The organism is Gordonia sp. ALPHA1B1, assembly GCF_005502615.1.
GTDB classification, from domain to species: Bacteria; Actinomycetota; Actinomycetes; order Mycobacteriales; family Mycobacteriaceae; genus Gordonia; species Gordonia hongkongensis.
This window is the reverse complement of sequence record NZ_SCOC01000006.1, coordinates 115,344-173,014: the sequence shown is the minus strand read 5'-3', so window position 1 is coordinate 173,014 and position 57,671 is coordinate 115,344. Positions and strand designations below refer to the sequence as shown.

The 57,671-nt window shown below is 67.4% G+C and carries 51 protein-coding genes (2 of these 51 cut by a window edge); 34 read left to right on the top strand and 17 right to left on the bottom strand.

Features of this window, described 5'->3' with window-relative positions:
- Positions 1-8 carry the 3' end of a MoxR family ATPase gene (locus FFS52_RS06180; RefSeq protein WP_137809177.1) on the top strand. It extends 1,075 nt beyond the left edge of the window, so only the last 8 of its 1,083 coding nucleotides appear in the window; its start codon lies beyond the left edge, outside the window; the stop codon is at positions 6-8.
- Positions 8-1,300: a DUF58 domain-containing protein gene (locus tag FFS52_RS06175; RefSeq protein ID WP_137809176.1), complete on the top strand. Its 1,293-nt coding sequence runs from the start codon at positions 8-10 to the stop codon at positions 1,298-1,300. Before FFS52_RS06180 ends, FFS52_RS06175 begins: the two co-directional genes overlap by 1 nt.
- A gap of 811 nt (positions 1,301-2,111) precedes the next feature.
- Here the strand turns inward: FFS52_RS06175 and FFS52_RS06170 are convergent.
- Positions 2,112-2,570: an Hsp20/alpha crystallin family protein gene (locus FFS52_RS06170; RefSeq protein WP_137809175.1), complete on the bottom strand. Its 459-nt coding sequence runs from the start codon at positions 2,568-2,570 to the stop codon at positions 2,112-2,114.
- A 683-nt stretch (positions 2,571-3,253) separates the two neighbouring features.
- Between FFS52_RS06170 and FFS52_RS24035 the strand changes: the two genes are divergently transcribed.
- The 3 genes from FFS52_RS24035 to FFS52_RS06160 all read left to right on the top strand — a co-directional run bounded on the left by FFS52_RS24035 (position 3,254) and on the right by FFS52_RS06160 (position 5,439).
- Positions 3,254-3,379 carry a hypothetical protein gene (locus FFS52_RS24035; RefSeq protein ID WP_259935984.1) on the top strand — a complete coding sequence of 42 codons (126 nt, stop codon included), beginning with the start codon at positions 3,254-3,256 and terminating at the stop codon, positions 3,377-3,379.
- A gap of 1,026 nt (positions 3,380-4,405) precedes the next feature.
- Positions 4,406-4,873 carry a nuclear transport factor 2 family protein gene (locus tag FFS52_RS06165; RefSeq protein ID WP_137809174.1) on the top strand — a complete coding sequence of 156 codons (468 nt, stop codon included), beginning with the start codon at positions 4,406-4,408 and terminating at the stop codon, positions 4,871-4,873.
- Positions 4,873-5,439: a TetR/AcrR family transcriptional regulator gene (locus tag FFS52_RS06160; RefSeq protein WP_137809173.1), complete on the top strand. Its 567-nt coding sequence runs from the start codon at positions 4,873-4,875 to the stop codon at positions 5,437-5,439. Before FFS52_RS06165 ends, FFS52_RS06160 begins: the two co-directional genes overlap by 1 nt.
- Before the next feature lie 259 nt (positions 5,440-5,698).
- On the opposite strand, the gene FFS52_RS06155 is transcribed toward FFS52_RS06160, so the two are convergent.
- From FFS52_RS06155 to acnA, 3 genes are all read right to left on the bottom strand, one after another.
- A complete protein-coding gene (locus tag FFS52_RS06155) occupies positions 5,699-6,040 on the bottom strand; it encodes a hypothetical protein (protein ID WP_137809172.1) in 342 nt (113 codons plus the stop codon).
- A gap of 445 nt (positions 6,041-6,485) precedes the next feature.
- On the bottom strand, positions 6,486-6,779 hold the full coding sequence (locus FFS52_RS06150) for a hypothetical protein (protein ID WP_137809171.1): 294 nt from the start codon (positions 6,777-6,779) through the stop codon (positions 6,486-6,488).
- A gap of 94 nt (positions 6,780-6,873) precedes the next feature.
- On the bottom strand, positions 6,874-9,471 hold the full coding sequence (gene acnA, locus FFS52_RS06145; protein WP_137809170.1) for an aconitate hydratase AcnA: 2,598 nt from the start codon (positions 9,469-9,471) through the stop codon (positions 6,874-6,876).
- A gap of 107 nt (positions 9,472-9,578) precedes the next feature.
- Here acnA and FFS52_RS06140 point away from each other — a divergent pair, with 107 nt between their 5' ends.
- From FFS52_RS06140 to FFS52_RS06115, 6 genes are all read left to right on the top strand, one after another.
- Positions 9,579-10,259: a GntR family transcriptional regulator gene (locus FFS52_RS06140; protein WP_137809169.1), complete on the top strand. Its 681-nt coding sequence runs from the start codon at positions 9,579-9,581 to the stop codon at positions 10,257-10,259.
- A 258-nt stretch (positions 10,260-10,517) separates the two neighbouring features.
- Positions 10,518-11,564: a tripartite tricarboxylate transporter substrate binding protein gene (locus FFS52_RS06135; protein ID WP_137809168.1), complete on the top strand. Its 1,047-nt coding sequence runs from the start codon at positions 10,518-10,520 to the stop codon at positions 11,562-11,564.
- A gap of 64 nt (positions 11,565-11,628) precedes the next feature.
- Positions 11,629-12,027: a universal stress protein gene (locus FFS52_RS06130; RefSeq protein WP_137809167.1), complete on the top strand. Its 399-nt coding sequence runs from the start codon at positions 11,629-11,631 to the stop codon at positions 12,025-12,027.
- Complete coding sequence (locus FFS52_RS06125; RefSeq protein WP_137809166.1) at positions 12,017-12,586, top strand: tripartite tricarboxylate transporter TctB family protein; 570 nt, start codon at positions 12,017-12,019, stop codon at positions 12,584-12,586. The genes FFS52_RS06130 and FFS52_RS06125 overlap by 11 nt, the downstream gene beginning before the upstream one ends.
- Positions 12,586-14,091 carry a tripartite tricarboxylate transporter permease gene (locus FFS52_RS06120; RefSeq protein ID WP_137809165.1) on the top strand — a complete coding sequence of 502 codons (1,506 nt, stop codon included), beginning with the start codon at positions 12,586-12,588 and terminating at the stop codon, positions 14,089-14,091. The genes FFS52_RS06125 and FFS52_RS06120 overlap by 1 nt, the downstream gene beginning before the upstream one ends.
- Positions 14,091-14,825, top strand: coding sequence for an RraA family protein (locus FFS52_RS06115; RefSeq protein ID WP_238994977.1), 735 nt, complete (start codon positions 14,091-14,093; stop codon positions 14,823-14,825). The genes FFS52_RS06120 and FFS52_RS06115 overlap by 1 nt, the downstream gene beginning before the upstream one ends.
- 34 nt (positions 14,826-14,859) lie before the next feature.
- Here FFS52_RS06115 and FFS52_RS06110 read toward each other — a convergent pair whose 3' ends face one another.
- Positions 14,860-15,135 carry a hypothetical protein gene (locus FFS52_RS06110; protein WP_065630873.1) on the bottom strand — a complete coding sequence of 92 codons (276 nt, stop codon included), beginning with the start codon at positions 15,133-15,135 and terminating at the stop codon, positions 14,860-14,862.
- Positions 15,136-15,216: 81 nt separating this feature from the next.
- Positions 15,217-16,212 (bottom strand): stage II sporulation protein M, encoded by a 996-nt coding sequence (locus FFS52_RS06105; protein ID WP_068970385.1) that lies wholly within the window; start codon positions 16,210-16,212, stop codon positions 15,217-15,219.
- Between the two features lie 111 nt (positions 16,213-16,323).
- On the opposite strand from FFS52_RS06105, the gene FFS52_RS06100 reads away from it, so the two are divergent.
- Positions 16,324-17,208 carry an RDD family protein gene (locus FFS52_RS06100; protein ID WP_065630871.1) on the top strand — a complete coding sequence of 295 codons (885 nt, stop codon included), beginning with the start codon at positions 16,324-16,326 and terminating at the stop codon, positions 17,206-17,208.
- A gap of 60 nt (positions 17,209-17,268) precedes the next feature.
- Positions 17,269-18,516, top strand: coding sequence for a lipase family protein (locus tag FFS52_RS06095; RefSeq protein ID WP_223258850.1), 1,248 nt, complete (start codon positions 17,269-17,271; stop codon positions 18,514-18,516).
- 21 nt (positions 18,517-18,537) lie between these two features.
- On the opposite strand, the gene FFS52_RS06090 is transcribed toward FFS52_RS06095, so the two are convergent.
- The gene (locus FFS52_RS06090) at positions 18,538-19,731 is read right to left on the bottom strand and encodes an acyl-CoA dehydrogenase family protein (protein ID WP_137809164.1); all 1,194 of its coding nucleotides are present in this window, start codon (positions 19,729-19,731) and stop codon (positions 18,538-18,540) included.
- Positions 19,732-19,803: 72 nt separating this feature from the next.
- Between FFS52_RS06090 and FFS52_RS06085 the strand changes: the two genes are divergently transcribed.
- On the top strand, positions 19,804-20,136 hold the full coding sequence (locus FFS52_RS06085) for a TfoX/Sxy family protein (protein ID WP_058253756.1): 333 nt from the start codon (positions 19,804-19,806) through the stop codon (positions 20,134-20,136).
- Positions 20,137-20,158: 22 nt separating this feature from the next.
- Here the strand turns inward: FFS52_RS06085 and leuS are convergent, their stop codons facing one another.
- A complete protein-coding gene (gene leuS, locus FFS52_RS06080; protein WP_137809163.1) occupies positions 20,159-23,041 on the bottom strand; it encodes a leucine--tRNA ligase in 2,883 nt (960 codons plus the stop codon).
- Positions 23,042-23,148: 107 nt separating this feature from the next.
- Here leuS and FFS52_RS06075 point away from each other — a divergent pair, with 107 nt between their 5' ends.
- Together FFS52_RS06075 and FFS52_RS06070 are read left to right on the top strand one after the other, a co-directional pair.
- Positions 23,149-23,658, top strand: coding sequence for an SdpI family protein (locus FFS52_RS06075; protein WP_137809162.1), 510 nt, complete (start codon positions 23,149-23,151; stop codon positions 23,656-23,658).
- Between the two features lie 43 nt (positions 23,659-23,701).
- Positions 23,702-24,709 carry a bile acid:sodium symporter family protein gene (locus FFS52_RS06070; protein ID WP_137809161.1) on the top strand — a complete coding sequence of 336 codons (1,008 nt, stop codon included), beginning with the start codon at positions 23,702-23,704 and terminating at the stop codon, positions 24,707-24,709.
- Positions 24,710-25,340: 631 nt separating this feature from the next.
- Here FFS52_RS06070 and FFS52_RS06060 read toward each other — a convergent pair.
- From FFS52_RS06060 to FFS52_RS06050, 3 genes are all read right to left on the bottom strand, one after another.
- Positions 25,341-26,501, bottom strand: coding sequence for an ATP-binding protein (locus FFS52_RS06060; protein ID WP_137809159.1), 1,161 nt, complete (start codon positions 26,499-26,501; stop codon positions 25,341-25,343).
- Between the two features lie 319 nt (positions 26,502-26,820).
- Positions 26,821-28,869 carry a CocE/NonD family hydrolase gene (locus FFS52_RS06055; RefSeq protein ID WP_137809158.1) on the bottom strand — a complete coding sequence of 683 codons (2,049 nt, stop codon included), beginning with the start codon at positions 28,867-28,869 and terminating at the stop codon, positions 26,821-26,823.
- Between the two features lie 146 nt (positions 28,870-29,015).
- Complete coding sequence (locus FFS52_RS06050; protein ID WP_065630864.1) at positions 29,016-29,609, bottom strand: YqgE/AlgH family protein; 594 nt, start codon at positions 29,607-29,609, stop codon at positions 29,016-29,018.
- Positions 29,610-29,754: 145 nt separating this feature from the next.
- Here FFS52_RS06050 and FFS52_RS06045 point away from each other — a divergent pair, with 145 nt between their 5' ends.
- Positions 29,755-31,089 (top strand): MFS transporter, encoded by a 1,335-nt coding sequence (locus FFS52_RS06045; RefSeq protein ID WP_137809157.1) that lies wholly within the window; start codon positions 29,755-29,757, stop codon positions 31,087-31,089.
- On the opposite strand, the gene FFS52_RS06040 is transcribed toward FFS52_RS06045, so the two are convergent.
- Positions 31,070-31,627, bottom strand: coding sequence for a hypothetical protein (locus FFS52_RS06040; RefSeq protein ID WP_137809156.1), 558 nt, complete (start codon positions 31,625-31,627; stop codon positions 31,070-31,072). The genes FFS52_RS06045 and FFS52_RS06040 overlap by 20 nt on opposite strands.
- A gap of 120 nt (positions 31,628-31,747) precedes the next feature.
- Between FFS52_RS06040 and FFS52_RS06035 the strand changes: the two genes are divergently transcribed.
- Positions 31,748-32,839, top strand: a complete 1,092-nt coding sequence (locus FFS52_RS06035) for an aminotransferase class V-fold PLP-dependent enzyme (RefSeq protein ID WP_137809155.1) — start codon at positions 31,748-31,750, stop codon at positions 32,837-32,839.
- A gap of 12 nt (positions 32,840-32,851) precedes the next feature.
- Here FFS52_RS06035 and FFS52_RS06030 read toward each other — a convergent pair whose 3' ends face one another.
- Both FFS52_RS06030 and FFS52_RS06025 read right to left on the bottom strand, forming a co-directional pair.
- Positions 32,852-34,375 carry a glycerol-3-phosphate dehydrogenase/oxidase gene (locus FFS52_RS06030; protein WP_137809154.1) on the bottom strand — a complete coding sequence of 508 codons (1,524 nt, stop codon included), beginning with the start codon at positions 34,373-34,375 and terminating at the stop codon, positions 32,852-32,854.
- Positions 34,376-34,408: 33 nt separating this feature from the next.
- The gene (locus tag FFS52_RS06025) at positions 34,409-35,005 is read right to left on the bottom strand and encodes a TetR/AcrR family transcriptional regulator (RefSeq protein ID WP_065630859.1); all 597 of its coding nucleotides are present in this window, start codon (positions 35,003-35,005) and stop codon (positions 34,409-34,411) included.
- Positions 35,006-35,054: 49 nt separating this feature from the next.
- Here FFS52_RS06025 and FFS52_RS06020 point away from each other — a divergent pair, with 49 nt between their 5' ends.
- The gene (locus FFS52_RS06020; RefSeq protein WP_137809153.1) at positions 35,055-35,963 is read left to right on the top strand and encodes a YegS/Rv2252/BmrU family lipid kinase; all 909 of its coding nucleotides are present in this window, start codon (positions 35,055-35,057) and stop codon (positions 35,961-35,963) included.
- Between the two features lie 24 nt (positions 35,964-35,987).
- Here FFS52_RS06020 and FFS52_RS06015 read toward each other — a convergent pair whose 3' ends face one another.
- Complete coding sequence (locus FFS52_RS06015) at positions 35,988-37,436, bottom strand: CCA tRNA nucleotidyltransferase (protein ID WP_058253767.1); 1,449 nt, start codon at positions 37,434-37,436, stop codon at positions 35,988-35,990.
- A 91-nt stretch (positions 37,437-37,527) separates the two neighbouring features.
- Between FFS52_RS06015 and FFS52_RS24030 the strand changes: the two genes are divergently transcribed.
- The 5 genes from FFS52_RS24030 (at position 37,528) to FFS52_RS05995 (ending at position 47,074) form a co-directional block, all read left to right on the top strand.
- Complete coding sequence (locus FFS52_RS24030; protein WP_264186656.1) at positions 37,528-37,650, top strand: hypothetical protein; 123 nt, start codon at positions 37,528-37,530, stop codon at positions 37,648-37,650.
- Between the two features lie 20 nt (positions 37,651-37,670).
- Entirely contained in the window at positions 37,671-38,903 is a 1,233-nt protein-coding gene (locus FFS52_RS06010) for an NUDIX hydrolase (RefSeq protein ID WP_137809152.1), read from the top strand.
- A 118-nt stretch (positions 38,904-39,021) separates the two neighbouring features.
- The gene (locus tag FFS52_RS06005) at positions 39,022-41,616 is read left to right on the top strand and encodes a DUF6049 family protein (RefSeq protein WP_137809198.1); all 2,595 of its coding nucleotides are present in this window, start codon (positions 39,022-39,024) and stop codon (positions 41,614-41,616) included.
- A gap of 389 nt (positions 41,617-42,005) precedes the next feature.
- Positions 42,006-45,701, top strand: coding sequence for a murein biosynthesis integral membrane protein MurJ (locus FFS52_RS06000; RefSeq protein ID WP_137809151.1), 3,696 nt, complete (start codon positions 42,006-42,008; stop codon positions 45,699-45,701).
- 161 nt (positions 45,702-45,862) lie between these two features.
- The gene (locus FFS52_RS05995) at positions 45,863-47,074 is read left to right on the top strand and encodes a TetR/AcrR family transcriptional regulator (RefSeq protein ID WP_249356477.1); all 1,212 of its coding nucleotides are present in this window, start codon (positions 45,863-45,865) and stop codon (positions 47,072-47,074) included.
- A gap of 311 nt (positions 47,075-47,385) precedes the next feature.
- Here FFS52_RS05995 and FFS52_RS05990 read toward each other — a convergent pair whose 3' ends face one another.
- The gene (locus tag FFS52_RS05990) at positions 47,386-48,306 is read right to left on the bottom strand and encodes a sterol desaturase family protein (RefSeq protein WP_137809149.1); all 921 of its coding nucleotides are present in this window, start codon (positions 48,304-48,306) and stop codon (positions 47,386-47,388) included.
- A 102-nt stretch (positions 48,307-48,408) separates the two neighbouring features.
- On the opposite strand from FFS52_RS05990, the gene FFS52_RS05985 reads away from it, so the two are divergent.
- The 4 genes from FFS52_RS05985 (at position 48,409) to FFS52_RS05970 (ending at position 51,354) form a co-directional block, all read left to right on the top strand.
- Positions 48,409-49,122, top strand: coding sequence for a TetR family transcriptional regulator (locus FFS52_RS05985; protein ID WP_137809148.1), 714 nt, complete (start codon positions 48,409-48,411; stop codon positions 49,120-49,122).
- A 280-nt stretch (positions 49,123-49,402) separates the two neighbouring features.
- Complete coding sequence (locus tag FFS52_RS05980) at positions 49,403-50,260, top strand: SH3-like domain-containing protein (protein ID WP_137809147.1); 858 nt, start codon at positions 49,403-49,405, stop codon at positions 50,258-50,260.
- Entirely contained in the window at positions 50,257-50,979 is a 723-nt protein-coding gene (gene scnC / locus FFS52_RS05975) for a thiocyanate hydrolase subunit gamma (RefSeq protein ID WP_137809146.1), read from the top strand. The genes FFS52_RS05980 and scnC overlap by 4 nt, the downstream gene beginning before the upstream one ends.
- A gap of 3 nt (positions 50,980-50,982) precedes the next feature.
- Entirely contained in the window at positions 50,983-51,354 is a 372-nt protein-coding gene (locus FFS52_RS05970) for an SH3-like domain-containing protein (RefSeq protein ID WP_137809145.1), read from the top strand.
- Positions 51,355-52,182: 828 nt separating this feature from the next.
- Here the strand turns inward: FFS52_RS05970 and FFS52_RS05955 are convergent.
- A complete protein-coding gene (locus tag FFS52_RS05955; RefSeq protein ID WP_137809143.1) occupies positions 52,183-52,821 on the bottom strand; it encodes a hypothetical protein in 639 nt (212 codons plus the stop codon).
- Between the two features lie 177 nt (positions 52,822-52,998).
- Here FFS52_RS05955 and FFS52_RS05950 point away from each other — a divergent pair, with 177 nt between their 5' ends.
- The 6 genes from FFS52_RS05950 to FFS52_RS05925 all read left to right on the top strand — a co-directional run.
- On the top strand, positions 52,999-53,370 hold the full coding sequence (locus FFS52_RS05950; protein WP_137809142.1) for a nitrile hydratase subunit beta: 372 nt from the start codon (positions 52,999-53,001) through the stop codon (positions 53,368-53,370).
- A 96-nt stretch (positions 53,371-53,466) separates the two neighbouring features.
- Positions 53,467-54,033 (top strand): RNA polymerase sigma factor SigM, encoded by a 567-nt coding sequence (sigM, locus tag FFS52_RS05945; protein WP_058252981.1) that lies wholly within the window; start codon positions 53,467-53,469, stop codon positions 54,031-54,033.
- A gap of 201 nt (positions 54,034-54,234) precedes the next feature.
- Complete coding sequence (locus FFS52_RS05940; protein WP_137809141.1) at positions 54,235-55,008, top strand: hypothetical protein; 774 nt, start codon at positions 54,235-54,237, stop codon at positions 55,006-55,008.
- A 145-nt stretch (positions 55,009-55,153) separates the two neighbouring features.
- The gene (gene trxB, locus FFS52_RS05935; RefSeq protein ID WP_137809140.1) at positions 55,154-56,170 is read left to right on the top strand and encodes a thioredoxin-disulfide reductase; all 1,017 of its coding nucleotides are present in this window, start codon (positions 55,154-55,156) and stop codon (positions 56,168-56,170) included.
- 58 nt (positions 56,171-56,228) lie between these two features.
- Positions 56,229-56,567, top strand: coding sequence for a thioredoxin (trxA, locus tag FFS52_RS05930; RefSeq protein WP_058252984.1), 339 nt, complete (start codon positions 56,229-56,231; stop codon positions 56,565-56,567).
- Positions 56,568-56,836: 269 nt separating this feature from the next.
- Positions 56,837-57,671 carry the 5' portion of an N-acetylmuramoyl-L-alanine amidase gene (locus FFS52_RS05925; protein WP_137809139.1) on the top strand. 344 nt of this gene lie beyond the right edge of the window, so the window shows 835 of its 1,179 coding nt (coding positions 1-835); the start codon lies at positions 56,837-56,839; its stop codon lies beyond the right edge, outside the window.

Below are 57,671 nucleotides of genomic sequence, written 5' to 3'. Positions count from 1 at the left end.
CCCGCTGATGTTCCTCACGGGCCGCTTTCTGATCCTGGTGCTGCTCGGTGCGGTGCCCATCCTGATATGGCCGAACTACTTCGTCCCCGTGCTGTGGGCGCTGTTCTGTGTCCCGGTCGTGTGCCTCGACATCGCGCTGGCAGGGTCCACGAAATCGATCACCATGTCGCGGTCGGCACCCGGCCCGATCCGGCTCGGCCAGAGCACGACGTGTTCGATCGCGGTCACCAACCACGGCTCTCAGACGTTCCGCGGAGTGCTGCGCGACAGCTGGCAGCCGTCGGCGGGTGCGTCGGACAACACCCACCGGATTTCCGTTCCACGTGCGGAGACCCGCTCGGTGACAACGACTCTCACCCCCACCCGGCGCGGTGACCGACTCGCGGTCCGAGTCGCCGTCCGCCGGGTGGGTCCCCTCGGCCTCGCCGGACGCCAACGGTCGGTGCCGTTGCCGGGCCGCGTCCGCGCACTCCCGCCCTTCGACTCGCGGCGGTTGTTGCCGTCGCGGCTGGCCCATCTCCGCCAGCTCGACGGCCGGTCAGCGGTGCGGGTACGTGGACAGGGCACCGAATTCGACTCGCTGCGTGACTATGTCGAGGGCGACGACGTCCGCAGCATCGACTGGCGCGCGACCGCCCGGCGTCGATCGACGGTGGTCCGCACGTGGCAGCCGGAAAAGGACCGGCACATCGTCATCGTCCTGGACACCTCGCGGACGTCGGCCGCGCGTGTGGGCGACACTCCCCGTCTCGACGCCGCGATGGACGCGGCGCTGCTGCTGGCCGCACTCGCGTCGCACGCCGGCGACCGCGTGGATCTCATAGCCGGGGATCGGCGGGTCCATCGACGGGTGGTCGGCGTCGGTCGCACGATGCTGCTCAACAGCCTCGTCACCGCAATGGCGGATCTCGAACCCGCTCTGCTGGAGGCAGACTGGCCGCTGCTCGGCGCCGAGGTCGCCAAGATCGGGCGGCAGCGGGCACTGCTGGTCCTGCTCACGCCACTCGAACCCGCAGCGGTCGAGGAGTCGCTGCTGCCCCCGCTGGCGGTACTGGCCCAGCGGTACAAGGTCATCATCGGTTCCGTTGCCGATCCCGCACTCGACGCCATGCTGACCGAGCGCGCCGACGCCGCACAGATCTACGACGCCGCCGCCGCGGCACGCACTCTCACCCTGCGGGACCGAACCGCCACCGCGGTGGGCCGGCTCGGCGTCGACGTGGTCGATGCGGCGCCCGACAAGCTCCCGGCGAAGCTCGCCGATCACTATCTGTTGCTCAAGTCGCGAGGGTTGCTCTGACCTGGGCGATTCACACTCTTCGAGGGTGTCTACCTGGCGACCACTTTCATAGACACCGGGAGTCGAGAGGGAGGGATCGACACGCGTAGCTACCACCTGCGCAGTCACTCAGGATGTGGAAGCCGTGTCCTCCCAACTTGTTTCCACTCGTCCTCGTCTTTCGCCGATGCTCTACCTTCTGTCGACTGAAGTGCTGCATATCGCTGCCCAAATATGTCGGGCTTGCCAAGAGCCACCCGAGGAATGAACCTGGGCTGCCCACCTCACTCCGGGTCATGCCACGCCACGTTCGAGGCGTGACACCGATCACGGCAGTACCAGCGATCCGCACAGATCCATCAGTCGAACTGAATATGGACAAGGATGGCACTCGGCCGCCGGGGAGGACGGCGGGTGTCATCCTTGTCCATTTCTCTGCCTGCGATCGCCCAGAGCCCGGCACCGCCAACCCTTTCGACTCCCGGACGCAGGCGTCTTTCAGAAGCTCTCAGATCGAGGTGGGCGGGCCACGCTGCCGCCCACCTCGCCTCACCACTCGGTGTCGCGGCCGCAGGTGCGCGATGCGAGCGGCGGTTCGGCTTGAACCAGGTACCCGGCGCCGAACGGTGGCGACCCCGCACGTGAGGGTAGGTAGCACCTGTTGCGGATCGCCGACCTGCGCGAAGACAGCATCGATTTCAGCGGCCAGCCAGGTGTCTTCGGCGTCGATCACGTCGACACATCCGGCTGGCGACGCAGCCGTGACGCAGCCCATCATCATCTCAGACCTCCCGGTACTGGGGTGACAGTGACGAACCACCTCCCCGGTCAGTCAGCCCGAGGCCGCCTCGGAGCCGGCGGTGATCTCCTGACGTCCGTCGCCGGAATGCTCGATGGCCACCTTGCGAGGCTTGGCTTTCTCGGCCACCGGGATCGTCACCGTGAGCACACCGTTGTCATAGGCAGCAGAGATCTTCGCCGGATCGACACCCTCACCCAGAGTGATCTGCCGACGATAGGTGCCGGCGAAACGCTCGTTGGCCAACCACTGCACACCCTCATCCGAGAGTGCGCTGCGATGCGCCGACAAGGTCAACACCCCGTTGTCGACGTTGAGATCGATCGAACCAGGATCAGCACCAGGCAGGTCGGCAATCAACGAATAGTGGTCGTCGACCTTGTACACATCGATCGGCATGAATCGCGGTGTACGTCGGCCAGCGCCGGACTCGCCGGTGAGAAGTCCTCGAGCCCAGTCATCAACCATGGAGAACGGATCGATACCCAGCATCGCAAACACCTCCTTGATCCACGGGTGCCGCCACGCTGACGGCACCACATCAACCATCACTGCGCGCCATCAGATTAGCACTCAACGCCAGTGAGTGCCAAGCATCTTTTTGATGATCAACGCACTCAGTCCTCCACCGGCACAACAGCACTCGACCCAAGAGCAGAGCAGTAGCCCGCTTTCGGCATCGGGTGGCGATTCACCCAGACGAGTGCTATGTAGGAACACGACGTTCACCCCCGGCACGTTCCGACGACATGACCCAGGAAGGACCCAACCGATGTCGGCCCCCGCCCCTGAACTTCACCCGATCGTCTGGCCCGACCCCAGCCCGCTGCAGCACTGGTGGACCCACGTCATGGGCCGGCCACGTCTCCACCCGGATCAATCCGAAACACCGGTACCAGCCACACCCGGCACCCATGACCAGCAACGACGCACGCCCGGCCAGGCATTGACCGCCAGCATGGGTGCCCGCGGCCGCCACAGCATGCCTCGACAGCAGCTGGCTTCCGCTCGACGGCGCTGACCGCGTCACACACCTCTACGGCCGGGCCACGCCTCCCAACGCACAGCGACATGACCCCCGACCTCAGGGTGCGTTCTGTTCACGCGCGGGACGGGCATTGGCCCTACGACGACTCTTGCTGTCCCACAACGCCAACTTGATCGAACTTGCAGTCATGACATCCCGCAGCCTCACATTTCACCGTTACACCCCGCCCACCCCACATCACGACCTACGGTGGGCCCTGGCCTACCTCATCACCCTGGCCGCCATCCTTGTATTCCTCACCACGTTGCAGTGACACCTCGATCTCCTGGCGGGCTGGGCAACCCGACAACGGGTGACGGCAGCGGCGTACCCGCCGCGACACTGTCACGCCGCACACGTAACGTCCGATGACCGGTCGTAGATCGGTGTCGCATCGGCCCTAGTAGATCCCGAAACACACTGCGCTAGAGCACTTTCGAAACACATTGAGCAGGACATCAGAAGGAAGGTCAGACGCGTATGGTGAGCCTGGGTGGTCTTGTCATGCCGGTCGCTGTGATGGTCGCCGCGTTGGTCATGGAAGCAGTGCAGAAACGCATACACCCCTATACGCTCGACGACGACGTCCCACGCCTCTGACAGACCGGGCGCGCCCATCCTGGCCACGGCCTTTCTGCCAGCAGCGGCGGGACCACCTCTGGCAAAGCGGTTTCGGGGCCGGCTTCCGACTGATCTCCGCAGGACGACTCTGGCACTGAGTGTCTAATACCCTGTCCAGCAGCGATTCACAACCACTGGCTACGACGATCAGGAGGAGTGGCCAGGCTGACACATCTGGGAGATATGCAGGCTATTGCTGCGGGTAACACTGCATATCCGCTTGCTGCGTTGGTCCTGCGTTGATGGCTCACTTTCCGATGACACCGTAGTTGGGAGTTGTGACAGCTAATTGGTGAGTCACTAACCCGCGTTTGCGGCACCCGGATTGCGTAGTTCGCTGCCAACTGAATCGAGATCGCGGGTTCGGCACAGGCGTGGCCCCGACGGCCGGCCTGCTGACTCCTGTCGAAATACGCTGTGCGAGAACGAATACTCTGATTCGATGGTGCCCAATGTGCTAGGACCAATGGAAGGTCGGGGACGTTCAGAATGCCTAGTAGCGAGAGACCGGACAGGTTCGGCCCCAGCCACTCCCACCGAAGCCCTCGCCCCGGGAGCAGCGTAGGGGCCTGGGTCGGGTTGACCGGCGGCGGGACAGTCTGTACCGTTTGGTACATCGCATACTATTCAGTACACTCTGAACCGATGGGTACACCCGTGCTCTTGAAAGGAGCTTGTCATGTCTCGTCCTCCGCTGCCGCCGTTCACCGAGGCCACCGCTACCCAGAAGGTCCGCGCCGCAGAAGACGCGTGGAACACGCGTGACCCCGAGCGCGTCTCCCTCGCGTATAGCGAGGACAGCTGGTGGCGGAACCGATCGACTTTCGTCCAGGGCCGTGCCGCGATCGTCGAATTCCTCACAGACAAGTGGGACCGCGAGCTCGACTACCGACTCATCAAAGAGCTGTGGGCATTCACCGGCGACGTCATCGCGGTGCGCTTCGCCTACGAGTATCGTGATCTCACCGGCCACTGGTTCCGCGCATACGGGAACGAAAACTGGCACTTCGACAAGGACGGCCTGATGACCCACCGCCACGCGAGCATCAACGACGTCGCGATCACGGAGTCCGACCGCAAGTTCCTCTGGGACGCCTCCGGTCCCCGGCTGGCCGACCACCCCGGCTTGAGCGACCTCGGACTGTAATGGCCCGAACCGTCCTCGACCGATCCGACGCGGTCCGCGCGCTGGCCGGCGTCTTCCGCAAGCGAGGCTTCGAAGCCGGCTCGCTGTCGGTCATCCAGCAAGAGACCGGACTCGGCCGCGGCAGCCTCTACCACTTTTTCCCTGACGGGAAAACGGACATGGCGCGTGCCGTTCTCGACGAGGTGAGCGAGTGGTTCGAGGAACGGGTCTTCGTGCCACTTCGCACGACCGAGAGCGCAACTCAAGCGGTCGAGGCGATGTCACAAGAGGTGGCCGACTACTTCATGTCCCGCGAGAGCGTGTGCCTGTTCGCGGCAATGACGTTGGGCCAGGAGAAGGAGACATTCGCTGACGCGGTCCGCAGCTACTTCAGCGACTGGGTCGACGCTCTCGCGGAAGCGCTACGGCGCGGCGGGCTCACCAACCAAGAGGCTTCAGACCGTGCCCTGGACGCGGTCGCGGCGATCCAAGGCGGGCTGATCTTGGCCCGTGCCTACGACGACAGCGCGACCTTCCTTCACATCGTCGACCGCACCCGGCAGCGCCTACTCGCCCCCGTTCCCTGAGCGGACGCTGACAGTAGGCCGAGCCGCCGTCACTCTCGGCTGCCGGACTTGCCTGATCGCGACGCCCGACGGTTTCATCGGATCGACAGACAGACCCTATGTCACCCAACCGTGAAAACTGTTCTTTGTCAGCGTCATTCATCGAGGTCGGCGCTCGGTCGCCCCCTGACATCGAGACGTCCCCCTCCCGCCCCACGCCGGACAACTTTCTGGAGGAGGCACTTAGGAGCGCGGGGCTGGAGTGAAGGCGTGGGGTGGCTCAGAAGTAGTAGCTCTTGTTCGCGACGACGGTGACTCGCTTGATCGCGGTGCGGTACGCCCCTGCGCCGTACCAAGTCTTGCAGAACAAGTTGGCGGTGAGCTGAACACTTGCACCGGCGGGCGCGGTAACGGCTGTCCAACGTCCGGGACGCCAGTTCGTGGAGTTTCCTGGTGTGGCCGCGACTTGCAGGCTGCTCACAGACCCCCGCCCCAGACAATTGGCGTCACTATAGTTGGGATAGATCGTCACCATCGCCGCGTCGGCGGTGGGTGCGGTGAGCAGTCCGGCGCCACACACCATTGCCGCAGCCGCGGCCAATACTCCCAGTCGATGCTTCATTCTCATGCGGTGTACCCCTTGTCTTGGTCAGAAATACGAAATGCCAGCTGCCTCGACGACGGCGGCAAATGCACTATCGCAACGATTTGAGGGTGTCGGCACCCGACCTGCGAGAATTCACCCGTACGGGCCAACCGATTCCAGCGTTTGGCCCGCACCGCCGTGCCTTGACCCCCGATTCATACTCCGGAGTACTTATCTGACTTCGTCGTCGGTCGCCGACGAGGCGTGCGCTGATTCAGGATCGCGACGGCCAGGCATCGACCTCACCTCACACCACTGCGACAGAGGACATTCCGCTGCGCACCACCACCCGACTCGCCGCGACTATCCCCTCGGCGAGCCGAGCGTGCCCGCGATCGGAGGCAGCGCGAAGCCACGCAAGAAGCCGAACGTCATGACCTACTGGAGGACCGCCGACGTTCCTCTCACACCTCCACGACAGTCACACCGCCACCGCCGGGATGTCGGCCGCATAGCGGATGACCGAACCGACCCGGCCGAAACGGCGTTCGATGATCACGATCGCCTCCGCGAGCTGGTCGGGGTCGTCGACGTCGGCGACGAGTGCCGCGGTGTGCCCGTTGTTGCCGATCATGAACGGCAGGACCGCGGAGTACTGACTGCTGACGACGGCCAGCGGGATGTCGCGCCGGAACAGGTCGTACGCGTGGTCGATGGCAGCAGGGTCGTCGAGGACGACGAGCGGGACCGAGGAGATGTGCTTGTTCTTTCTCATGTATCGAGAGTGAACTCGCAGGTTATGAGGGGGTTGACCGATCACTGTGAATTCGCTGGCAGCTAGGCGTTGCCGGCGCCCTTGGCCCGCGAGGTCACCGCACGAGTTGCTCGTCGAGGATGCTGGGGATGACCCCGCCGCGTCGGAGAAGCCGACGGTCCAGATCGGTCTCGGCGGCCACCCGCGCGTCGAAACGCATCTCGGAACCGTCGACCCGCCGGACGACGACCGCCACCGTCCCGCGGTCGACGTCGTCGGCAGTCCCGAAGACGTGCAGTCGGTCACCGGGCCGCAGGTCCTGCAGCCCGCCGTCGACGTCAGCAGGAATCAGCAACGGCAGGACGCCGACTCCGATCAGATTGGACCGATGAATCCGCTCGAAACTGCACGTGAGCACGGCCCGCACTCCGAGAAGACGCACCAGCTTCGCCGCCCAGTCGCGCGAGCTGCCCATGCCGTACCGTTCCCCCGCCACGATCACCACCGCGTCGCCGTCGTCGGCGTACCGGCTAGCGGCCTCCGGAAGGGACACGACGTCGCCGGTGGGCGCATGCACGGTGTGCGCGGGAGCCGCATCCGGTGCGAGTGCGTTGCGGATGTTCTTGTTCTGAAAGCCGCCCCGCAACATGGCTTCCCAATTGCCGCGCCGGGACGCGTAGACGTTCAGGTCGCCCGGTTCCGCGCCTCGCTCCACGAGGTATCGACCGGTCGGGCTGTCGGGCTTGATCGCCCCGGCCGGGGAGATGTGGTCGGTGGTGATGTCGTCGCCGAGCACGAGCAGGGGATGCGCGGTGTACTCCCCGAGCATGGTGTGCGCGTAGCCGTCATCGGCAAAAGGAGGACGCCGCAGGGCCGTCGACGACGGGTCCCAGGGGAACAGCGGCCCATCCGGTACATCGAGTGCGTCCCATGCCGGATTGCGGGACGCGGAGACGAAGTCGTCGACGACATCACGCGGACGCCGCGCTGCATCGGTGAGCGCGTCGATCTCCTCCGGGGCGGGCCACAGTTCAGCGAGCATCACGTCGTGTCCGTCGGCGTCGACGCCGATCGGTTCCGAGGTGGGATCTATGGCCGCATCACCCGCGAGTGCGAAGACGATCACCATCGGCGGCGACATCAGCAGGCCCAGTTCGAGGTCCGGGTGGACGCGGCCGGGGAAGTTGCGGTTGCCGCTGAGTACAGCCACCGGCTTTCGTGTGTGCGCCTCGGCCACCGCGGTGATCTCCGCCGGCAGCGGTCCCGAGTTGCCGATGCAGGTGGCACAACCGAATCCGACGATGTCGAAGCCGACCGCGGACAGGTCGTCGGTGAGACCGGCCCGCTCGAGCACGCCGGCGGCAGAGGGCGAACCCGGCGCGAGGGAGGTCTTCACATACTCCGGCACCCGCATCCCTCGCTCCCGTGCGCGGCGGGCGACCAAACCCGCGGCGATGAGGAGGCGCGGGTCAGAGGTGTTGGTACAGCTCGTGATCGACGCGATGGCGATCGGGAAGGCTGGCATCGGGATGTCGTCGTCACATCGAGAAGGCCCCTCGGCGTCGAAGGTCGACGGCAACTCGGTCACCGGGACCAGGTCCTGCGGGCGACGCGGACCGGCCACCGACGGGACCACCGCACCCAGGTCGATGTCGATCGTGCGGGTGAAACGCGGCTCGGCATCGGGGTCGAACCACAGCCCAAGCCGTCGTGTCACCGACTCGACGAGCTCGCAGTGTTCGGCGGTACGTCCGGTGTCGGCCAGGTATCGGACGGTCTGTGCGTCGACGGGGAAGAACCCGGTGGTGGCACCGTATTCCGGGGCCATGTTGGCGATCACCGCCCGTGCGCCCACCGTCAGTGCCGATACGCCCGGCCCGTAGAACTCGACGAACTCACCCGTGACCCCGAGCTCGCGCAGACGGTGCGTGACGACCAGCGAGAGATCCGTGGCCAGCACGCCCGCTGAGAGCGTCCCGGTGAGGCGGACTCCCACGACCTCGGGGATCCGCAGTGTGGTCGGCATGCCGAACATCACCGTCTCGGCTTCCAGACCTCCTATGCCCCAGCCCAATACACCGAGCCCGTTGATCATGGGCGTGTGGCTGTCCGTACCGAGCATCATGTCCGGAACCGCGTGGTCGACGCCACCGACCTTCTCCACCGTCACCACGGTGGCGAGCTGTTCGAGGTTGATCGTGTGCATGATCCCGGTACCCGGCGGGTTGATGTGCACGGTGTCCATCGTCGTCGACGCCCAGGCCAGGAAGCGATACCGCTCCGCGTTGCGACGCATGTCGTGGGCGAGATTGGCCGCGGCGGCATCGCGGCGCGCGAACGACTCGACCGCGAGCGAATGGTCCACCGAGACCTCCACCGGCAGGCGGGGACTCAACGCCGTCGGATCCCCACCTCGGGCGGCAACCGCGTCACGCATCGCGGCGATGTCGACGAGGGCGGGCGTGCTGGTGGTGTCGTGCATCAGCAACCGGCCCGGCACATACGGGATCTCGGCGTCGCTGGTGCCGGCGCGAAGCCAGCGGGTCATGTCGTCCAGGGCTCGATCGCGCGTCTCGGCGTCGGCATGGCGAGTCACGTTCTCGGCGAGTAGACGGACCACCGTGGGCCACTGCCGGTACACGTCGGACCCGACCCGCCGCTCGACATCGACGACCGGCAGATCGGGTTGCGCGCGGCGTTCAGCTCCACTCATGGGTCCCACCATAGGTTATAACCTATAACTTACGTCACCGGTGCTATCATCGCGGCGTCCGGCGCTGCCGGATCTCGACGTCCCATGACCACTGCCGGGAGGCCGCCATGACCACACCAGGCGGGATGTTCACCAAGAACGATTACGCATACGCCGAGCTCCAACGGCGAATTCTGACCGGGGTCCTGCCGGCCGGCGCGGTGATCCCCCAGGCCAAGCTGGCGGCCGAGATCGGCGTCAGCACGACTCCCCTCCGCGAGGCGATCCGCCGGCTGTCCGCCGAGGGCATGGTCGAACTCGAGGCCCACCGAGACGCGCGGGTGACCCCCGTATCGGCAAATGAGGCGCGCCACCTCTACCAGGTACGGGAGAACCTGGACCCGCTCGCGGCGGCGCTCGCCGCGCGGACGCGAACGGCGGCCGACATCGCCGCCATCAGCAATGCCTTCGATCGCCTCTCGCCTATTGCCAGTGCGTCCGATGTCGATGCCCTTGTCCGACACCGGGAATTCCATCGCACGGTGTACCGCGCGTCGGGCAACCCCGTTCTCATCGACATCCTCGAACGACTCTGGGACAAAGCAGATCGTTACCGAGTCATCGGCCTCTCCCACCGGGGCGATTCACCCGACGACCGGTCGCGGGTCACCGCCGAGCACCGGGCGATCATGGAGGCCGTCGCCGACGGTGACGCCGAGCGTGCCGACGCGGTGATGCGCGAGCACATCGGCAACAGTCTCGGACGTCGTGCCATCGATGCGCTCACCGCGGACCCCGTCGCCGGTTGACCTGGCCGCTGCCACTTTTCCAACCCCTGTGTCCTGCGTCACGGCCATAGGTTATAATCTATAACTGTGCGACGCCGAGTGCGCGCGAAAAGCGCAAAACGATACTTATGCGCCCAAGCGTGACTGTGACGACGGTTACGCCAACACTTCCGATGTGACCACCGACGTGGTTGTCCTCACATCCGCAGCAGAATCGAGTCAGACGATGTTGGTAGCTCTCGGCCTCGGGACCCGACCCCGAACGAAAACGAGGACCGCATGACCGCACCATCCCCCGGCACCGACGAATCGACAGAGCTGTCCCGCACGTCTCGTCCGCCGAAACGTGTTCCCACGCTCGTCAAAGCACTCGGCGCACTGGTCGCCGCAGCGATCGTCGTCGTCGGCGTCGTCGACGCGGCCGGTAGCGAGGGCGGCGCCGACGCGCGATCGCAACTGACCCTGATCGCGCCCGCGGCCGCCGGTGGAGGTTGGGACGGTGCGGCGCGCGAGATGCAGCAGGCGCTGCGAGCCCAGAACATCGTCAACAACTCGCAGGTCGTCAACATCCCCGGTGCCGGCGGCACGATCGGACTCAGCCAGTTCGCGGGGATGACCGGCGACGCCACCACGATCATGGTCATGGGCATCACGATGCTGGGCGCGATCAACATCAACGGGTCCGACGTGGATCTCGGAGACGTCACCCCCATCGCGCGGCTCGCCGACGATTACGACGTCGTCGTCGTGCCGGCTGATTCTCCGATCACGACCATCGAAGAGCTGATGGCCGAATGGAAGAAGGACCCCAAGAACTTCACGTTCGGTGGCGGTTCGCTGGGCAGCGTCGACCAGATGATCATCAGCCAGATGGCTCGGGAGAACGGTATCGACCCCGCCGCGGTCAACTACATCGCCTACTCCGGTGGTGGCGAACTGGCGACCTCACTCATGTCCGGGACGATCAAGGCCTCGGTCAGTGGTTACGAGGACTTCGTCGACCAGATCACCGCCGGAAATCTACGCGCACTGGCGATCTCGGCTCCCGAGCCGGTCCCGGCCATCGATCTGCCGACCCTGTCCGAACTGGGTTACGACGTCACCCTCACCAACTGGCGCGGGGTGGTCGCACTGCCGGGCATCACCGATGACCAGCGCACCGAACTCGAGGCGATCGTCACCGAGGTCGTCGAATCACCCGAGTGGCGAGATGCACTGCAGCGCAACAACTGGTCCGACACGTTCACGCCGGGTACCGGATTCAACCAGGTCATCGACCAGCAATCGGAGTTCGTCCGCGGCATCTGGGCCGACCTCGGGTACTGACCGACCGCCTGTCGGCGAACCCGCACTGCACAACCCCTGCCCCACACGACATCACGGAGAACCCATGCCCATCCTTGTCGCTTTCGCCCACACCCCCGAAGGTCGAGCGGCCTTCGAACACGGCCGGCGCCTCGCGCGCAACGAGAGCTCTCAACTGATCGTCTTCGATATGGAGACCCCCGCTGTCGACGACGACGGTGGCATTCCCGAGCCCGACTTCGCCCCTGTCGAGAATGCCGGCAACAACACCGCGATTCGCTGGCTCGGCCATCGTCGCGAGGATTCCGATCCGGCCGCCGAACTCATCGACGTCTCAGAAGAACTGGCCGCCGATCTCATCGTCGTCGGACTGCGCCGCCGGTCCCGCGTCGGGAAACTCCTGCTCGGCTCGAACGCACAGCGCATTCTCATCGACGCCGAGGTCCCCGTACTGGCAGTGAAGGCAGCCCATCATGACGACTGACAATGCGGCGGTACAGCCCGCCGGCACGACGCTCGACGACGGACACGGATCGGACCGCGCGCGCCGACCGCTCACCGGACGAAGCGGTCTGGTCGTCGCGGGCCTGATGCTCGCACTTGCCGTCTACCTGACCGCGGGCATCATCGGGATGGACATCCCGGGCAGCGCAGCGACTCCCGGACCCGCGTTCTTCCCAATCATCCTGACGATCTGCGCGTACGTGATCGCCGGACTGCTGACCGTGCAGACCCTGCGTCACCCCGACGAGCCCGACCCCGACATCGTGCCGCCCGCGACCGGTCAGTGGCGAACGCAGAGTGATTGGCGTGCACTGGGTCTCGTCCTGGCCGGGCTCATCGCCTTCACCGCGCTGCTGGTTCCGCTCGGTTGGATTCTGTCCGCCGCGCTGCTCTTCTGGATCGTCGCCTATGCCATGGGTTCCACCCGTCCGGTCCTCGACATCGCGGTGTCGCTCGTCGTCTCCTGTGCGGTGCAGGCGTTCTTCTCGGCGGGTCTCGGGCTGAACCTCCCCGCCGGCATCCTGGGAGGTCTGTTCTGATGGACAACGTCTCACTCCTGTTGGAAGGTTTCTCCCAGGCGCTCACCCCGATGAACCTGCTCTGGGTCTTCATCGGCGCGCTGCTGGGCACCGCAGTGGGTGTGCTCCCGGGCCTCGGTTCGGCGATGGCCGTCGCACTGCTGCTGCCGGTGACCTTCACCCTCGACCCCACCGCCGCGTTCATCATGTTCGCCGGCGTGTACTTCGGCGGCCTGTTCGGTGACTCGACCATGGGCATCCTGATGAACACGCCCGGCGGGTCCACCGCCATCGCAACATCATTCGAGGGTCATCGGATGGCCAAACGCGGGCGGGCCGCCCAGGCCCTCGCCACCGCCGCGATCGGCGCCTTCATCGGCGGCATGATCGCGACGACCATCGTCGTGTTCTTCGCACCCAAGCTCGCCGATCTCGCCATCCAGTTCGGTCCCGCCGAATACTTCGCCCTCGCCGTCTTCGCCTTCATCGCGATTGCCTCGGTGGTCTCCGACTCCGTCATCAAGGGTCTGACCGGACTCCTCATCGGGCTGATCCTTGCGGTCGTCGGGATCGACGGGATCTCGGGCACCCAGCGCTTCACGATGGGGGCGCCGGAGTTGTTCGACGGCATCAGCATCATCGTCATCACCGTCGGCACCCTGGCCCTGGGCGAGGTCCTCTACGTCGCCTCCCGCATCCATCGCACACGTGCGCCGGACGCCGACGCCGTCATCGGACGGCCCTTCCTCAAGCGCGCCGAGTTCCGCGAGGCGCTCCCGGCGTGGTTGCGCGGCACCGGTTTCGGCGTCCCCTTTGGCGTCATCCCGGTCGGCGGCGCAGAGGTGCCGACGTTCCTCGCCTACGGAACCGAGCGTCGTCTCGACCGCAAACGACCCGACCCCCAGTTCGGCCACGGCGCCATCCGCGGTGTCGCCGGTCCGGAGGCGGCGGGCAACGCGACGTCGGGCACCGCGATGGGAGCCCTGCTCGCGATGGGTCTGCCCACCTCCGCCACGGCGGCGATCATGCTGGCCGCATTCCAGCAGTACGGCCTGCAGCCCGGCCCCCTGCTCTTCGAACGCAACGCCGATCTCGTCTGGACGCTCATCGCCAGCCTGTTCATCGGCCTGGTCATGCTGCTGATCCTCAACATGCCGTTCGCCGCCATCTGGGCGAAACTGCTGCTGATCCCCAGGCACTACCTCTACGCGGGGATCGCGGTGTTCTGCGTGCTCGGTGTCTACGCGACCTCGGCCGCGATCACCGACCTCATCCTGGTCATCGCCATCGCCTTCGTCGGATATCTGCTGCGACGCTACGGTTTCCCGCTCGCCCCCGTCATGATCGGCGTCGTCCTCGGCCCCCTTGCCGAGACCAGCCTGCGCAACGCGATGATGTCGAGCGGCGGCGATCCGAGTGTGCTGGTGGGCAGCGCGATCACCTGGGTCCTCTACGGAGTCCTGGCCGTCGTCGTCCTGTTCACCGCGTTCCGCCGCCTGCGGATGCGAACGCGTCAGGACACCTGATGCGACCGCAGTTCGTCCCGCGCTTCTCGCCCGCCCTCACCGAAAGTCAGCCGCCGACGCCCATGCGCACCACCACCGACCGCGCACTCATTCGCTCCCGCTTCCTCGCCGTCGACGTCGCGAACGTCGCCGACGTCCTCGACGACCTGGGCCACCGTGATCAGGCGCTCGCCACCGACATCAGGTGTGTGGCCGGACGCGAACGGCTGGCCGGGTGGGCGTTCACCATCTCGGGCGCGATGAGCGCCGCCCCGGGACGGGACCCGCTGAAAGCGCAGGCGTGCAGCCAGATCGGCCCGGACGAGGTCTCCGTGTGGCAGGGGAACGGCCGGGGCGTCTGTTACTTCGGTGAACTCGTCGCGATCGGCATGATGCAGCGGGGCTCCGTCGGCGCAGTGGTCGACGGCGGTGTGCGCGACAAGAGATGGCTCCACGAGATCGGTTTCACGACGTTCTCCTGCTATCCGACCTCGGTGCAGACCAGCGGCCGTTGGCGCGTCGAGACGTGGCAGCAACCCGTCACCATGCCGGGCGCATCCGGGCAACCGGTCGTCATCGAGCCCGGCGACTTCGTCCTCGGCGACGACGACGGTGTCATCGTCATCCCCGCCGGGATCGCCGACGTCGTGCTCGAGGCAGCGGAGACCATGACGGAGAAGGAGATCGACGTCCGTGCCGCCATCCGCAACGGCATGACCCTCGCCGACGCGATGGCGGAGTTCGGACGGTTCTGATCCCGCACTCTGCGGCGTCACCTCCGCCCCACGGTCACTTCTTCGCGAGAGCCGCCCGGTAACCGAGGAACCCGACGTAACCGGCCAGCCCGGCCAGGCCCAGCCGGCGGGTCCGCGGCGACACCAGTGCGAGGCCGATGGCGGTCTCGCAGGCACCGTTGCGGTAGGTCCAGGTGGTGGTGTCGTCGGGGAACACCGGCTCGGTGATCGGGGCGAAGATCTCGGGCTTGATGAAGTGCGCAACCCCGGTGGCGGCCAGTCCCCCGCCCAGCAGCGAGACAGCGTCCAGTGATCCCTTGCGAGTGGCCATCAGAGTGTTCCCCTTCGTCGTCGTCGACCCTTTCCGGTGATCGTAGGCGTCGTTCCATTCCGGTTCGACGTCGACGGGCCGCTATCTCGCCGTCGGGACGGTGAGCCCGCGAGCTGCCTCGTCGAGATCGCCGGTGTCGCCGTACTCGTACGCGCGGCGACCGGCGACGAAGACGTACGACATGAAGAGCGTCCACGCCGTCACGCCGATCCCGATCCGGGCCCAGGTCGGCAGCGGGGACGGCGTGACGAACGCTTCGATGACCCCGCACAGCAGCAGCACGACGACCAGACCCAGCGCGACACCGACCGCTGCCCGGCCCTCCTCCCCGAGAGCCGTTGCACGCGTTCGATTCCCCGGGGCCACCCAGGCCCAGAAGATCCGCAGGCCCACGCCCGCAGCGACGAACAAGCAGGTCAGTTCGAGCATTCCGTGCGGCAGGATCAGTCCGAAGAACAGGTCACCACGACCGTGCCGGATCATGATCGACGCCACGACCACCAGATTGAGGATGTTCGTGTAGAGCATCCAGATCACGGGGAACCCGAAGAGCCCTAACGCGATACACAGCGCGGCCAGCCAGAAGTTGTTGGTCCACACGCGAGCGGCGAACGACGTCGCCTCGTATTCGCTGTAGTAGTTCTCGAAGTCGTTGGTGACGAGACGCTCGATCTCCGCGGGCGATGCGAACGAACTCTCGATCCGCGGGTGGGCCAGCACCCACCACGTCATGATCACGGCCGCACCGAGGGACCCGCCCATCACCGAGAGCCACCACCAGCGCATCCGGTACAGGGCCGCGGGGAACGATCGGGTGAAGAACTCGATCACCGTCGCCGGCGTGCTGACCCGGGTTCCGGTGGCGCGACCGCGGGCGCGGGCCAGGAGGCCCGACAGGTATGCCACCAGCGAGGCATCGGGCGCCGTCGAGCGGATGACCGACAGGTGGGTGGCCACCCGCTGGTAGGTGTCGATCATCTCGTCGGCCTCGGCACCGGTGAGTCGGCGGCGCCGCGAGAGCGCATCGAGCCGCTCCCACGTCGCGCGGTGCGCGGACACATAGGCGTCGAGATCCACTCGGCCAGCGTATCGGGCATTCTCACCTCCGCGGCACGTGTCATTCAGCGGACGTCGGGGCTGTGAGTTCCCGATGCCCTGTCGACGAATTGCGTCGTAGGGTGAGGCGTGATGTCTCGTCCAGTGCCGCCTCGGGCCCCCGCGGGCCCGGGTGCACCCGTCGCCGGCCGACCCGGTCCGGTCGCGTGGGGCGCGGGCGCCACGACGACAGTCGGCGTCGGACGCAACGACCTCGTCTCCGGCGAGGCGGTCGCTCTCGCACTCCCGCCGGCGAACCTCGGCTACCGGATTCTCTCCGGCATCATCGACGTCCTGCTGGGGTTCGGACTGTGGTTGTTCCTGTGGTGGATGTCGTTCAAGGTCGCCGGCGAGGCCAGCGAGGCGTGGCGGGGAACCATCAACACCCTGATCCCGATCGTCGCCGTCGTCGCACTCCCGACGCTGCTGGAGACCGTGACCCCGGGGAAGACCGTGGGACACCTCGTCCTGGGCCTCCGAACAGTCCGCGATGACGCGGGCCCGACCGGGTTCCGCCACTCCCTGACCCGAGCACTCGTCGGCTTCGTCGAACTGTATGCGTGCCTGGGACTCCCAGCGCTGATCTCGGCGGCCATCTCGCGCAAGAGCAAGCGCCTGGGCGACCTGCTCGCCGGGACCTACGTCATCCGCGACCGCCACCGGCTCGTCGAGCAGGCACCCATCGAGATGCCACCCGGCCTGCACTCGTGGGCCGTGTCCGCCGACATGGCCGCCCTCCCCGACCCACTCGCGGTGATCATCCGCCAGTTCCTCAACGGCCGCCACGGCATGAAGCCCGAGCCGAGAGCCCATGCCGCCCGGAGGATCGTGTTCGACGTCGCGCCGTTCGTCGCACCCGCTCCCCCGCCCGGCGCCCCGTTCGAAGACGTGTTGTCGGCGATCATGGCCGAGCGCCGCCGCCGCGACGCCGAACGGCTCGCGCGCGAAGCCGCACTGCGCCAACGTCTCCTGCGCTGATCTGTGCTGCGACCCGCAGAGGCGGCGCGGCGCACCCGGATCCCGGTTACTCTGCTACGGGTGACGTTGCCTACCCTGCTTGCGAAGGACAAGAGATCGATCGGCGGCCGACGGCTTCTCGCCGCAGTCGTCGGAGTCGCGTTGACCTTCGCCACGGCCCTGACCGTGCAAGCTCCCGCCAGGGCGGGAGGTCCGGGGCCGGATTCGCCGGCCGGTGTTCACGTGGTCCCGCGCATCGTCGACTCCGAGACCGTGACGGACCCGGTCATCGCACTCCCCCAAGCGGGTTCGACATTGCGCGTGCGATACAGCTCGACGTCCATCCGCGGTCTCCCGACGGAGATGACCGGCACGCTGCTCACACCGTCGACGCGGCCGCCCGCCGGGGGTTGGCCGCTCGCCGTGTGGAATCACATGACGGTCGGCGCTGCAGACCGATGCGCGCCGTCGCGAGCCCGGGCCGGTCATTCCGAACTTCCCCGCATGACGTCAGGTGACGGCATCGTCGGCCGGTTGCTCGACGCCGGATTCGCCGTGGCGCGGCCCGACTTCGAGGGCATCGGCGGGCCCGGGCCGCACCCGTATCTCATCGGCGACTCGCTGGCGCGATCGACGGTCGACATGGCGCTGGCCGTCGCGGATCACGACCGACGGATCGGCCGCGACGTCGTCGTGGCCGGGCATTCCGAGGGCGCCGTCGCCGCCTTGGCCGCCGCGGCGCGGCCGTCATCGGAATGGGGTGACCTCCGACTCCGCGCGGTGTCGGCACTCGCACCGCCGACGCAGGTGGCCGCGCTCCTCGATGGGGCGTCCCACGTTCCGGTGTCCGGTCCCGCGATCAACGAACTGATGGGATTGGCCGCTCTCATCGGATATGGCGCGGCCGCAGCCGATCCCGAGTTCGACGAGCTGATGTCCAACGGCGGGCTCAGCGCGGCGGCGAGCAGGCTCCGTCCGCAGGTCGAGGCCCGCTGCTACGCCGACCTGACCTCACCGGACTCGTTCGGCGGCCTCGCGCCGGCCCAGCTCCTGGGACCGCGCGGCGACGAGATGAAGGCCGCATTGTTGAAAGTGCTGCGCGACAACGACGTCGACCGTCTGCGTTTTGCTCGAGGGCTACCGGTCCGCATCGACTCGGGCACCGTCGACACCGTGTCGCCGCAACCGCTGGTGTCCGGTCTGGTGCAGACCTATCGGCGCGCCGGGGTGCGCGTCACGTATTCCGACCGGTTCACCGGGCATGCGGGCGTGGCCACCGACCGCGACAATGCCGAGACGATCGCGGCGTGGCTCATCGCGCAGGTCTGAGGACGTTCGACGACACCCGGACTACGTCAGATCGGTCGAGCTCTTCCCCAACACGCGCCGGGCGATGATCAGCTGCTGGATCTGCTGGGTTCCCTCGAAGATGTCAAGGATCTTCGAGTCACGCGCCCACTTCTCCACCAGTGACGTCTCGGAATAGCCTGCCGTCGCACCGATCTCGACGGTCTTGTTGGTGATGTCGGTGACGGTCCGACCGGCCTTCGCCTTCGACATCGATGCCTCGGTCGAGTTGGGCTGCTTGTTGTCTGCCATCCACGCCGCCCGCACCGTGTGCAACCACGAGGCCTCCCAATCGGATTCGAGGCGGATGAACTCGGCGACGGTGGCGTGCTGCGACGACGCGGGACGGTCGTAGTCGATCTCGTGACCCGCTTCCTCCAGCATCCGACGCAGCTCCTCCAGGGAGGCGCGACCGAGCCCGATGGCCATCGCGGCGACCACCGGACGGGTGTTGTCGAAGGTCTGCATGACCCCGCCGAAGGCCTTCTTGGTGTCGATCTCCGGCGAGCCGAGCAGGTTCTCGGCGGGGACCCGCGCGTTCTCGAACCGGATGACCGCCGTGTCGGAGGCCTTGATGCCCAGCTTGTGCTCGAGGCGGGCCACGGTGACGCCCTCGGTGGTCATCGGCACGACGAAACTCTTGATGGCCGCGCGTCCGACGCTCTTGTCGATGGTCGCCCACACGACGACGTGGTCGGCGCGCGATCCCGCGGTCACGAAGATCTTCTCCCCGTTCAGGATGTAGTCGTCGCCGTCGAGGGTCGCGGTCGTCGACACTGCCGCCGAGTCCGAGCCGAAGCTCGGCTCGGTGATGGCCATCGCCGCCCATACGTCGCCGAAACGTTCGAGCTGCTCGGGGTTCGCCACGGCCGCGATCGCGGCATTGCCCAGGCCCTGACCGGGAATGGAGAGCAGCAGGCCCACGTCGCCCCAGCTCATCTCCAGAGCCGACAGGAGCCCGCGCATGTTCGCGCCGTTCACCGACGGAGCGTCGGAGGCGGACTTCTCGGCGTCGGCGGACTTCTCCGTGGAGCGACTCTGCTTGGCGAGCTTCGCCAGTTCGTCGAGTTCGACCGGGTACTCGTGCTCGGCCTGGTCGTACTTGCGCGAGATCGGCCGGAAGAGGTGCTCGGCAGCCATGTGGGTGCGCTCGACCGTCGAATCGAACTTCTTCGGGAGCTCCAGGTTGATCGCCATGGCAGTACCTTACTGCGCAGTAAGTTCGTTGCCAAGTCCCGGTTCGTGACCGAAGCCGAATAATGTGGACCGGTGGCGTACGACGAGGAACTGGCCTACCGCATCCGTGCTCTGCTGGCGACCGAGTGCGGCCTCGACGAGAAGCGCATGTTCGGCGGGCTGGCCTTTCTGATCAACGGCAACATGGCCGTCGCCGCCAGCGGCAAGGGCGGGATCATGGTGCGCGTCGCACCCGAGGAGACCGAGAGCCTCCTCGAGTACCCGCACACCCGGCCGATGGTGATGTCGGAACGCGAGCTCCGGGGATGGCTACGCGTCGACGACGCCGGCATAGCCACCGACCGCCAGCTCTCCCGCTGGATCGCGATCGGTTCCGACTACGCGCGAAAGTTGCCGCCGAAGTAGATCGAGGCTCAGGGAGCGACGGTCACGGGACGATGTTCACCATCCGACCGGGTACCACGATGACCTTGCGGGGTTCGGCGCCGTCGAGGAGCGCGACGATCTTCTCGTCGGCGAGCGCGGCGGCACGCAGGGTCTCCTCGTCGGCGTCGGCCGGGACGGTGATCCGACTGCGGACCTTGCCCTTGACCTGAACCGGGATCTCGACGGTGTCCTCGACCAGCCACTCCTCATCGGCGACCGGGAATGCGGTCCGCACCACCAGGGTGTTCCGACCCAGCCGATGCCACAGCTCCTCGGCGATGTGCGGCGCCAGGGGAGCCAGCATGATCACCAGCGCCTCGACGGCCTCCCGCGGAGCGCCGGTCTTCTCGAAGTTCTTGGTGAGGTGGTTGGTCAGCACCGTGAGCTTGGCGACCGCCGTGTTGTTGCGCAACGCGTCGTAGTCCTCGCGGACGCCGGCGATCGTCTTGTGCAGCAACCGTTTCGTGTCGTCGTCGAGCGCGGTGTCGGCGACCCGGAGCGCACCGGACTCCTCGTCGACGACGAGTCGCCAGATGCGCTGCAGGAATCGCTGCGACCCCACCACGTCCTTGGTGGCCCACGGCCGTGACTGGTCGAGCGGACCCATGAACATCTCGTAGACGCGCAGCGTGTCGGCACCGTAGTCGCGGCAGATGTCGTCGGGCGCCACCGAGTTCTTCAGGGACTTGCCCATCTTGCCGTACTCCCGGCGAACCTTCTCACCGTTGTAGAAGAACTCGCCGTTCTCTTCGGTGACCTCTTCGGCGGGCACATAGATGCCGCGCGAGTCGGTGTAGGCGTACGCCTGGATCATGCCCTGGTTGAACAGCTTTCGGTACGGTTCGCGACTCGTGACGTATCCGAGGTCGAACAGGACCTTGTGCCAGAACCGCGAGTACAGCAGGTGCAGTACCGCGTGCTCGACACCACCGATGTAGAGGTCAAGACCACCCGGGTCGTTCTCGCCGTGCAGTGCCGGCCGGGGGCCCATCCAGTACGCCTCGTTCTCCTTGGCGCACAGGGTTTCCGAGTTGGTGGGGTCGATATAGCGCAGCTGGTACCACGAACTGCCCGCCCACTGGGGCATCACGTTGGCGTCCCGGGTGTAGGTCTGCACACCGTCGCCCAGGTCGAGCTCCACCGTCATCCACTCGGTGGCCTTCGCCAGCGGAGGCGACGGCTCGCTGTCCGCGTCGTCGGGGTCGAAGGACACCGGCGCATAGTCGTCGACCTCCGGGAGCTCCACCGGCAGCATTGATTCCGGCAGTGCATGGGGCTGACCGGCGGCGTCGTAGACGATCGGGAAGGGTTCGCCCCAGTAACGCTGACGGGCGAACAGCCAGTCGCGCAACTTGTATTGGATTCTCCCGGTGCCCACACCGTCGGCCTCGAGACGTTCGACGATTGCCGCCTTCGCGTCCTCGACGTTGCGACCGTCGAGGAACCCGGAGTTCACCAGGGGACCGTCGCCCACGTACGCCTCGGTGGCGATGTCGGTGTCGGAGCCGATCACCTCGCGGATCGGCAGTCCGAACACCGTCGCGAACTCATGGTCGCGGGCGTCGTGGGCCGGGACCGCCATGATCGCGCCGGTGCCGTAGCCCATGAGGACGTAGTCGGCGACGAAGACCGGAACCTGCTCTCCGTTCACGGGATTGACGGCGAAGCTGCCGGTGAAGACACCCGTCTTCTCCTTGTTCTCCTGGCGCTCGAGGTCGGACTTCGCGGCGATCGACGCGCGGTACTCCGCGATCGCGGCCGCGGGGTCGGCCCCGCCGCGGGTCCAGCGATCATCGGTGCCCTGGGGCCATGCTCCGGTGATGAGGTCGCCGACGAGCGGATGCTCGGGCGCGAGAACCATGTAGGTGGCGCCGAACAGGGTGTCGGGACGGGTGGTGAACACCTCGATGCCGCCGACGCCGGGCACGTCGAAGCGAACCTGGGCACCGCGCGAGCGTCCGATCCAGTTGCGCTGCATCGTCTTGACCTTCTCCGGCCAGTCCAGCAGATCCAGGTCGTCGAGCAACCGGTCGGAGTACGCGGTGATCCGCATCATCCACTGCCGCAGATGCTTCCGGAACACCGGGAAGTTGCCGCGGTCACTGCGGCCGTCGGCGGTGACCTCCTCGTTGGCCAGCACGGTGCCCAGTCCGGGGCACCAGTTCACCAGCGAATCACTCAGGTACACCAGGCGATGGTCGTCGAGGATCTCGGTGCGCTCGGCGGGGGAGAGGTCGGCCCAGCTGCGCCCCTCGTGCCTTCCACCCAATGCTAGTGCGCCCGAAGCGAATTCGTCGACCAGCTCGGAGATGCGCCGGGCCTTGCCCTGGTCGGCGTCGTACCACGCGTTGTAGATCTGCAGGAAGATCCACTGGGTCCACCGGTAGAAGTCGACATCGGTGGTGGCCACCCGACGGCGCTCGTCGTGGCCCAGCCCGAGCCGTCGGATCTGGCCCAGGTAGCGCTCGATGTTCTGCTCGGTGGTGGTGCGCGGATGGGTGCCGGTCTGCACCGCGTACTGCTCGGCGGGCAGGCCGAACGAGTCGAAGCCCATCGTGTGCAGCACGTTCTTGCCGGTCATCCGCTGGTAGCGCGCGAAGACATCGCTTGCGATGAAGCCGAGCGGGTGGCCGACATGCAGGCCCGCGCCGGACGGGTAGGGGAACATGTCCTGCACGAAGAGCTTGTCGGCGGCGTCGGCGTCCCCGCCACCGAAGTCGGACAGGTCACCGGCGAGCGGCCCGACGGGATTCGGCGCCTCGTAGGCGTGCTCGTCGGACCAGGTCTGCTGCCAGCGCTGCTCGATCTCGCCGGCGACCGCCGCCGTGTAGCGGTGGGCGGTCGTGCCGGCGGTGTCGCCGCTCGTCTTCTCGGCTGAAGTCACGCGACCAGGGTAAATCCTGTCCGTCGCCGCCCCCAATCCGGTCGCCTCCGCCGTGGGCGGCACCGGCTCGTCAGATACCGATTCACCTCGGTACGACGCACGGTCGTATGCTGTGGGTCGTGAATGCCGTGTCCGTCGCCGTTGCCGTACTGCTCTTCGTGCTGGCCGGACTCTGGGCGGTGGTAGGAATCCGCGGACTCCGCGGCACCCTCCCGCGCAATCGTTGGATCGGCGTTCGCTCCACGGAGACCATGCGATCCGACGAGGCTTTCCGCGTCGCCAACCGCATCGCCGGACCGGGCACCCTCGGCGCGTCGGTGATCCTCACGCTGGGGGCCATCGCGACCCTTGCCGTCCCGGGCGGGTGGGCACTGGCCTTCGGACTCGTCGCGCTGGTGGCCGCGCTCGTGGTGGTCGGACTGGTCAGCGGGATCGGGGTACGCGCCGCTGCCGCCGTACCCGCCGACGACGAGGGCTGTTCCTGCTGTTCCGGCGGCGACGCCCACAGCCATGCCGCCGACGAGAACCCCTCGGACCCGGCGGCCGACTGCGGCACCAGCAGCTGCGGTGCCTGCTCGTTGCGCGGCGTCTGCGCAGGCGACTCGGCTCAGGCCTGAGCCGGCCGGCGTCGTCTCACACCACTGATCTCTGGGCACATCCATGCGTACTCTCAAGAATCTCCTCGATCGTTCTCCGATCGACGGCTTCATCCTGGCCATCTGCATCGCCGTCGCGGTGGCCGCATTCCTGCCGGTTCGCGGCGCGGCGGCGGAGGCACTCGACTGGGTGGTGATCGTCGCGATCGCCGCACTGTTCTTCCTCTACGGCACTCGACTTCATCCACGCGAGGCGCTCGAAGGTCTCCGGCACTGGCGGCTGCACGTCACGATCCTCGCGTTCACGTTCATCGTGTTCCCGATCGTGGGACTGGCGCTGAAACCGGTCGTCGAGCCGCTGATCGGCGAAGACCTCTATGCCGGACTGCTCTTTCTATGCCTGGTCCCGTCGACCGTGCAGTCCTCGATCGCTTTCACCTCGATGGCCCGAGGCAACATCGCCGGGGCGATCGTCAGCGCATCCACGTCGAACATCCTCGGCGTCTTCCTGACCCCGCTTCTGGTGGTCGCGCTGATGCAGAACGCCGGCGACATCAGCATCGACGCGACGTCGGTCCTGAAGATCGTCGCTCAGATCCTGGTGCCGTTCCTGCTCGGGCAGCTCGCCCGCCGGTGGGTCGGCCCGTTCTTCACCCGGCACGCGAAGATCACCAAGCTCGCCGACCGCGGCGCCATCGTGCTCGTCGTCTACGTCGCGTTCAGCGAGGGCGTCGTCCAGGGCATCTGGTCGTCGGTGGAGGTGGGTCAGGTGATCGCCGTGACCGTCGTCTCGCTGCTGCTCGTCATCGTGATGCTCGCGATCACCGGCTGGCTCCCGAAGCGGCTCGACTTCGACCGCGCCGACACGATCGCCATCCAGTTCTGCGGCACCAAGAAGAGCCTGGCCACCGGCCTGCCCATGGCGACCGTTCTGTTCACCGGCACCACCGTCGGCCTCATCGTGCTGCCGCTGATGATCTTCCACCAGATCCAACTCATGATCTGTTCGTGGCTGGCGACCCGGTACGGACGCGAGGCGGACGACGCCGAAGCGGCCGGCGCTCCGACCTGATCGGAAACTAGAGGTCGGATTTTCATGGATTGAGGCACTTAGGTCCAATCACCTGGGCCGTTCTGCGCAATTTCGCGCACGCGGTCAAGTGCCCTTCGCAGACTCTCACTTCGAGAGGCTGCGGCCTCTACACTCCAGTGCTGAACTGCGAACTCATTCAGGTGCTCGACGTAAAGGGGCCCCGCTTTGCCGTCTCGTCGGACGACTTCTTGACGAATATCTCGTTTGCGTGATCTCGAGCAAAGAGCTAGTAGCGTCTCCTTCGGGTGTGCGAGTGACTCCGGATCACGCGGAATCGCTGCCTTGCTTACTCCGAAGTACGATGAGAAGCCATCAGCATCCGCGAGCAACCACCCCTCGGTCATGGGGTGGACTATGCGCAGTCTGAATAGAGGCATCAGCTCGTCGATCTCTCTAGTCAAGTTTGCGTGCAGTTCCACTGGGCAAACTGTGTCCGAGTCTCGTAAAACGAGATATGGTGATCGAACTGCAGCCCGGTTATAGTTCTTGATCAGCTTGTCGAGATTCGTCTTACCACTCTTGACGATTACTTTCGACACCTGAGCGCCCGCCGCGAGCACTAGCGCCCGTGCTGCCCCCTCGTCGGAGCTCCCCTCCACTACAACACTTATCAACGCTTCTTCCCGTCACGGCCGACGGTGACAAGATCGCTAAGATCGCGAGGATCAATCAAGCCCTGAACGATGTCCGATGTTGGCAGCTCAGCCGCTAAGTCGTCTGTCGCCTCTTCAATCTGTGACAACAGCTCGGCGTGGGTCCCCTCCCGAGCAGGCCTCAACACAAGGACCTCATCTGGATGAACGCCCTCATCATCGAGCAATTCTGGAGCGTGGGTGGAAAGGACGACTTGAATTTCTTTCGTGCGTTGCGAGACCGACAACATAGCGGGCAACTTACGGACAACACTGGCGTTGAGCGAGAGCTCTGGCTCCTCGAGTAGGAGTACTCCACCATTGGCAGGGGTGCTGACCATCGTCCAGAGCAGTCCGATTAACCTCAACGTTCCATCCGAGAACTCCGCCTCGGACTGTCGCGCCGGGTTCCGTCGCCAATTCCTGTACCCAGCCATTAGATGAGGCTTTCCCGCATCGTCGACCTCGATGTCAAGCGATTCAAACTCGGGGACAGCTGCCCGTAGCGCGTCCCGCATCCGGCGAAGCCACGCATCGCGGGTCTTAGGTGTCACCGCATTCATCTGCGCGATAAACTCCCCACCGAATTCACCCGGCATGTCGTAGCGAGATGGTTCACGGATGATCTGCGGAACCAAGTGGAAGTACCGGACCTTAGCGAAGTACTCCGCTAGAACTCTAAAACGCTGATTCGCTGCAATCTGCTCAAGGTGGGTCTGCGTGAGCAATTCGGGATCATCTCTATCGTCCCGGTTCGGTCTCTGAAGGAGGGTTCGACCGTTTAGTGTGACGAATTCTTCATGGACCACCGGGCGATTCTTACCGCCTTTCTCGCCACGGATTGCAAGCCGGTAGCCCCACTGATCCTCTCCGTCTGTGAGGTCCACCTCGATTACAAGACGCCCGCCTTCGTTGTTCCTCGCAAATAGGCTCCGCACTTTCGAGAGACCGCCTCTTTTCTCGAGAGCCGCAGTCAGGCCTCCACTTGGGCCTGCGATATCACCGAGAAACCGGATGAGGTCAATCAAGTTCGACTTTCCGGCGGCATTTGGGCCAACAACAAACAGTCTGGATTCGATCGGAAAATCGAGCGTCTTGAAATTCCGCCAATTGCTTGCACTGATTCGAGCGAAACGCACCTGGCAGTCACTCCTCTGTTCGCCTAGCATCTGAGAGCAATGCTAGCCGAGTGAGTCGAAGACGGTCGCCAGGCTAGCGGATGGGCTTCCCGTGCACTTCTGCTTGCCGACTTGCGATGCTTGAGACCGCCTGGACCATATCGGCTAAGTCCTACGTCGTGACAGAACGCGAAAACGAGTCCTGGCTGCCTAGGCACACAATAGGAGGCTTCGTATTCAGCTAACGGCGACTTGGGTTGAGCTCGACGGGCGACCGCGGTCTAGTCCAGGAGTCGAACTGAGGTTCGCTAATGAACCGAAGGGTAACTCTGTCAGCTGATCAGCGACCCGCGCCCACCGGGGTCGACAGCGGCAGGTTCACGAAGCTCGGACGGTTCGGGTCGAGTTGGATGTGTTGCGGCCGGAGCCCGGACTCGTTCAACAGCGGACGCAACGGCAGACCGCGCGGGAAGTTCATCGCGAACACGTCGATCCGCAGGCGGTGGCCCGGTTTGATGAGTGCCTCGGTCGGCAGCAGACCGATGTCGACACTCACCGGGCGGCCCGGCACGACGCGCTGGCGTGACGCCAACGTGAGCTCGTAGAACGGATCGATGACGTCGCCGTTGGGCGCGAACTGCGACCTCGCGTCGTCGTATCCGCGCAGCGACGCCATCACCTGGCCGGAGGTCAGCACCTTCGACGTCCCGTTGGGAGCGACATCGTTGAGGGTGGCGGTCCAGTACCCGTCGGTGGCGTCGAGCACGGCGTTCAACCGCACGTTGGCGTACCCGGACACGCTGCGCGTCGTGGTCATCGGGGGAGTGGTGAACGTCAGCGCCGCGCGCTCGGAGATGCGTGCGTCGAGAGCACAGAACGGGAAGATCGCGAGGGCACCGGCCAGTTGCTGCGCGGCGTCGCGCGAACACATCGGTGCCAGTCCGGGCGCGATGGTCATCCGGGCACGAGATGCGGGAGCGGCCGGGGTCAGGCTGCCGTCACGGACCGCATGTGCCGCGGTACCGCTGCGCCGGTCGCTGAGGTAGAGCCGCTGGCGTTCCATCCCGGCGCGCGGGAACTGCTGCGCGGTGATCCACGAGTCGCCGACCTGCTTGAGGTTGACGGGCCCGTAGGCGTCGACACCGTTGTCGATTCCCTTGAGCCACTTGTCGAACCACGCCTTCTGCAAGACATCCAATCGGGGCGGGGTGTTGCGCCTGCCCTCCTGGCCACCGCCGATCGTCAGGTGATAGCCGTCGCCCATGATGAGTTGCTTCTGGCCCGGCGGCAGCGGGATCTTGTTGTACATCCGGACTTCACTGTTGGTGAAGAGGTCGAACCAGCCGCCGTAGATGAACGTCGGCGTGGTGATGCGGTCGGCGTGGTCGAGCCACGACGATCTCGGCTCGGAATTGTTGTCCAGCAACGCCTTCAGGTTCGGCGGCACCGACGAGATGTCGGGGGTGAGCAGAGCGGCGAACAGCTGTGGGTAGAAGGTGAACGGGTCGGAGATCCGGTCCGCCAACCACTTCCAGTCGAAGGTGCCGTTCAGCATCGACGCGACGTTCGGGATCATCTTGGTGGTGTTGACCAGCGTCAGCCACAGCGGGAGGAAGCCGACACCCAGAGCGCCGCCAGGCGCGACGATGTCGCGGATGAGGTCTCCGCCCGGCTCGACCGGGAAGATCGCCTTGAGTGCCTTCGGGTTCTTGTTCGCGGCCTGGATCTGGTTGATCGCCGAGTACGACACACCCGACATCCCGACCTTGCCGTTGGACCATCGCTGCTTCGACGCCCAGTCGATGACCTCGATGGTGTCGCGCTGTTCCCGCGACTGGAAGACGTCCCAGACTCCCTGCGAGAAACCGGTGCCGCGCACATCGACAACGACCTGCGTGTAACCGCTGCGCACCAGATCGAAGTCGACGAGGAAGGTCTTCGCGCCGCCGTCGCGGATGGTGTGCGCGATGTCGTTGATGCCGTCGATCGGCGTGCCGGACAGGTTGATCGACCGCGCGATCTGCAGCAGGTAGGGCTCGAGCACCGGGTTCTGCATCACCGCGGAACCGACGGTGGTGATGAGCTTGGTGTAGGGCGTCATGTTGACGATGACCGGCGTCTTCGTCGACGTGGGACGCTCGCGAGCGTCGGCCGGGCGGTACACGTTGGCCCGGAGAACCGTGCCGTCGCTCATCCGGATCGGCACATCCCAGGTGACGTTGACGCCGGCATAGGGTTGCGGGCCGTCGTGGCTCGCCGCCCATCGCGCCGCATCGGCGCCGCCGGTGGGTCCGACCGGGGCAGCGCCCGCCACGGCGATGGGCGCCACCAGCGCGACCACCGCGAGGATCACCCCGACCAGAACCCGCGCACTCTTCGACCCGCTCATGCACACCCCCGCATGTCATGCGCTGGAGCACTCCACGGTTTGTCCAGCGAAAATTGATCAAGCGTCCACAACCTAACACCCCGCGGGTGACGTGGATCACCGGGTATCTCAGGCAATGCTCAGCATCACCGTCCGGACGGACGGACTCAGTTCACGCTGAGATCGATCGGGTGGGTCGCGAGGAGAGGTTTCGGCCAGGCCTGTCTGCGCAGGACGTCGAACCACACGTCCGATGCCGGCGGCGCGAGCAGGTCGCGGGGGAGTGCCGAGGCGACCATCCAGCTGAACTGGTCGAGTTCGTCGTCGAGTTGCCCGATGCCCCATCCGCTGTAGCCCGCGAAGATCCGGACGCCCTCGAGGACCTCGGCGAGGGGCTCGGGGTCGGCGTCGAGATCGACCAGGACGACCCGGCCGTCGACCGGACGCAGGGCGGGCACGTCGTCGATGTCGGTGCCGGGTTTCACCACCCCCAGGCACAGCGCCGCCTCCTGGTTCACCGGCCCGCCCACATAGAGGGCGCGCGGCGAGGCCGCGATGTCGGTCCACTGTGGCAGGAGGTTGTGCACGGCGGTCTGGCTCATCCGGTTGAGGATGACCCCGAGACTGCCCGACTCGTTGTGCTCGATGACGTAGATGACGGTTCGGGCGAAGGTGGGTTCGATGAGATCGGTCGAGGCGATCAGCGCGGTGCCCGGGCGCACCCGTGGCGTGGGGTCGGCGTCCCAGGGGACGCCGGGCATACGCGCACCACCACCGCTGTCCGCCGAGTGTTCTCCGGGGCGGGATTCCGGTGTGGGATCGTCTGCGTCTTCACCTCCGGCCACCCGACCATCATCGCACGTCCGTGGCCGACGACGTCCATCGTCAGCTCGGTAGGCTGGATCGGTGAGCAGCACCCAGGTGACCCGTGACCAACGCGGGTGGTCGGTGTTCGTCCACTCCCTCCGTTCGTCGCCGGGACTCGGCCGGTTGTTGTCGGTCCGGTTGTCCAGTCAGATCACCGACGGGATCTTCCAGGCCGCGCTGGTCGGCAGCATCCTGTTCAACCCCGAGCGCCATGCGGATCCGCTCGCGGTGGCCGGTGGCCTCGCGGTGCTGCTGCTGCCGTATTCGCTCATCGGCCCGTTCGCGGGCGCGTTGCTCGACCACTGGGATCGACGCAACGTCCTCCTGTACGCGAACCTGCTGCGCGGGCTGATCATCGGGCTCGTCGCACTGGCCGTCGCCTCCGGCGCACCCGATGTCGTGGTGCTGATCTCCGCCCTTGCCGCAACGGGTGCGAGCCGGTTCGTGGCGGCCGGACTGTCGGCCGGACTGCCGCACGTCGCGCGGCGTGAGGTGCTGGTCGCCACCAATGCGTTGTTCACGACGTTGGGCGGCGCGATGCTCACCGTCGGTCTCGGCATCACTCTGGGACTCCGCGCGATCTTCGGCGACGACAACGTGGGCAGTGCCCTCACCATGATCGCCGGGATCGTGCTGGCCGTCGTCTCCGGCGGGCTGGCGCATCGGTTCCGTCCCCTGCAACTCGGTCCCGACGAGCCCGACGACCCGGGTCGGTCGGCCGTGCACGCGGTCTCGGTCGGACTCTGGCACGGTGCCCGCGCCGTCGTCCACCACAAGACCGTGGCCGCCGCGTTGTCGGCGATCGGGGCCCACCGGCTGGTGTTCGGGATGAACACACTGATGATCCTGGTGCTGACGCGCCAGATGGGTCCCGGCGACGGGGTCGACCGCGTCAGCATGGTCATCGGTTTCACCGGCGCGGGGGCGCTTCTCGCCGCCGTCATCACACCGATCGCAGTGGCACGGGTGGGCCGGTACGTGACGCTGCTCGCCGCACTGGCCGTCGGCGCGTTCGCCGAGCTGTCCGTACTCAGCTTCGAGTTCGCGGTGATCTGCGGGTCGGCGTTCGTACTCGGACTCATCGGCCAGATCGCCAAGCTGTGTGGCGACGTGGCGATGCAGGTCGACGTGGATGACGCGGTGCGCGGACAGGTGTTCTCGGTGCAGGACGCGGTGTTCAACATCGCCTACGTGGGTGCGGTGACCGTCGCGGCCCTCGCGATCCCCGACGACGGCCGGGCGGTCGGGCTCGTCGTGCTCGGGGTGGTGCTGTACCTGCTCGGCATGCTCGTGGTGCGCCTCCTGCATCCGCGTGGGCACTGGTCCGCCGAGCCCACGACGGTGCGGCACACCGTCACCGACCCCGCCGCGTGAACCGCGGGTCCCGGTTGTCGTAGGCGGCGTCGGCCACGCCGTTCGCATCCAGGTCCACCAGCATCACATCGTGGCTGCCGTCCCCGTCGGAGTCGACGTAGAGTCGTTCGCCGACGATCCGGCCGCCCCGGTCGGCGCCGACGATCTCGACGTCGGGGTCGCCGTCGTCGTCGAGATCGACCCGGGTGACCTGCGCCGGCGGGGGTTGCGGAGTCCGCTCGGGGACGTCGCGCCGCGGCGGTTGTTCGCCGACGAGGTCGGCTCGCGCGACGGGCCGGTCCCAGAGACCGGCACCGGAGTCGCGGTAGAAGGCGTCGGGCTCGCCGTCGTCGTCGGTGTCGAGCGCGGCGACGTCGGCGACACGGTCGGCGTCGGTGTCCCACATCGCGTCATCGCGACGGCCGTCGCCGTCGAAGTCGAGCCCGATCGCGTCCAGGACATCGGACCGCGGATCCCCGAGCGCGAGGTCGGCGGTCCCGGACCAGCGCGTCGTCGGACCGTCGCCGGTCCCGAAGAAGTACTCGATCGCCGGGTCCATGAGGTCTTGGACGCAACGGGGCCCGATCCGGTTCCCATCGATCGGTTCCCAGCGCCCGGGTTCCCGCTGTGCGGTTCCCGATGGGTGTGGACACCTCGACCACCCGGTAGGTTGTGGCCCATGTACGTCAGCGATCTCGGCGAGCAGTGGCATGCGGCCCGGCTCGAACCAGCCCTGGCACATCTCGACTCTGCTTCGGCGGGCCGCTCGTCGTACGCGCTGATCGGCGCGATGACCGCGCATCTCTGGCGGGAGACCGAACGCGGGTCGTATGTCGCCGCCGACGACCGCGCCGAGGAGATCGCGCGCGACACAAGGAATCTCGCTGCCCTGATCGGACACACCGGCGACGAGGTGGTCTTCCGTGAGAGCGCCCGCGCCGCTCTGCGCGCCCTCCTCACCAACTGGAGCCTGCCCGTCACATCGACCGTGTGGGTGGCGAAGAACGAATTCGGCCCCAACCTCGAGGAGTTCGAGCGCCGCGGGTACGCGGTACGGACCATGCCCGACGGGGACGTCTACGGTCACGTCGACACCGACGCGCTCGAGAACATGCTGCAGTTCGAGCAGCCCGACTTCATCCACGTCTGCCACATCGGCTCGATGTCCGGTGTGGTGCAGCCGGTCACGCGGATCGTCGAACTCGCGCACCGGGCCGGTGTGCCCGTCGTGGTGGACATGGCGCAGTCGGTCGGTCACGTCCCCACCGTCACCGGCGCCGACGTCGTCTACGGCACCAGCCGCAAGTGGCTCACCGGCCCGCGTGGCGTCGGGTTCGTCGCGGTGCGGCGAGACTCGTTGCGGCCGGTACGAATCGACGGTTCCGAGGCCTTCATCGCCGGGCGCCTCGGACTCGGTGTCGCGGTCCGCGAGTTGCTCGAGATCGGCCAGCAGCGCGTTTTCCGCGAACTCGCGAAGATCGGCCGGGTCACCCGCGAACGACTCCACGGCATCGCGAGCTGGGAGGTCCTCGAGCCGATCGACGAGCCGTCGGCGATCATCACCCTCGCACCCCCGCCCGGATGGCAGTTCGACGACGTCGCCGCGGCCCGCGACAAGCTGCTGTCACTCGGTGTCCTCGTCACCGCCGCGGACACTTGGCGCGCTCCGCTGGCGACCGAGCATCCGGTGCTCCGGATCAGCCCGCACCTCGACGTACGCCGGTCCGAACTCGACCGCGTCGCAGACACATTGCGCACGATGGGTTACTGACGCCGAGCAAGCTCACCCGAGGACCTCGCCGAGGATCCGCTCGATCTCCGGCCGTGCCGCGTCGGCGTCGGCACGCACGAGGCCGATCCGCGTGCGCCGGTGCAGGATGTCGTCGGCGTCGAGGGCACCTTCGTGCGTGATCGCGAACTCGATCTCGGCGCGGGTGACATCGATGCCGGGGACGATCGGATCCAGGGGACCGGCGAGTACGGCGGCGTCCACCACCGCCGGCGCCTCCCCGCCGAACCGCTGCACGAGCGAAGCCGGCAGCCCCTGCTCGCGCGGACTCCGCAGGGCTCCGACAAGCGGGGTCGTGGCCGTGACACAGTCCCCGGCGGTGAGGTCGGTGGTCGCGAGCGCGGCGTCGACGGCGTCCTGGGCCATGCGCCGGTAGGTGGTGAGCTTGCCGCCGAGGACGTTGACGAGACCATCGCCGCGGACGCCGACGTGGTGCTGCCGGGAGACGTCGGCGAGGGCGTCGGAGTCGCGGCCGCCGCCGCGGGTGTCGACCAACGGTCGCAGACCCGCGAACGTGCCGATGATGTCCGAGCGATCCAACGGCCGTGCGAGAGCGGGATTCACGGCGTCGAGCAGGAAGTCGATCTCCGACTCGTCCGGCATCGGGACGTCGGGGATCGGCCCGGGCGCCGCGACATCGGTGAGGCCGACGTAGACGCGCCCCAGTTGCGCGGGGATCACGAAAACGAACCGGGACACCGAGGTGCCGAGCGGGGTCATCAGCGCGGCGTCGGGGAATCCCAACCGCGCCGCGTCGACGACGAGATGCGTTCCCCGACTGGGATGTACGGCGAGTGCATCATCGATGCCGCCGGACCAGACACCGGTGGCGTTGACGACCATCCGCGCGCCGACGTCGAAGCTCTCACCGGTCAACTGATCGGTGAGGGTGGCCCCCCGGCCGTCCACGCGCTCGGCCCGCACCCGGGTGCAGACGGATGCGCCGTAGCCGGCCGCCGTACGTGCGAGGGCGACGACGAGCCGAGCGTCGTCGACGAGCTGACCGTCGGCGGTGGAGATACCACCGCGCAGACCGTGGGGGGACACCGCCGGGAAGCGGGCGAGGGTCTCCAGCGCCGACACCCGGGTCGGCGGCGGCAACAGCGAGTCGGGGGTACCGGCGTTGCGTCGGAGCACATCTCCCGCGCGGAGGCCCAATCGGATGATCGAGGTCTGCCTGCCGCCACGGTCGGGGATGATCTGGCGGAGGGGAGCGATCAGATGCGGAGCGATGGCGGTCATCAGATGATGACGTTCGACGGCACTTTCGCGCGCGATCCGCAGATCACCCCTGGCCAGGTAACGGAGACCACCGTGGACGAGTTTGCTGCTCCAGCGCGAGGTTCCGGCCGCGAGGTCGTCCTTCTCGACGAGCGCGACGCGCAGGCCACGGGTCGCGGCGTCGAGCGCCACCCCGGCGCCGGTCACACCGCCGCCGATGACCAGCAGATCCAGGGGATCGCCGGACGTCAGACGGTCGAGCGCACGACGACGGGTGTCGGCGGACAGGGTCGCCATCAGACTCGCACCGCGCGACCGGCGCTCACGACGTCATCCGTCGACGCCCGCACCGGCCGGACGCAGATACCCGGCCAGCATCTCGTGCAACTCGGTGCTCCAGCCCTCGGCGATGATGTCGGAGACCAGCGCCCCGGACTGGAGGAACGACTGCGCGATCAGCAGCACCATCGCCGCCATCCGTTTGGCGTCACCCGCCCGGACGTGGCGCCGTTCCTGGGCCTGGGACAGCATGTCCGAGAGAATCGCGAGCGCCCCTTGCTGACTCGTACCGAGACGCTCGAAGACGTACGGCGCCATGAAGTCTCGCTGCTCGCGCCACAGCGAGGCGATCAGTTCGTCGTCGCGGAGCGCGCCGACGACCGCGACCACCCGATCGACGAGCGCATCCAGATCGGCGGGTTCGCCTCGTCCGCCGATGGCGTCCTCGACGACCCCCAGGACCTCGCGGGTCAACAGCCCGCGGATGATCTCGTTGATGTCGGGCCACCGGCGGTACACCGTCGGTCGGCTCACGCCTGCTTGTCGGGCCACCTCGGAGACAGTCACCTTGCGTCCGCCGCTACGCAGCAGACAGCTCCGTGCTGCATCCAGAACGAGATCCCCGATCTCCTCGTTACGGATTGCCATGATGTGTAACACTGTAACGGATCACTTGAACGGCGGGGGGCCGACTCATATGACTATCGAACACGCCACACTCGTGGCCAGTCCGTACGCACGGCACGGAACGGGCCTGCGCGTCGCCCACGACGCCGCAGAACTGCTGCGTGCCCGCGGCGTGAAGGTGGAGATCATCGTCGGCGAGGACATCGCCGACGCCGCCGATCTCGCCGGCAAGGCAGCCCGCGGGGACACCGACGTCCTCGTCGTCGTGGGGGGCGACGGCACGGTGCGTCTGACGGTGGAGGCCACGATCGGGTCGGGCAAGCCGCTGGCCGTCATCCCGGCCGGGAGCGGGAACGACTTCGCCCGCAACCTCGGCATCCCACTGGAGCCGGCCGACGCCGTCGAGGTCATCCTGGCCGGCCACCGGCGACCCATCGACCTCGGCCGGGTCAGCTTCCCGGACGGGCAGACCGCGCTGTTCAGCACGGTCGCCGCCACCGGGTTCGACGCCGCGGTCACCGCGCGGGCCATCGACATGCGCCGGCCGCGCGGACAGTCCCGGTACACGATCGCGGCGCTGCTCGAACTACTCGCTCTGCGGTCGCGTCACTACCAGGTCCGCGTCGACGACCAGGCCGTCGAATCCGACCTCATCTTCGCCGCGATCGGCAACACCACGTCGTACGGCGGTGGCATGAAGATCACGCCGCAGGCGTCGATCACCGACGGCCGGCTCGACGTGACCCTCGCGCTCAACCCACCGCGGCTGGCACGTTGGACGATTGCGCGCGTCTTCCCGAAGGTGTTCACGGGCAAGCACATCGACAGTCCGAACGTCCGGACCATGCGCGGCGCAGAGGTCGAGCTGTACTGCGATCCGCCGGCCCTCGTGTCGGTCGACGGTGACCTCGTCGGCGAGCTGCCGGCGGTCTTCGAGGCGGTACCGCACGCGATCGAGGTGTTCGCGCCGGCGAGCTGAAACGCCCGGGGCGTCTCGCAGTCCTCACTGACCGCTGCGCGCCGCCCACCATTCGCGAAGGGCATCCTCGGCTTCGTCGCGGCTGAGCGGTCCACGGTCCAGGCGTAGCTCCTTCAGATGACGCCACGCCTGTCCGACGATCGGACCGGGCGGCACGCCGAGGAGTTCCATGATCGCGTTGCCGTCGAGGTCGGGCCGGACCTTCTCGAGATCCTCGGCCGCCTGTAGGTCGGCGATCCGCTGCTCGAGACTGTCGTAGTTCTGCTGCAGCCGCCGGGCGCGCCGCTTGTTGCGGGTGGTGCAGTCGGCGCGCACCAGCTTGTTCAGCTTGTCGAGTAGGGGACCGGCATCGGTGACGTACCGGCGGACGGCCGAGTCGGTCCACGCGCCGTCTCCGTAACCGTGGAAGCGCAGGTGCAGGAAGACCAGCTGCGCCACGTCGGACACCACCGCCTTCGGATACTTGAGTGCCCGCATCCGTTTGCGCACCATCTTCGCGCCCACGACCTCGTGATGATGGAAGCTGACGCCGCCTCCCGGTTCGTGCCGGCGCGTCGCGGGTTTGCCGATGTCGTGCAACAGGGCCGCCCAGCGCAGCACCAGGTCCGGATCGCCGTCCTCGAGATCGATGGCCTGGCGGAGCACGGTCAGTGAGTGCTGGTAGACGTCCTTGTGCTGGTGGTGCTCGTCGATGGTGAGCTTCATGCCGGGCACCTCGGGCAGCACGCGTTCGGCGAGACCGGTCTCGACCATGGCGTCGATCGCCTCGATCGGGAACTCGCCGCAGATCAGTTTGTCCAGCTCGGTGCGGATGCGTTCGACGGTGATGCGTTCGATCTCACCGTTCATGTCGGTGATCGCCTGCCACACGCGCGGCGCGAGCCGGAATCCCAGCTGGGAGACGAACCGCACGGCGCGCAGCATGCGCAGGGGGTCGTCGCCGAAGGACTGTGCAGGCGTGGCGGGGGTGTCGATGACCCCGGCCAGCAGGGCGGTCATCCCGTCGAGCGGGTCCCGGAAGTCCTGGGCGCCCGCCGAGCCGATCCGGACCGCCATCGCGTTGACGGTGAAGTCCCGTCGGATCAGGTCGTCGTCGAGGGTCTTGCCGAACGTGACCTCGGGATTGCGGCTGACCTGGTCATATGAGTCCGCGCGAAACGTCGTGATCTCGATCAGGTGGTCGCCCTTGCGGACCCCGACCGTGCCGAACTCGATGCCGACGTCCCAGAACGCGTCGGCCCAGCCGCGGAGGAGCTGCGACACCGTTTCCGGGCGCGCATCGGTCGTGAAGTCGAGGTCGTTGCCCAGACGCCCGAGAACCGCGTCGCGCACCGAGCCGCCCACCAGGTACAGCTCGTGGCCGGCGGTCTCGAACAGCTTGCCGAGGGGCACGAGGACGTCGTCGAGGTCGCGCAGTGCGATCGCCGCGGCGGCGAGCAGGCGGGTGCGCCGTTCCGGGTCCGCCGAGTGCACCTGGTCCGGCTGGGCTGCCCCATTCCGGAATGGCCCAGACGCCGCCGCACCGGACGAGGAAGTGTCGTTCACGGCTTGCCACCCTACCGTCGTGACCCGCGACGACGACGCCGCACAGCTCGTCGGCGACGACTCATACACCCCCGGCGCACTCGCGACACTGCGAATCCACAACCTACGCGCCCTCGGAGGCGTCCGGACAAACTGCAGGTGACCAGCCGCTAGCATCGTGGAGTGTCCACCGATTCCTCGACCAACCCTTCAGACGTCAGCGGCGTCTCGTCGGGTGCGCACGGTGAGGGTGGCGGACAAGGCGAGCAGAATGCCTCCGGCCAGGGGCGTCGTGCCCGGCGCGGCCGACGCCGCCGGGGCCGGCGCAAGTCCGAGAACCGAGGTGCGGCACCCGCTCACACCCCGACGGCGCACAGTCCGCACGGGCACAAACAGGGCGGTCATGCCCAACCCAAGAACAAACAGCCGACTCCCGGCCAGGCGGGCTCGCGGCCGGGCCACAAACCCGGCTCGCCCAACCCGGCCTCCGAACCGGCACCCAGCACTCATCACCCGACTCCCAATGACCTCGCCCGCGCCCGGGCCGCCGATCCCGCGTGCCCGGATCCGGTCGAGGCCGAGCCCGTCGACAAGCTCCCGGTCGATCCCGATCGTGCGCGACCCCGCGTCACCCCGCCGAAGCCGTCGGACATGGTCGCCGTCAGCGCCAAGCTGACCAAGACCGGTTTGACCCAGGCCGGCGGCAAGGCGTCGAAGGGTCGACGGCGCGCGGCTCGGGCCGACCGTGCGTCCGAACGCCCGGCTGCCGAGCGCGCCCACCCCGACCGCGCGGGCAACGAGAAACTCCGCACCGTGCGCGAGACCTCGGCAGGGGGGCTCGTCATCTCCGACCTCGACCTCCCCGTCGACCAGCTGTCGGCCGCGCTCATCGGTCGCGTCGACCGTCGCGGCCGCACCATGTGGTCGCTGCCCAAGGGACACATCGAAACCGGCGAGACCGCCGAGCAGACCGCCATCCGCGAGGTCGAGGAGGAGACCGGGATCCAGGGCACGGTGGTGGCCCCGCTCGGCAAGATCGACTACTGGTTCGTCAGCGAAGGTCGTCGGATCCACAAGACCGTGCATCATTACCTGCTGCGGTGCACGGGCGGCGAGCTGTCCGACGCCGACTACGAGGTGTCCGAGGTGGCCTGGGTGCCGTTACACGAGCTCCCGCGTCGGCTCACGTACTCTGACGAGCGGCGACTCGCCCGGATGGCCCGGGGTGTGATCGCCGAACTCGCCGCCGACCCCACCCGGCTGGCCCAGTCCGAGGCCGACAGCATCCGCACCGAACCCAACGCCTATGAGAAAGCCGCCGCCGCGCGCAACCAGCGCCGCAACGAGCCACCGCCCCCGGTTCGTCCGCGCCGGCGCCGGCGCCGTCCACGACGGCCCGCGGCCGGCGATGGCTGAGCCGCGCCCGTCCGCCGTCGAGCCCCGTTCGTCTCGTTCTCTCGCCTTCTCGCATGCGCTGCGGTCCGGCGCGCTCGCGACGCTGGCCTCCGCCGTGGTCCTGGCCGTTCTCGGTCTGATGGTCCTGTCCGGCGCGGTGGGACCGGCGTCGGCGGCGCCGGAGACGGCCACCAGCGATTCCGACGCCGGATCCGGCGCGTCGGACCGGTCACCGAGCCGCTTCGCCCGCATCGTCATCGATTCGATGACCCCGAACATCGTGACCACGACCAGCCGGCCGGTGGTCACCGTCAGCGGACGCGTCGACAACGTCGGCGACCGGTCCATCACCGACCTGACCATCCGGCTCGAGCGCGGCGATCCGGTGGCGTCGGCCGCGGGCCTGCGCACCGACCTCGCCGACGACGATCCGGCCGTCGCCGTGGCCGGCCCCTTCGAAGCGCTGTCCGACTCGCTCGCCCCTGGCGAGAGCGTCGGCTTCCGCATGTCGATGGCACTCTCGGCCAACAACGGTCCCGACGGCCAGGGCCTGGCCATCTCCCAGCCCGGCGTGTACCCGATGCAGGTCAACGTCAACGGCACCCCGGAGTACGGCAACACCGCGCAGGTCGCGGGATCGCGGATGCTGCTGCCGGTGTTGTCCCTGCCACCCGACGACACCCGGGCCGCCGGTTACGTCGACCCGTCCACCGAGTACTCCGACGCCGACCCGGTCGTCGGGCTCGGGCCGGACGGGTCGGTGTCGGCGAACCTGTCCAGTCCGGCACGCATGACGATGGTGTGGCCGTTGGCCGCCCCGCCGCAGCTCGCGCCGGGTGTGCTGGGCGGCAACACCGAACCGGTCCGGTTGATCAACGAGAACATGGCGCGGTCGCTCGCCGACGGCGGCAGACTCGCCGAGCTACTCGCCGCGCTGCAGCGGGTCGTCGGGGAACCCCCACCCGCACAATCGGATTCGGTGACATCGGACACGCCGCCATCCGAGACACCGGAGAACCCGGAACCGAGCGCACTGCCCGGTTCGGAGAAGCTCGCCGACAGCATGTGCCTGGCGATCGACCCCGACCTCGTCGTCACGGTGCGCGCGATGTCGCTGGGGTACGAGGTGTCCGACAATCCCGCCGATCCGAGGTCGACGACCCGGCCCGGTAGCGGCGTGGACGCCGCCGGTCGCTGGCTCACCGGCCTGCGATGGATCGCGCAGCGGATGTGCGTGGTGGCCCTGCCGTACGCACAGGCCGATCTGACCTCCCTGACCCGGATCGGCAACACCGGCCTCACCGAGGCCGCGCTGCGGTCACCGGCCGACATCATCGACACCGTGCTCGGCGTCCGGAGCGTGCGCGGTCTCTCGATCCCCGCCCTGGGGGCGATCGACGCCGACGGCGCCGCCGCCCTCACCGAGGCCGAGGTGACCGCGACCGCGGTGTCGTCGAACTCCGTCGCGCCGGTCGGTCGCCGCGACGCCGCCGGCCGCTACCGGATCGGTGACCTCGCCGCCCAGACCTACGACGCACCTGTGACCGCCTCGTTCGCCGCGCTCGGTACGGCGCCGTCCACCCCCGCTCTGACGCCTCCGAGTCAGCGCGTCGACCTGTCCGACGAGTCCGAGGGAAGCAGGCGCCAGAGCGCGATCGGTGCCCTCGCCTATCCCGCGATCGCCGCGCCGGAACCCGGTCCGACCGCACCCGGGGCACGCCCGTCGCCCGACCCGGTCGTCGGCAGATCGGCGTTCCTGATGCCCCCGACGTACTGGTCGCCCACGTCCGCCGACGCCGAGGCCCTGTTCACCACCGCACGGCTGCTCCTCGAATCGGGTGCCGCGACACCGGCTCCGCTGTCGACGCTGGCCGCCGACCTCGGTTCCGCGCCCGAGCAGGCGCGGCTGATCGACCCGCCCGGGGTCGGTCCGGTGGGCGAGGTGGGCTCGGTGCTGACGAGCGACGCGACCGGATCGATACGACGCAATGTCGAGGACAGCTGGCAATTCGAGGGCGCCCTGGTGCGCTCGGCGGATGTCGCCGCCACCCCCGAGCGGTACATGTCGCCGCTGCGCGAGGACCAGCTCCGGGCGATCCGCTCCCCGGATGCCCAGGGGTCGGCCGTCTACACCCACCTGCGGCGCGCGCAGACCGAACGCATCGACGCCGTCGCGTCGACCCTGTACCGGATGTCGCAGTCGGTCACCATCCTCGATCCCGGCGGTCGTTACACGCTGGCCTCCGAGCGGAGTCCGCTGCTGCTGGTCGTGAGCAACGACCTCGCGCTCCCGGTGCGTGCCCGGATCACCACATCCGAGCCGGCGGGCATCGAGATCGGCGACCTCGGGGTGATCGAGATCCCGGCGCGCGGCACCCGGCAGATCCAGCTGCCCACCCAGGGCGACGCCTCCGAGGCGATCAGTGTGCAGATCCGGTTGTCGACGGTCACCGGCGTGCCACTGGGCCAGCCGATCAGCCTGTCGGTGCACACCAACGCGTACGGCAAGCCGCTGTTCTACATCACGATCATCGCCGCGGCGGCGCTCGTCCTGCTCACCGCGCGTCGCCTCTGGCATCGTTTCCGCGGCCAGCCCGATCCCGCCGACGCCGACCGTCCCGAACCCGACGAACTCGAGCGAATGCTTGCCGGAAGCGGGTATCAGGAACGACGCCGTACCCTGCAGAGCGAGGGTCGGACGTACGGCGAGGAACCGGGCGATGACCCTCCATGACCGACATCAGACGACCCGAGGACGGCGGCCCTAGCGACGTGACCTGGAACGATGAGCCGCGTGCACCGCGGTCGGGGACACCCGGCCCGGTGCCGCCCCAGCGTCCCGAGCGCGCCGCACCCCGGCGGATTCCGCCGAACCGGGTTCCGGGTGGCCGGGTGCCTCCGACGCGGATCCCGCCCGGGTCCCCGGATCCGGGACCCACCGCGCCACGGCCTGCCGCACCAGGATCGCCCGACGCGCGGTCTGCGGCCCCACGACCCGCGCCGCCGCGACCGGGCGGGCGGGCACCCTCGGCCCCGCGTCCGCCCGCGCCATCGGCACCTACTCCACCGGCACCCACGCCGGCCCGGCCGGACGTGTCACCGGCCCAGAACAACACGCGGGTCATGACCGCGTCCGACCCCCGCCGACCGTCGAACGGTCCGGTGGCCGCCGGCGCGGTGTCCGTCCAGAAGGCACCCGACGAGAAGGCGCCCGAGGGGAAGGCGTCCGACGGGAAAGCGTCGTCGACCGGTCTGGCACGGGACTCGGACTCGAGCATCCTGCGCACCAGCGGGTCGATCGCGATCGCCACCCTGTTCAGTCGCATCACCGGCTTCCTGCGGACCGTGCTCATCCTCGCGATGCTCGGCCCTGCCATCGCCTCGGCGTTCCAGGCGGCCGACGTGCTGCCGAACATGATCGCCGAGGTCGTCCTCGGCGCCGTGCTGACCGCGATCGTCATCCCGCTGCTCGCCCGGGCCGAGGCCGAGGACGACGACGGCGGCGAGGGTTTCATCAACCGGATCTTCACCATCACCGTCGTCGTCCTCGGGACCGCGACGGTCGTGGCGGTGATCGCGGCGCCGCTGCTCACCTATCTGAACCTGGGGGACGGGCAGGTCAATCGCGAGCTGTCGACCGCGCTCGCCTACCTGCTGCTGCCGGAGATCCTGTTCTACGGCCTGTCCGCGTTGTTCATCGCGATCCTCAACCTGCGCGGCTACTTCAAGCCGGGTGCGTGGGCGCCCGTACTGAACAACGTCGTGCAGATCACCACTCTCGTGCTCTACGCGGTGGTGCCCGGCGAGATCACCCTCAACCCCGTCCGGATGTCCGATCCGCAGCTCCTGGTGCTCGGCATCGGTTGCACGACCGGTGTCGTGCTCCAGGCGCTGATACTGGTGCCGTTCCTCCGCAAGTCGGGGGTGCGGCTGCGCCTGCAGTGGGGGATCGACGCGCGCCTGCGCCAGTTCGGGAACATGGCCGTCGCGATCGTCGCGTATGTGGCGCTGCTCCAGGTCGGCCTGATCGTCACCTACCGGATCGCATCGTCGGCCGACGCGTCGGGCGTCAGCATCTACTTCACCCACTGGCAGTTGTTGCAGCTTCCGTACGGCGTGCTGGGCGTGACCATCCTGACCGCGATCATGCCGCGACTGTCGCGCAACGCCACCGCCGACGACACCAAGGCGGTCGTCGACGATCTGTCCCTGGCGACGCGACTGACGATGGTCGCCCTCGTCCCGGTCGTGTCGTTCATGACGTTCTTCGGACCGGCCATCGCCATCGCCGTCTTCAACTTCGGCAAGTTCGACGCCGCCTCCGCGTCGCAGCTGGGTTCGGTGCTGTCGTGGGGTGCGTTCACCCTCATCCCGTACTCGATGACCCTCGTCCAGCTGCGCGTGTTCTACGCCCGCGAGGACGCGTGGACCCCGACGTTCATCGCGCTGGGCATCACCGTGGTGAAGGTGGTGTCGTCGTACCTGGGGCCGGTGCTCTTCGACGATCCCGAACTCGTCGTGCGCTGGCTCGCGCTGTCCAACGGGTTGGGCTATCTGGTCGGTGCCGTCGTCGGGCACTTCCTGCTCCGCAGCCGTCTTCGCGGGGCCCGGCTCTCGGATGTGGCACGCACGTCCGTCGTGACCCTGGCTGTCTCGATCGGGGTCTCCGCCACCGTGTGGGCAGTCGCGAAACTCACCGGCCTCGACGACATGATCGGCTGGCTGGGCAAGGTGGGGTCGGTCCTCTACCTCGGGCTGACCGCCGCGGTGGTGCTCGCGGTGACCTACGCCGGTCTCGCCGCGGCCCGCGTACCGGATGTCGTCGCGATCGGGCTGGCCGTACGCCGTCTGCTCGGCCGGTTCATCCCGGCGCTCGCCCCGCCGCCGCAGCCCGAACGTGAACAGTCACCGGCGATCACAGTTCAGTTTCCGCGCGTCACAGGCGACGAATCGCTCCCGTACTCTGGTCAGGTACAGGTGCTGCGCCGCTTCGACAGAGGTACCGCGACGTGGCAGTCGTACTCCGTACACTCCGGTGGCGCGATCGGCGCGACCCGGGATGTGCGCCCCATCCCCGAACGCGCGCCGGTACCGCGCGACATCAGATACCGCAGGAGAGGAGTCCGTCGCGTGAGTGACAGTGAGGTCGACACCACTGCTGCCACCGGGCCGCCCGCCGCGCCCAGAGCCGGCGACGCACCCACTCCACCGACCCCGACTCCCGCCGCCGAGACCGGTGCGGCCGACAGCGCGGCGAGCCCACGCCGGCGCGGACCACGCCTCATCCCCGGTGCTGCGGTCGCCGGCGGCCGGTACCGACTGCTCGAGCAGCACGGCGGCACCCGCGGTCTGCAGTTCTGGCGGGCCCAGGACATCAACCTCGACCGTGAGGTCGCGCTGACCTTCGTCGACGCCGAGCAGCTCGCACCGCCGCCCGAGCGTGGTCAGGCCGCCAAGATGTCCGATCAGGGACCGCAGGCCGTGCTGTCGCGCACCCTGCGCCTGGGCCAGATCAACTCCGACGGGGTGGCACGGGTCCTCGACGTCGTCCGCGGATCGTCGGGCGGCATCGTCGTCGCCGAATGGGTGCCCGGATCGTCCCTGGCGGATGTCGCCGGGTCGGGACCGTCGCCGATCGGCGCCGCGCGGGCGGTGCGTTCACTCGCCGCGGCCGCCGAGATCGCCCACCGCTCCGGTGGCGCGCTGTCCATCGACCATCCCGACCGCATCCGCATCAGCCACGACGGCAATGCCGTGCTGGCGTTCCCCGGCACCCTCGCCGGGGACGACAAGGCGTCCGATGTTCGCGGCCTCGGTGCCGTGCTGTACGCGCTCCTGCTCAACCGCTGGGCGCTCGATCCCGCGGACGGGTCCCGGCTGATCACCACCGCCGACTCCACCGAGCCCGTGGGTGGGATCCCCGTGGCCACGCCCGGTGAGGACGGACAACCGGTCGAGCCGCGGCTCAGCAAGCCCGACATCCCGTTCGAGATCTCGGCGGTCGCGGCGCGCGCGCTCGACGGTTCCCGCGGGATCCGTACCGCGGCCACGGTCCAGCACGTCCTCGATCAGGCCACGGTCGTCGATCTGAACACCGACATGTTGCCGGCCATCACCGACGCCGACGCCCCGCCGCCGGTGAGCGTGGCGCCCCGACTGGGTGCCGGCGGCGACGAGAAGCCACCGCGCCGCAACCTGGCGTTGCTCATCGGCGCCGGACTCCTCGCGCTGTTCATCGTCATCGCGCTGATCGTGGGTGCCACCAACATCTTCGGCGGCAGCAGCGGCTCGAGCGACATCGACTCGATCCTCACCACGACCGAGCCCTCGCCTCCGCCCGGCGCCCAGCCGCCGCCGACGCCCGCGGCCCCGGCGGCCCCGCAACCCATTGCGCTGCAGTCGGTCTCGGTCGTCGACTTCTCCGCGCAGACACCGGACAACTCGGCGAACGTTCGCAACGTGATCACCGGCGCCGCCCCGCCGTGGCAGACCGACAACTATCGCGGGCGTCCGGACTTCGGCGGGCTCAAGCCGGGGCTGGGCCTCATGTTCGACCTCGGAGCGGAACGCCTGGTGCGGTCGGTCACCATCGAGAGTCCGACGCCCGGGATCAGCGTCGAGATCCGTACGTCGCCGTCGGCGCGTCCGGCGTTCGCCCGGACGACGACGGTGGCGTCGGGTCAGGTGGACCAGGCGTCCACCACGATTCCGATCGCCCAGCCGCCGACCACCCGCTACGTCATGGTCTGGCTCACGAGCCTGCCGAGTTCGGGAAGCGGCTATCAGGCCGAGATCTCGCGCGTCACGATGGCCGGCTGACGCACCGGTCGAGCACCTGACCGCGCCCCGCGATTATCGGCGCGTGCAACTCGAGGTCCGAGTTACGACCAACGAGTATGAACGACGACGGCACTCGCGTACGAGCGGGTCATGACGCAGATCCATCGGCGCGGTCTCCTGTACCGCTGCCCTCGACACCAGTGTCGAAATCCGTAGACACCGCGAGTGCGAAGAGCGCTCGACTGCCCGAACTCCGGCTCGAACACCTGGTCCGAGAGGCGACACGCCTGTTTCAGGAGTTCGGCTACCGCAACGTGAGCATGGAACAGATCGGTGCGACGGTCGGACTGACCGGGCCTGCGTTGTACCGACATTTCTCGTCCAAGCAGGACATCCTCGCGCAGGCGTTGACCGCGCAGGTGCGGACCGTCAGCCGGTTCATGGCCGATGCGCAGGAGCGCGGTGGCACTCCCGAGGAGCAAATCGGGTTGTTCTTCGACGCATTGGGTGACATGACCGCGCATCGAGATGTCTCCATCCTCTGGAACCGCGAACGATTGCACCTGGAGCGATCGGGCCTGTCCGAGTTGAATCGCTCCTTCGGGGGACTCGTGGACACGCTGGCGGCGAAGATCAGCGCCGCCCGACCCGCGGTCGACCCGGCGGGCGCGGAACTACTCGCGACCGCTGTCCTCAGTGTGTACTCGAGCACGGCCCGGATGCGTGGCTCACTGTCGGCCAAGCGCCTCATGCAGGTCCAGCGAGCGCTCACGGACTCGATTCTCGACTGTGACCTGGCCACGGCTCCTGTTGTGGTGGGGACAGATGACGCACGATCACGTCGAAGTCCGATCGCCCGACGCGAACGAATCCTCGACGCCGCGACCGAGTTGTTCTTCGTACGCGGCTTCCGGAACGTTCGTATCGACGAGATCGCCGCCCACGCGGGCGTCTCGGTGGCGACCGTCTATCACGAGCACGCAGGGAAGACCGAGATCTTGTGGACGGTCATCCGTCGAGGCATCGAAGGCTTGTCGGGGACGTCGATCGCGGCACTCGACGGAGCCGCCGCCGGTGACACGCTCGACGTGCTCCTGCGCGTGTTCGTCGACTACTCGCTGGGCCCCAATGGGCGGGTGCTGGCCGTGGCAGTTCGGGACGCGGTGTATCTACCGGAAGCCGACCAGATCTCTCTCGGCCGCACCACCTCGGACTACTCCGCCGAGTGGACCACTGCCATCCGTGTGCGTACGCCCAGCCTGTCACAGGCCGATGCCAAGGCTCTGGAGCAGGCTCTGGCCGGGTTCGCCGGCCACGTGATCTCGTCGCCCGAGCTCCGCTCTCGGCCGGGCATCGACGGGCAATTGAGGAAACTGGCATACGCCATCCTGATACCGAGCGCCCGTATCTGACCGTGACGGTTCCCTCGGCCGCCCTACGGTACTCACGCGACAGCCTGACACGCGAGAAGGGTAGGACCGACCCGGGGGCCTCGGGCGCTGCGCCGTTCTCGGGGCGACGGTGGTGGCAGCAGGGCTCGGATACCTGTTCGCGGCAGGCTCAGATGCACGAACCAGATTGCGTGAGTTGAGGTCTGGCTCATGAGCTTGGCGATCAGACGGGCGGTGCTCGGCATCCAGACCGCGCTCATCTCACTCGTCACGACGATCGGCACAGTGACCGCATATGGCGCCCGACCGACCTCGCCCTTGAGGTCGCTCCGTCAGATGCGTTCCGAGGATGCGCCAGTCGTCCCCGCCACCTGCTCTCCGACCAGGTCGCGTGGCGTCCATCCCGGCGGCCCGAAGACGTAGCCGAGGCGGGCGCGCCACGTCGACGCACCGCGCACATCCCGCGCGATCGCCGCATATTCGTGCGTCTGCAGTCGCAGGATGTTGTATGTGTCCACCGGTTTGGTCAGGCCGTAGCGGGGCCGGCGGATCTCCGGAGCGAACGTGCCGAACATCCGGTCCCACAGGATGAAGACCCCGCCGTAGTTGCGGTCGAGGTACTCGGGGTCGCAGCCATGGTGTACCCGATGATGCGACGGTGTGTTGAGCACGAATTCGACGGGTGCCCACAGTTTTCCGATCCGCTCGGTGTGAATCCAGAACTGGTAGATGAGATTCAGCGAGTAGGCGGCGAACACCAGTGCGGGCGGGATGCCGAGGAGCGGTAGGGGGATCCACATCAGCACCGCGGCGCTGATGTTCCACTTCTGCCGCAGCGCCGTCGCGAAGTTGAAGTACTCGCTGGAGTGATGGGCCTGATGGGTCGCCCACACCAGGCGGACCCGATGCGAGACGCGATGACTCCAGTAGAAGAGGAAGTCCACGCCCAGGAAGGCGATCATCCACGTGTACCACTCGTCCGCGGGCAGCTGCCACGGGGCGACATAGGCGAACAGCACGCTGTACAGCAGGAGGCCGAGGAATTTCCAGAAGGCGCTGGTCGCGATCGACACCAGTCCCATCGAGACGCTCGAACGCGCGTCCCGCGAGTCGTAGGCGCCCGGCGGCGCCGTCTCGGTGTCATCGTGCTCGAGTTTGGCCGCGGCGAACCACTCGATGGCCAGCAGGGTGACGAAGAACGGGATCGCGAGCACGGTCGGCTCACGCATCGGCTCCGGCAAGAACTCCAGCACGATTGTCCCCTCACAGCGATATCTGACACGACGCCATGTCACTTACTTCTGACAAGGTAACGTGTCAGAAGATCTGATGTAAAGACCCGGGAGGGAGCTCGCGTGACAGCCGTGCCGGACCCGACCCCGTCGACGGCGACCCCGCCCGGGCGACGCTATGGCGGGGCCGATCCGACGCAGCGGAGAGAACGCCGTCGAGCCGCTCTGATCGCGGCCGGGCTCGACGCCTTCGGAACCGACGGATACACGAACGTGTCGGTGAAGGGGATCTGCGACCTCGCCGGGCTGACGCAGCGATACTTCTACGAGTCCTTCACCGACCGCGCCGCCCTGCTCGTCGCCGTGTACGACGACTGCGTCAACTTCGTCCGGGCGGCGACCGTCGATGCCGCAGCGGAGATCGCCGGCGCCGCCCCCGGATCATCGGACTCGGCGGAAGGCGTTGCCGCCGAGCGTGTTCCGGAGGTCACACGAGCGGCTCTCGGGGCGTTCATGTCCTGCCTCGCCGACGATCCCCGGCGCGCGCGTGTGATGCTCGTCGAAGTGGTGGGTGTGTCCCCGGAGATCGAGCAGGTCCGCATGCGCGCGATCCACGACTGGGCCGCGCTCATCCTGGCACTCGCTCGTGGCTCGCGACCGACGTCGGACCGCGAACGGCTGGCGTCGGTGGGCCTGGTCGGAGCAGTCACCCAGCTTCTCGTCGACTGGTACGTCGCCGGTGCGGGGGAGGCCGACGCGGAACGCTATGCGCTCGACGAGATCCTCGACGTCTGTGTGGAGCTCTTCGTCGCCGCCTACGGCCGGCTTCTGACCTGACCCTTCGAGACGCGCCCTCCGCAAGCTCCGGGCGCTCCTCAGGGAGCAGGGGTTGGTCGCCCGCTCCGCAGGCTCCGGGCGCTCCTCAGGGAGCAGGGGTTGGTCGCAAGCTCCGCAAGCTCTAGGCGCTCCTCACGGAGCAGAGCGGGCCAGTGGTCTGTCGTTCGTTCGGATCGGGGAGCAAGGGCGTGCCGAAAAACGCTCCTGAACCCCGCGGCCGGCGTGTAAGTTCTCCTGCAACTGCGCTGCGACGGTCGGACAGGGGCCCGGGAGGTGTCCGGTGAGCACTGCCGAAGAACGTGCGAGACAGCTCGAACTCGTTGCGCGACTTAAGTCCTCGTATCCCGAGCTGCCGGATGCCCCCACGCCCGATCTCCTCGACCACGATCGATTCGTCGCCTACATGAAGCCGGTGCACGACGTCGGGGGTGAGCCCGACGCACCGATCACCTACGAGGGCAAGGCGTACGAAGAATGGGAGCACATGACCTATGTCATGTGTGAGGTGCTCGCCTGGCGCGGAATCTGGTTGTCCGAAGAGCGGCGTCGGATCGGCAACGTCGACGTCGGTCGCGCGGTCTACCTCGGAATCCCGTACTACGGACGCTGGTTGCTGGCGGTCGCCAGAATTCTCGTCGAGAAGCACCACATCGCGCTCGGCGAGCTCAGTGAACGCATGCTCGAGGTCCGGGAGCGATACGCGGGCGGCCTGGACGGCCGGCGTCTCGAGGCCCGCCCGCGCAGCGTCGGAGACGGATCCGACGTCCCGCGGAACACACACCACCGGCACGCCATCGGAATCGGCGACCCGCAGATCTACGCCGGGCGGGCGGGCGACGCCGCATTCGGCATCGGGGACCGGGTCCGGGTCCGCGAGCTGCCCGTCCTGTTGTACACGCGGACACCGGAATACGTCCGGGGCGCGGTCGGCGAGGTCGCGGCCGTCGCCTACGAGAGCCCAGCGCCCGAGGACGAGACCTGGGGTCTCTCTGACGCCCAACCGGAGTGGTTCTACGTGGTCCGGTTCACCATGGGCGACCTCTGGCACGGCTACACCGGGCCCGCCGACGACACCCTGCAGACCGAGATCCCCGAACGCTGGCTCGAATCCGCCGGCGGAGAGGACGACCGCCGATGAGCGACGATCACTACGACCACGACCACGACCACGACCACGACCGGACGGTCAAGCCGATGGTCGACGAGATCACCGACTTCGAGGTACTCGAGATCGCGCTGCGTGAGCTGTGCATCGAAAAGGGACTCTTCACCGCCGAGGAGCACCGCCGCTTCACCGAGTTCGCCGAACAGATCGGGCCGACGCCCGCGGCGACGCTCGTCGCCCGGGCCTGGCTCGACCCCGAGTTCGAGCGGTTGGCACTCGACGACCCGATGGCCGCCAGCAAGGAGGTCGGCGTCGACTGGCTCGAACCGACCGGTTTCGGAACACCCAGCGATTTCACGGCTTTCGAGATCCTCGCCGACACCCCCACGATCCATCATGTGATCGTGTGTGCGCTGTGCTCGTGCTATCCGCGCCCGATCCTGGGGAACTCGCCCGAGTGGTACCGAACGCCGAACTACCGTCGCCGGATGGTGCGGTGGCCGCGACAGGTGCTGTCCGAGTTCGGACTCCAGCTCCCGGAGGGTGTGTCCGTACGCGTGCAGGATTCCAATCAGAAGCACCGCTTCATGGTGATGCCGCGGCGCCCGGCAGGCACCGACGGATGGACCGAGCAGCAGCTGTCGGAGATCATCACCCGCGACTGCCTCATCGGCGTCGCGCTCCCCAGACCGGGGGTCACCACCAACGTCGTCTCGGCCATCCGCCCGGCCGTCCACCCGGCGGGGGAGTAGCCGATGATCGAGGACGGACGCACCGGATCATCCCACGGACCACTCGAGGAGATCGTCGACCGGAACCAGGTGTGGCACCGGATGACCGCGAAATACGTTGTGGAGAACCCTGTTCCACCGTGGAAGACAAGCCTCGACGGTCTCTGCGATGCGCTCGACCGGGTGGCCGACTCCACCGCGGTGAACGCGGGTGCCCCCGGCGTCGTCGAACGACGCGACGAGGAGGACCGGCTGTCGGCGACCATCTACGCCGACCTGCCCTACCCCGAGAACCAACTGGTCGCCCTGGCACACACTCTGCTCGACCGGGGGGTCATCGACGAGAGTGAGTTGCGGACGCGGATGGCTGCCGTGCGCGCCCGCCTGGAGTCCTGACCGGCCGGCCTGAGGACAGATCCGTCACCCGGCGACAGCTGTGCACAGCCGTCGCTCCAACGGATGACGCGGTGTCGGCTCCACTACTCTCAGCCCATGCCCGGGGGGAACGACGCGATCGACACGCGTAGCGACGAGCAGCTCCTGCACGCTCACCTCGCCGGCGACCCACACGCCTTCTCCGCCTTGATTCGGTCACATTCATAGAGCGCGGTGGCTTCCGTGCGAGCGACGACGAACCATCTTGAGGCAAACGCGGTACGCGATTCTCTACTCGATCAGGCCGTGCCATGGCGGCAGCCAACTACGAAAGGTGCCTAACCTGATCGAGAATCTCTGCTGGTGGTCGCGCGTCAGTTGATATCTTCCACCCGATCAAATCTGGGCGGCGACCGAATAGTACGAACACCCACCCGTCACGCGCTGGTCCTTGATGTAACCCACTGTCAACATAATGACCATGCGCACCACCATCTTTCAGTGCGGCCGAAGGCGCCTTGAGGCCACGACTGCCGTCACTGCGGATCCGTGCCGCTTCATTCTGGCATGCAAGGTACGTCGACTCGTCGCCCCTCAACAGCATCGACGACAGACTGACTGGTTCGCATTCGGTTTCGTCTATCTCCACCGCGCAAATTGCGCGATGCACGCCAGCCAAGTCGTCGATCTCGGTGATCTCCTCATGCCGGATGAATTCCGCCCACGCTCCGTGAGGAGTGTCCGCGAAGTACTGCACTGGACCATCGCCTGCGCCGTGCCAACGCGCCGCAGGCTGAGCGGCAGTTTCCCATAGAAACGGAAACCGAGCATCGTAATTGCGGAACGCAATCACACCGCACCCAGGCCAGTCAACGATTCGGCTAGCTCTGCGACCATTCTCGCTGCAGCAGATTCCGGTTCCCACTTACCACCAGTTAGAACCTCGGCCGGAGGCTTGCCGCCCAGGGGCCGACGCGGCCTGACAAACCACCGCCGCACCCCGTATCGGTTGTAAGATCCGAGCAGATCTGCAATCACCATGGCCAGAAAATGAAGCCTAGCCGCCACATCGTCAGGTGTGTCACGGTCTCCGCTGCTATACCGCCGTAACGACGAATCGCTGATTCCCACCATCCTGGTTGCCAGGTCTGTGCCAAGCACATCGGTCACCGACGCCCACTCGGTTTTCGGATACGGCGACGCCACAATTGCCTGGTTGAGAACTTCTAACGCGCCGCGCGGATTGTCCGTGATGTCTTCTACAGCCATCAAGTGGCGGCCCACGCCCGCTGTCGCTAACTCTCGAAGCGCCATCCCCAGTGTGTCGTGATCGAAAATGTGGCCATCATCTAGCCGGATGAGGCCCATGGCCTCTGCACGAGCCACCACATGTGCTGCCGGCGCCGCGAGGTCTGCCGACAGGGTGGCCGGCAGGATCTGCGCAATAAGGTCAGCCAGACCAGCTGTGGACGAGTCTTGGAATTTCATCGTATCCCATTGTACGCCCAGTCCCGTCCACCGCGTTGTCAGTCCCGGCGTGCTGCGATGGTCTCACCAGTCCCGACGCGCCATCATCTTCACTTTCGTTGGTGAGCCAGACCGGGGGTCACCACCAACGTCGTCTCGGCCATCCGCCCGGCCGTCCACCCGGCGGGGGAGTAGCCGATGATCGAGGACGGACGCACCGGATCATCCCACGGACCACTCGAGGAGATCGTCGACCGGAACCAGGTGTGGCACCGGATGACCGCGAAATACGGTGTGGAGAACCCTGTTCCACCGTGGAAGACAAGCCTCGACGGTCTCTGCGATGCGCTCGACCGGGTGGCCGATGCCACCGCGGTGAACGCGGGTGCCCCCGGCGTCGTCGAACGACGCGACGAGGAGGACCGGCTGTCGGCGACCATCTACGCCGACCTGCCCTACCCCGAGAACCAACTGGTCGCCCTGGCACACACTCTGCTCGACCGGGGGGTCATCGACGAGAGTGAGTTGCGGACGCGGATGGCTGCCGTGCGCGCCCGCCTGGAGTCCTGACCGGCCGGCCTGAGGACAGATCCGTCACCCGGCGACAGCTGTGCACAGCCGTCGCTCCAACGGATGACGCGGTGTCGGCTCCACTACTCTCAGCCCATGCCCGGGGGGAACGACGCGATCGACACGCGTAGCGACGAGCAGCTCCTGCACGCTCACCTCGCCGGCGACCCACACGCCTTCTCCGATCTCATCAGCCGCCATCTCGATTACCTGTGGTCGGTGGCGCTGCGGACCAGCCAGAATCCGGAGGATGCCGCAGACGCGTTGCAGGACGCCCTCTTCGCCGCGCATCGGACCGCACACGACTTCCGGTCCGATGCCAAGGTGACGAGTTGGCTGCACCGGATCGTCGTGAACGCCGGCCTCGATCGCATCCGACGGAACAAGGTCCGCAGAACCGTGCCGCTGCCGGAATGGGACGTGGTCTCCATCGCCGACACCACCGACGACATCGCCGCCGTCGACCTGTCGGTGTCGATCGGGCGGGCGCTGCACGTCCTCCCCGAAGGGCAACGGGCGGCCATCGTCGCCGTCGACATCGAGGGTTACACGGTCGCCGAAGCGGCCGAGATCCTCGGTGTCGCCGAGGGCACGATCAAGAGTCGATGCGCTCGCGGCCGCCTCAAACTCGCCCAGGTCCTCGGACATCTGCGGAGCGGCTGACCCGCCATCACCCCGACTGGTCCATCCCGTTCCCGACAGATCGCGGCCGGGGGGAACCGAACCGGGGCGGGCCGCGTCCAAGTATCCGACGGATCGCGACCAGGAGACCGCCTCCTCTGACCCGACTCCGCTCGTGAACCACGCCGAACCGAGCCGAACTCCACGAACGCCCGCCATCCCCCGGAATGGAAGACTGACACCATGACCCCTCGGGGACCAGACGACCACGAGACCGGCGATCTACCGGACCCGCCGTATTCGGCGGAGATCCTCGCCGACCTGCACGCCGGTGCACTGCCCGACCGGACAGCCGCACATATCCATTCCCGCATCGTCGATGACGTTGCCGCACAATCGATCCTGGCCGCGCTGGATCACACCTCCGACGATCTGCGCTCCGCCGGTCCGGCGCCCGCACCCGTTCCCGACCAGGTCCGCGCCGACGTCGCGACCACCCTCGCCGCGCTCGGCCGGGATCCCGCACCGGTCGACATCTCGGCCGCACGCCGCGGGCGTCGACCCGCCCGCTCCCGATCGCGCGACGACCGTCGAATGGCCGGCCGTCTGTTGCTGGCTGCCGCCGCAGTCGTCGTCGGCGCGGTCGGAACGGTCGGAATACTGCGGCTGGTCTCGGCGCCCGACGCGACCAATCCCGGGCAGACACCGCGCGCTCAGTCGTCGTCGGTCCCGACCCCGGCAGGTCCCGCCGACGTCGCGACCGCACTCTCGGTCCTCGGGCGAACCGACGGAGCACCGTTCGGTTCCGTGGAGGCGCTCCGCCGCTGCACCGCCGCGCACCTGGTACCGGTCGAGGTGGTGATCGTGGGTTCCGGTCGCGTCCTCGTCGACGGCACCGGGGCCGCCGCGATTCTCTTGTCGACGGGCGTGGCAGGACGTTTCGACGCGCTGATCGTCGGCCTCGACTGTGACCTGGGAAATCCGGCGCTGATCTCACGGGGCATCGTCGGCGGGTGACCGGCACGTCGCGAGCCCATGGTTGCGCCGACCGACCGGGGCACGCGTCGCGTCCGCGGGAACATCTCCGCCTACCCTGGTGTTGAAGCAGCCGTGACCCGCCTGGACTGGGCGGGTCTCGCTAAACCCACAGCACGGAGGACAAGTGAGCCAGCCAGAGACCCAGCAGATCCACGAGTTGATCATCATCGGATCTGGTCCTGCCGGGTACACCGCAGCGATCTACGCCGCGCGCGCCGAGCTATCTCCTATCGTCTTCGAGGGCACCCAGTTCGGTGGCGCCCTGATGACGACCACCGAGGTGGAGAACTTCCCCGGTTTCCAGACCGGTATCCAGGGTCCGGCGTTGATGGACGAGATGCGTGAGCAGGCCATCCGCTTCGGCGCCGACCTGCGCATGGAGGACGTGGACACCGTTCGGCTGACCGGCCGGATCAAGGAGGTCGAGGTCGGCGGGGAGATCTACCGGGCCCGCGCCGTCATCCTCGCCATGGGCGCGGCGGCGCGCTATCTCGGCATCGAGGGGGAGCAGCAGCTCCTCGGCCGCGGTGTGTCGGCCTGTGCCACCTGTGACGGTTTCTTCTTCAAGGACCAGGACATCGCCGTCATCGGCGGCGGCGACTCCGCGATGGAAGAGGCCACGTTCCTGACCAAGTTCGCGCGAAGTGTCACGCTGGTCCACCGTCGTGACGAGTTCCGGGCGTCGAAGATCATGCTCGAGCGCGCACGTGCCAACGACAAGATCCGTTTCGTCACCAATGCCGCGGTGCAGTCCGTGGTCGGCGACAGTTCGGTGTCGGGCCTGAAGGTCGAGGACACGCGCACCGGCGAGGTCAGCACCCTCGATGTGACCGGCATGTTCGTCGCGATCGGCCACGATCCGCGCAGCGAGCTGGTCCGCGGGCAGGTCGACCTGGATCCCGAGGGTTACGTCCTGGTTCAGGGACGTACGACCCTCACTTCTCTTCCCGGCGTGTTCGCCGCCGGGGACCTCGTGGACCACACCTACCGACAGGCCATCACCGCCGCGGGCAGTGGTTGTTCGGCGGCCATCGACGCCGAGCGCTGGCTGGCCGAGCAGGGTGAGGCAGCCGACCTCAGCGTGGACGATGCCGAGGCGGCCTCCGTTTCCGAGATCGACGCTGTTCAGGCACCCGCCTGAACCGTCAACCACTCACCACCTGGGCCACCCGGCCCGGTCCGACCAAGGAGATCAGATCATGGGTGCACACACCGTTGCCGTCACCGACACCACGTTCAAGGACGCCGTTCTCGGCGCCGACAAGCCGGTTCTGGTGGACTTCTGGGCCACCTGGTGCGGTCCCTGCCGCATGGTCGCTCCGGTTCTCGAGGAGATCGCTCGCGACCACGGCGACAAGCTGACGGTCGCCAAGCTCGATGTCGACGAGAGCCCGTCGACCGCGCGTGACTTCCAGATCATGTCCATCCCGACGATGATCCTGTTCGACAAGGGTCAGCCGGTGAAGACGATCGTCGGCGCCAAGGGCAAGGCCGCCCTGCTTCGTGAGCTCGACTCGGTCGTCGGCCAGTCGGCCTGACGACCTGCGATTTCACGCACATCGACGCGACAGTCCGACGGGTGAACGACGTTGCCGTTCCACCCGCGGACTGTTTGCGTTGGTAGTGTCGGCCGTGGTCTCGACCGGAGACCCCTGCACGCGGGATCACACCGATTCGGCTCCGTGCAGTTTGGTGTAGTGAAGTCCAGCTGCGAGAATGCAGGCTGACGTTTCACCGGTGTACCACTTGGCTACATCGGACATCGCGCAGAGCCGCACCTGCCGCGATTCGTACGAGGGGTGACCAGATGCCATTGTTCCGACTTGGTGATCACGGCTCGGCGGTGGCCGAGATCCGCGCCATCCTCGTCGGACGTGGTCTGTTGCCCGACGATGGATCCTCCAGCGCCACACACGGTGGGCCGGCGAACGGGTGGAATCCACCCGAAGCCGTCTTCGACGAGGCGTGTGACCGGGCCGTCCGTGCGTTTCAACAGGAGCGCGGCCTGATCGTCGACGGCATCGTCGGTCCGGCCACCTACCGCGTCCTGCGCGAGGCGTCCTACCGACTCGGCGCTCGAGTGCTCTCGTATCAGCTGTCGGCGCCCATGGTCGGCGACGATGTCGCGACCTTGCAGAGCCGGCTGCAGAACCTCGGTTACTTCACGTCGCTGGTCGACGGCGTCTTCGGCCTCACCACTCATAACGCAGTGTGCCTTTACCAGAGTGAATACGGTCTCGCTTCCGACGGCATCTGCGGTCCGGCCACCCTGCGTTCGCTGGAGCGCCTCGGCACGAGAGTGACCGGGGGTTCGCCGTACGCGATCCGCGAAGAAGAGCACGTCCGTCGTTCCGGACCGCAACTGTCCGGGAAGCGGATCCTCATCGACCCCGGCTCCGGTGGACTCCACGCTCTGTCGACGGGTGAGGTCGCCGATCGCGAGTCGGAACTGCTGTGGGACCTGGGTGCTCGTCTCGAAGGCCGGATGGCGGCCGCCGGAATGCAGACGTTCCTGTCGCATGACGGTCGGGGACGTCCCGGGGACGACGAGCGCGCTCGCGTCGCGAATCTGATGGACGCCGACCTGATGATCTCGCTCCGCTGCGGCCATTACCGGAACGCGCGCGCCAATGGTGTCGCGT

Bases quoted from the DNA above. Each gene is read 5' to 3' on its own strand.
- FFS52_RS06140 (WP_137809169.1), top strand. From the start codon at position 9,579: ATGACCACACCAGGCGGGATGTTCACCAAGAACGATTACGCATACGCC.
- FFS52_RS05955 (WP_137809143.1), bottom strand. From the start codon at position 52,821: ATGAAATTCCAAGACTCGTCCACAGCTGGTCTGGCTGACCTTATTGCG.
- FFS52_RS06050 (WP_065630864.1), bottom strand. From the start codon at position 29,609: ATGCCCGGCGTCCCCTGGGACGCCGACCCCACGCCACGGGTGCGCCCG.
- FFS52_RS06100 (WP_065630871.1), top strand. From the start codon at position 16,324: ATGTCTCGTCCAGTGCCGCCTCGGGCCCCCGCGGGCCCGGGTGCACCC.
- FFS52_RS06040 (WP_137809156.1), bottom strand. From the start codon at position 31,627: ATGGACCCGGCGATCGAGTACTTCTTCGGGACCGGCGACGGTCCGACG.
- FFS52_RS06175 (WP_137809176.1), top strand. From the start codon at position 8: ATGTTCCTCACGGGCCGCTTTCTGATCCTGGTGCTGCTCGGTGCGGTG.
- FFS52_RS06035 (WP_137809155.1), top strand. From the start codon at position 31,748: ATGTACGTCAGCGATCTCGGCGAGCAGTGGCATGCGGCCCGGCTCGAA.
- FFS52_RS06130 (WP_137809167.1), top strand. From the start codon at position 11,629: ATGCCCATCCTTGTCGCTTTCGCCCACACCCCCGAAGGTCGAGCGGCC.
- FFS52_RS05950 (WP_137809142.1), top strand. From the start codon at position 52,999: ATGATCGAGGACGGACGCACCGGATCATCCCACGGACCACTCGAGGAG.
- FFS52_RS06170 (WP_137809175.1), bottom strand. From the start codon at position 2,570: ATGCTGGGTATCGATCCGTTCTCCATGGTTGATGACTGGGCTCGAGGA.
- FFS52_RS06005 (WP_137809198.1), top strand. From the start codon at position 39,022: ATGGTCCTGTCCGGCGCGGTGGGACCGGCGTCGGCGGCGCCGGAGACG.
- FFS52_RS06110 (WP_065630873.1), bottom strand. From the start codon at position 15,135: ATGGCCACTCGCAAGGGATCACTGGACGCTGTCTCGCTGCTGGGCGGG.
- FFS52_RS06125 (WP_137809166.1), top strand. From the start codon at position 12,017: ATGACGACTGACAATGCGGCGGTACAGCCCGCCGGCACGACGCTCGAC.
- trxA (WP_058252984.1), top strand. From the start codon at position 56,229: ATGGGTGCACACACCGTTGCCGTCACCGACACCACGTTCAAGGACGCC.
- sigM (WP_058252981.1), top strand. From the start codon at position 53,467: ATGCCCGGGGGGAACGACGCGATCGACACGCGTAGCGACGAGCAGCTC.
- FFS52_RS06070 (WP_137809161.1), top strand. From the start codon at position 23,702: ATGCGTACTCTCAAGAATCTCCTCGATCGTTCTCCGATCGACGGCTTC.
- FFS52_RS06075 (WP_137809162.1), top strand. From the start codon at position 23,149: ATGCTGTGGGTCGTGAATGCCGTGTCCGTCGCCGTTGCCGTACTGCTC.
- FFS52_RS05940 (WP_137809141.1), top strand. From the start codon at position 54,235: ATGACCCCTCGGGGACCAGACGACCACGAGACCGGCGATCTACCGGAC.
- acnA (WP_137809170.1), bottom strand. From the start codon at position 9,471: ATGAGTGGAGCTGAACGCCGCGCGCAACCCGATCTGCCGGTCGTCGAT.
- FFS52_RS06055 (WP_137809158.1), bottom strand. From the start codon at position 28,869: ATGAGCGGGTCGAAGAGTGCGCGGGTTCTGGTCGGGGTGATCCTCGCG.
- FFS52_RS06025 (WP_065630859.1), bottom strand. From the start codon at position 35,005: ATGGCAATCCGTAACGAGGAGATCGGGGATCTCGTTCTGGATGCAGCA.
- FFS52_RS24035 (WP_259935984.1), top strand. From the start codon at position 3,254: ATGACATCCCGCAGCCTCACATTTCACCGTTACACCCCGCCCACCCCA.
- FFS52_RS06120 (WP_137809165.1), top strand. From the start codon at position 12,586: ATGGACAACGTCTCACTCCTGTTGGAAGGTTTCTCCCAGGCGCTCACC.
- FFS52_RS06165 (WP_137809174.1), top strand. From the start codon at position 4,406: ATGTCTCGTCCTCCGCTGCCGCCGTTCACCGAGGCCACCGCTACCCAG.
- FFS52_RS06090 (WP_137809164.1), bottom strand. From the start codon at position 19,731: ATGGCGATCAACCTGGAGCTCCCGAAGAAGTTCGATTCGACGGTCGAG.
- FFS52_RS06135 (WP_137809168.1), top strand. From the start codon at position 10,518: ATGACCGCACCATCCCCCGGCACCGACGAATCGACAGAGCTGTCCCGC.
- scnC (WP_137809146.1), top strand. From the start codon at position 50,257: ATGAGCGACGATCACTACGACCACGACCACGACCACGACCACGACCGG.
- FFS52_RS05970 (WP_137809145.1), top strand. From the start codon at position 50,983: ATGATCGAGGACGGACGCACCGGATCATCCCACGGACCACTCGAGGAG.
- FFS52_RS06115 (WP_238994977.1), top strand. From the start codon at position 14,091: ATGCGACCGCAGTTCGTCCCGCGCTTCTCGCCCGCCCTCACCGAAAGT.
- FFS52_RS06020 (WP_137809153.1), top strand. From the start codon at position 35,055: ATGACTATCGAACACGCCACACTCGTGGCCAGTCCGTACGCACGGCAC.
- FFS52_RS06160 (WP_137809173.1), top strand. From the start codon at position 4,873: ATGGCCCGAACCGTCCTCGACCGATCCGACGCGGTCCGCGCGCTGGCC.
- FFS52_RS06030 (WP_137809154.1), bottom strand. From the start codon at position 34,375: ATGGCGACCCTGTCCGCCGACACCCGTCGTCGTGCGCTCGACCGTCTG.
- FFS52_RS06000 (WP_137809151.1), top strand. From the start codon at position 42,006: ATGACCGCGTCCGACCCCCGCCGACCGTCGAACGGTCCGGTGGCCGCC.
- FFS52_RS06155 (WP_137809172.1), bottom strand. From the start codon at position 6,040: ATGAAGCATCGACTGGGAGTATTGGCCGCGGCTGCGGCAATGGTGTGT.
- FFS52_RS06150 (WP_137809171.1), bottom strand. From the start codon at position 6,779: ATGAGAAAGAACAAGCACATCTCCTCGGTCCCGCTCGTCGTCCTCGAC.